General features: G+C 70.2%; 41 protein-coding genes (1 of these 41 running past the window's edge). 26 read left to right on the top strand and 15 right to left on the bottom strand.

Features of this window, described 5'->3' with window-relative positions:
• Positions 1-644, top strand: partial view of an oligosaccharide flippase family protein gene (locus Q9Q40_01095; protein ID MDQ7005808.1) — the 3' portion only. It extends 892 nt beyond the left edge of the window; the window shows 644 of its 1,536 coding nt (coding positions 893-1,536); the start codon falls outside the window, past its left edge; the stop codon is at positions 642-644.
• 5 nt (positions 645-649) lie between these two features.
• On the opposite strand, the gene Q9Q40_01090 is transcribed toward Q9Q40_01095, so the two are convergent.
• The gene (locus tag Q9Q40_01090) at positions 650-2,032 is read right to left on the bottom strand and encodes a pyridoxal-dependent decarboxylase (GenBank protein MDQ7005807.1); all 1,383 of its coding nucleotides are present in this window, start codon (positions 2,030-2,032) and stop codon (positions 650-652) included.
• A 237-nt stretch (positions 2,033-2,269) separates the two neighbouring features.
• On the opposite strand from Q9Q40_01090, the gene Q9Q40_01085 reads away from it, so the two are divergent.
• Both Q9Q40_01085 and Q9Q40_01080 read left to right on the top strand, forming a co-directional pair.
• The gene (locus tag Q9Q40_01085; protein MDQ7005806.1) at positions 2,270-7,447 is read left to right on the top strand and encodes a sigma 54-interacting transcriptional regulator; all 5,178 of its coding nucleotides are present in this window, start codon (positions 2,270-2,272) and stop codon (positions 7,445-7,447) included.
• A gap of 442 nt (positions 7,448-7,889) precedes the next feature.
• Positions 7,890-9,425 (top strand): S8 family peptidase, encoded by a 1,536-nt coding sequence (locus Q9Q40_01080; protein MDQ7005805.1) that lies wholly within the window; start codon positions 7,890-7,892, stop codon positions 9,423-9,425.
• 248 nt (positions 9,426-9,673) lie between these two features.
• Here Q9Q40_01080 and Q9Q40_01075 read toward each other — a convergent pair whose 3' ends face one another.
• From Q9Q40_01075 to Q9Q40_01065, 3 genes are all read right to left on the bottom strand, one after another.
• Entirely contained in the window at positions 9,674-11,134 is a 1,461-nt protein-coding gene (locus Q9Q40_01075; GenBank protein ID MDQ7005804.1) for a UbiA family prenyltransferase, read from the bottom strand.
• A gap of 16 nt (positions 11,135-11,150) precedes the next feature.
• On the bottom strand, positions 11,151-12,248 hold the full coding sequence (rfbB, locus tag Q9Q40_01070) for a dTDP-glucose 4,6-dehydratase (GenBank protein MDQ7005803.1): 1,098 nt from the start codon (positions 12,246-12,248) through the stop codon (positions 11,151-11,153).
• A 76-nt stretch (positions 12,249-12,324) separates the two neighbouring features.
• Entirely contained in the window at positions 12,325-13,413 is a 1,089-nt protein-coding gene (locus Q9Q40_01065; protein ID MDQ7005802.1) for an FAD:protein FMN transferase, read from the bottom strand.
• A 97-nt stretch (positions 13,414-13,510) separates the two neighbouring features.
• On the opposite strand from Q9Q40_01065, the gene Q9Q40_01060 reads away from it, so the two are divergent.
• From Q9Q40_01060 to Q9Q40_01045, 4 genes are all read left to right on the top strand, one after another.
• The gene (locus tag Q9Q40_01060) at positions 13,511-14,320 is read left to right on the top strand and encodes an alpha/beta hydrolase (GenBank protein MDQ7005801.1); all 810 of its coding nucleotides are present in this window, start codon (positions 13,511-13,513) and stop codon (positions 14,318-14,320) included.
• Positions 14,320-15,009: a 2-phosphosulfolactate phosphatase gene (locus Q9Q40_01055; protein MDQ7005800.1), complete on the top strand. Its 690-nt coding sequence runs from the start codon at positions 14,320-14,322 to the stop codon at positions 15,007-15,009. The genes Q9Q40_01060 and Q9Q40_01055 overlap by 1 nt, the downstream gene beginning before the upstream one ends.
• Positions 15,010-15,084: 75 nt before the next feature.
• Positions 15,085-15,891: a TlpA disulfide reductase family protein gene (locus Q9Q40_01050; GenBank protein ID MDQ7005799.1), complete on the top strand. Its 807-nt coding sequence runs from the start codon at positions 15,085-15,087 to the stop codon at positions 15,889-15,891.
• A 120-nt stretch (positions 15,892-16,011) separates the two neighbouring features.
• Positions 16,012-17,394: an MATE family efflux transporter gene (locus Q9Q40_01045; protein MDQ7005798.1), complete on the top strand. Its 1,383-nt coding sequence runs from the start codon at positions 16,012-16,014 to the stop codon at positions 17,392-17,394.
• An 8-nt stretch (positions 17,395-17,402) separates the two neighbouring features.
• On the opposite strand, the gene Q9Q40_01040 is transcribed toward Q9Q40_01045, so the two are convergent.
• On the bottom strand, positions 17,403-18,572 hold the full coding sequence (locus tag Q9Q40_01040; GenBank protein MDQ7005797.1) for a helix-turn-helix transcriptional regulator: 1,170 nt from the start codon (positions 18,570-18,572) through the stop codon (positions 17,403-17,405).
• Positions 18,573-19,001: 429 nt separating this feature from the next.
• On the opposite strand from Q9Q40_01040, the gene Q9Q40_01035 reads away from it, so the two are divergent.
• From Q9Q40_01035 to Q9Q40_01025, 3 genes are all read left to right on the top strand, one after another.
• Complete coding sequence (locus Q9Q40_01035) at positions 19,002-20,219, top strand: peptidoglycan DD-metalloendopeptidase family protein (GenBank protein MDQ7005796.1); 1,218 nt, start codon at positions 19,002-19,004, stop codon at positions 20,217-20,219.
• A gap of 145 nt (positions 20,220-20,364) precedes the next feature.
• Positions 20,365-20,913, top strand: a complete 549-nt coding sequence (locus Q9Q40_01030) for a hypothetical protein (GenBank protein ID MDQ7005795.1) — start codon at positions 20,365-20,367, stop codon at positions 20,911-20,913.
• Positions 20,910-21,395 carry a hypothetical protein gene (locus Q9Q40_01025; protein MDQ7005794.1) on the top strand — a complete coding sequence of 162 codons (486 nt, stop codon included), beginning with the start codon at positions 20,910-20,912 and terminating at the stop codon, positions 21,393-21,395. Before Q9Q40_01030 ends, Q9Q40_01025 begins: the two co-directional genes overlap by 4 nt.
• Positions 21,396-21,470: 75 nt before the next feature.
• Here Q9Q40_01025 and ahcY read toward each other — a convergent pair whose 3' ends face one another.
• Positions 21,471-22,937, bottom strand: a complete 1,467-nt coding sequence (ahcY, locus tag Q9Q40_01020) for an adenosylhomocysteinase (protein ID MDQ7005793.1) — start codon at positions 22,935-22,937, stop codon at positions 21,471-21,473.
• A 212-nt stretch (positions 22,938-23,149) separates the two neighbouring features.
• Between ahcY and Q9Q40_01015 the strand changes: the two genes are divergently transcribed.
• From Q9Q40_01015 to Q9Q40_01000, 4 genes are read left to right on the top strand one after another with little or no spacing between them, the layout of a single operon-like run.
• Entirely contained in the window at positions 23,150-24,961 is a 1,812-nt protein-coding gene (locus Q9Q40_01015) for a hypothetical protein (GenBank protein ID MDQ7005792.1), read from the top strand.
• Entirely contained in the window at positions 24,958-25,653 is a 696-nt protein-coding gene (locus tag Q9Q40_01010; protein ID MDQ7005791.1) for a class I SAM-dependent methyltransferase, read from the top strand. The genes Q9Q40_01015 and Q9Q40_01010 overlap by 4 nt, the downstream gene beginning before the upstream one ends.
• Positions 25,654-25,684: 31 nt before the next feature.
• Positions 25,685-27,172, top strand: coding sequence for a hypothetical protein (locus Q9Q40_01005; GenBank protein ID MDQ7005790.1), 1,488 nt, complete (start codon positions 25,685-25,687; stop codon positions 27,170-27,172).
• Entirely contained in the window at positions 27,169-28,170 is a 1,002-nt protein-coding gene (locus tag Q9Q40_01000) for a glycosyltransferase family 2 protein (protein MDQ7005789.1), read from the top strand. The genes Q9Q40_01005 and Q9Q40_01000 overlap by 4 nt, the downstream gene beginning before the upstream one ends.
• Here the strand turns inward: Q9Q40_01000 and Q9Q40_00995 are convergent.
• Positions 28,079-28,897, bottom strand: a complete 819-nt coding sequence (locus tag Q9Q40_00995) for a carbon-nitrogen hydrolase family protein (protein MDQ7005788.1) — start codon at positions 28,895-28,897, stop codon at positions 28,079-28,081. The two genes, Q9Q40_01000 and Q9Q40_00995, sit on opposite strands and share 92 nt — an antisense overlap.
• Before the next feature lie 19 nt (positions 28,898-28,916).
• Positions 28,917-29,873 carry a carbamate kinase gene (locus tag Q9Q40_00990; GenBank protein ID MDQ7005787.1) on the bottom strand — a complete coding sequence of 319 codons (957 nt, stop codon included), beginning with the start codon at positions 29,871-29,873 and terminating at the stop codon, positions 28,917-28,919.
• A 441-nt stretch (positions 29,874-30,314) separates the two neighbouring features.
• Between Q9Q40_00990 and Q9Q40_00985 the strand changes: the two genes are divergently transcribed.
• The 11 genes from Q9Q40_00985 to Q9Q40_00935 all read left to right on the top strand — a co-directional run bounded on the left by Q9Q40_00985 (position 30,315) and on the right by Q9Q40_00935 (position 46,322).
• Positions 30,315-30,764: a hypothetical protein gene (locus tag Q9Q40_00985; GenBank protein MDQ7005786.1), complete on the top strand. Its 450-nt coding sequence runs from the start codon at positions 30,315-30,317 to the stop codon at positions 30,762-30,764.
• 245 nt (positions 30,765-31,009) lie between these two features.
• Positions 31,010-33,937, top strand: a complete 2,928-nt coding sequence (locus Q9Q40_00980; protein ID MDQ7005785.1) for a DEAD/DEAH box helicase — start codon at positions 31,010-31,012, stop codon at positions 33,935-33,937.
• A 96-nt stretch (positions 33,938-34,033) separates the two neighbouring features.
• Positions 34,034-35,254: a hypothetical protein gene (locus Q9Q40_00975; GenBank protein MDQ7005784.1), complete on the top strand. Its 1,221-nt coding sequence runs from the start codon at positions 34,034-34,036 to the stop codon at positions 35,252-35,254.
• Positions 35,251-36,501 (top strand): glycosyltransferase, encoded by a 1,251-nt coding sequence (locus tag Q9Q40_00970; GenBank protein ID MDQ7005783.1) that lies wholly within the window; start codon positions 35,251-35,253, stop codon positions 36,499-36,501. The genes Q9Q40_00975 and Q9Q40_00970 overlap by 4 nt, the downstream gene beginning before the upstream one ends.
• Positions 36,498-37,694 (top strand): glycosyltransferase family 4 protein, encoded by a 1,197-nt coding sequence (locus Q9Q40_00965; protein ID MDQ7005782.1) that lies wholly within the window; start codon positions 36,498-36,500, stop codon positions 37,692-37,694. The genes Q9Q40_00970 and Q9Q40_00965 overlap by 4 nt, the downstream gene beginning before the upstream one ends.
• Positions 37,691-38,926, top strand: coding sequence for a glycosyltransferase (locus Q9Q40_00960; protein MDQ7005781.1), 1,236 nt, complete (start codon positions 37,691-37,693; stop codon positions 38,924-38,926). Before Q9Q40_00965 ends, Q9Q40_00960 begins: the two co-directional genes overlap by 4 nt.
• Positions 38,926-40,734, top strand: coding sequence for an ABC transporter ATP-binding protein (locus tag Q9Q40_00955; protein MDQ7005780.1), 1,809 nt, complete (start codon positions 38,926-38,928; stop codon positions 40,732-40,734). The genes Q9Q40_00960 and Q9Q40_00955 overlap by 1 nt, the downstream gene beginning before the upstream one ends.
• On the top strand, positions 40,734-41,720 hold the full coding sequence (locus Q9Q40_00950; protein ID MDQ7005779.1) for a phosphotransferase: 987 nt from the start codon (positions 40,734-40,736) through the stop codon (positions 41,718-41,720). Before Q9Q40_00955 ends, Q9Q40_00950 begins: the two co-directional genes overlap by 1 nt.
• Positions 41,717-43,498 (top strand): thrombospondin type 3 repeat-containing protein, encoded by a 1,782-nt coding sequence (locus tag Q9Q40_00945; GenBank protein ID MDQ7005778.1) that lies wholly within the window; start codon positions 41,717-41,719, stop codon positions 43,496-43,498. Before Q9Q40_00950 ends, Q9Q40_00945 begins: the two co-directional genes overlap by 4 nt.
• On the top strand, positions 43,495-45,312 hold the full coding sequence (locus Q9Q40_00940; GenBank protein MDQ7005777.1) for an alginate export family protein: 1,818 nt from the start codon (positions 43,495-43,497) through the stop codon (positions 45,310-45,312). Before Q9Q40_00945 ends, Q9Q40_00940 begins: the two co-directional genes overlap by 4 nt.
• A gap of 17 nt (positions 45,313-45,329) precedes the next feature.
• Positions 45,330-46,322 carry a hypothetical protein gene (locus tag Q9Q40_00935; protein ID MDQ7005776.1) on the top strand — a complete coding sequence of 331 codons (993 nt, stop codon included), beginning with the start codon at positions 45,330-45,332 and terminating at the stop codon, positions 46,320-46,322.
• Between the two features lie 139 nt (positions 46,323-46,461).
• Here the strand turns inward: Q9Q40_00935 and Q9Q40_00930 are convergent, their stop codons facing one another.
• The 7 genes from Q9Q40_00930 to Q9Q40_00900 all read right to left on the bottom strand — a co-directional run bounded on the left by Q9Q40_00930 (position 46,462) and on the right by Q9Q40_00900 (position 55,793).
• Positions 46,462-47,427: an ABC transporter permease subunit gene (locus tag Q9Q40_00930; protein ID MDQ7005775.1), complete on the bottom strand. Its 966-nt coding sequence runs from the start codon at positions 47,425-47,427 to the stop codon at positions 46,462-46,464.
• Positions 47,424-48,374 (bottom strand): ABC transporter permease, encoded by a 951-nt coding sequence (locus tag Q9Q40_00925; GenBank protein ID MDQ7005774.1) that lies wholly within the window; start codon positions 48,372-48,374, stop codon positions 47,424-47,426. The genes Q9Q40_00930 and Q9Q40_00925 overlap by 4 nt, the downstream gene beginning before the upstream one ends.
• A 28-nt stretch (positions 48,375-48,402) precedes the next feature.
• Positions 48,403-50,022 (bottom strand): peptide ABC transporter substrate-binding protein, encoded by a 1,620-nt coding sequence (locus tag Q9Q40_00920; GenBank protein MDQ7005773.1) that lies wholly within the window; start codon positions 50,020-50,022, stop codon positions 48,403-48,405.
• 122 nt (positions 50,023-50,144) lie between these two features.
• Complete coding sequence (locus Q9Q40_00915) at positions 50,145-51,710, bottom strand: S8 family serine peptidase (protein ID MDQ7005772.1); 1,566 nt, start codon at positions 51,708-51,710, stop codon at positions 50,145-50,147.
• Positions 51,711-54,617: a CHAT domain-containing protein gene (locus tag Q9Q40_00910; GenBank protein MDQ7005771.1), complete on the bottom strand. Its 2,907-nt coding sequence runs from the start codon at positions 54,615-54,617 to the stop codon at positions 51,711-51,713.
• Positions 54,614-55,129: a hypothetical protein gene (locus Q9Q40_00905; GenBank protein MDQ7005770.1), complete on the bottom strand. Its 516-nt coding sequence runs from the start codon at positions 55,127-55,129 to the stop codon at positions 54,614-54,616. The genes Q9Q40_00910 and Q9Q40_00905 overlap by 4 nt, the downstream gene beginning before the upstream one ends.
• Before the next feature lie 103 nt (positions 55,130-55,232).
• The gene (locus Q9Q40_00900) at positions 55,233-55,793 is read right to left on the bottom strand and encodes a sigma-70 family RNA polymerase sigma factor (protein ID MDQ7005769.1); all 561 of its coding nucleotides are present in this window, start codon (positions 55,791-55,793) and stop codon (positions 55,233-55,235) included.
• Positions 55,794-56,031: 238 nt separating this feature from the next.
• On the opposite strand from Q9Q40_00900, the gene Q9Q40_00895 reads away from it, so the two are divergent.
• Positions 56,032-57,671, top strand: a 1,640-nt coding sequence (locus tag Q9Q40_00895) for a MopE-related protein (GenBank protein MDQ7005768.1), incomplete at its 3' end; no start/stop codon positions are given.

Raw genomic sequence — 57,671 nt, 5'->3', positions numbered from 1 at the left:
TGGGGTCGGCCCTGATGCCTCTGGTCGCCCGGGAAGCCGCCCGGGGCAATCGCTCGGCCATCGAGCAGGTACTCTACCGCGGCACGCGCTACCACCTGGCCCTGGTCCTGCCCGTGGTCGGCACGGCGATGATCTTCTCGGGCGATTTCCTGCGGATCTGGCTCGGCGCCGAGTGGGAGCGATGGGCGCTGCCCTCGGCCGTCTTCGTCAGCTACTGGGCTTTCGCCGGATTGACCAACTTTCCCGGCCAGAGCGCCATCGCCCAGGCCCAGGTCCGCCGCCTGTCGGCCATCGCCATGGTCGCCGCCACGCTGAACCTGGCCCTGTCCGTGGCCCTCGCTCCCCGTTTCGGCGTGGCCGGGGTCGTGGCGGGCACGCTGGCCGGCTACGCCCTGGCCTTGCCTCTGCAATTCCGCCTTGTCTTCCCCCCCCTGGGCATCGAAGCCGGCAGGTTTCTGCGAGAGGTCGTGCTGCGCGTCTATCCGGCGGGCTTCGTGGCCGCGGGGATGGTGCTCTTCCTGCGCCGCCTGCTGCCCGCCCCCGGGGGCCTGCTCTCCCTGCTGGTCCAGGGGGCCCTGTCGGGGGCGATTTTCAGCGGGTGGCTCGCCCTGAGCGCCTGGTGGTGGCCCAGGCGGGCGGCATAGGGCCGCTACAGGAGCCGCTGGATCGCTTCCCGGGCCACGTCGACGTGGCGCTCTTCGGTATGAGTCTGGCCGATGCTCATGCGCAAGACGAAGCGATCGTTCAGCCGGGTGTGGGTCAGGTAGAGCTGGTCGCTGGCATTGAGCCGATCCAACAGCCGCTCGGAGGCCGCGTCACCCTCGCGATGCCGGAAGCACACCAGGTTGAGTCGACAGGGAGCGGCGAGTTCCAGGTCGGGATGGGCCTCGATCCATTCGGCGAAGTCCCGGGCCAGTTCCACGTGGCGGCGGACGTGATGCCGCAAACCTTCGACGCCGTAGTGCCGGATCACGAACCACAACTTCAGGGCCCGAAAGCGACGCCCGAGGGGTATTTGCCAGTCACGATAGTCGATCACCCGCCCCGACTCGGAAGCCCGGTTGCGCAGGTACTCGGGCACCACGCTCAGGGCCTCGACCAGGGCCCGACGGTCGGCCACGTAAAAACAGTCGCAGTCGAAGTTGGTGAACATCCACTTGTGAGGATTGAAACAGTAGCTCGCGGCAGCCTCGAGCCCGTGGTGGATCCAGCGGAACTCGGGGCAGAGGGCCGCGGTGCCCGCCATCGCCGCGTCCACGTGAAGCCACGCGTCCTCCCGCCGGGCCAGGGCGCCGATCGCGTCGAGGGGATCGAAGGCCAGCGAGGAAGTGGTGCCGACGGTCGCCACGACGAAGAAGGGAACGCGCCCGGCCGCCCGGTCCGCCGCCATCGCCTCGGCCAGGGCCGCGGGTCGCATGGCGAAGTTCTCGTCCACGGGAATGCGCCGCAGGGCCTGCCGGCCCAGCCCGGCGATCTCCATCGCCTTGTCCACCGAAGAATGGGCCTGGGTCGAGGCGTAGGCCACCAGGGGCCCCTCGGCGGACGCCGTCGCGCGATGGCGGGCTGCCAGCAGGGCGCAAAGGGTCGCGCTGGAAGCCGAGTCCTGGATCACGCCGCCCCCCTCGCCGCTGGAGTGGAACGCCCGGGGCAAGTCGAGCATCTCCACGATCCAGTCCAGCACCAGGGTCTCGATCTCGGTGCAGGCGGGGCTGGTGGTCCAGAGCATGCCCTGGACGCCCAGGCCGGCGGAAAGGAGTTCTCCGAGAATCGACGGAAAAGAGACATTGGCGGGGAAAAACGCGAAAAACGTCGGCGACTGCCAGTGGGTGATACCCGCCAGGACCTTCTCTTCGAGATCCCCCAGCACCTGTCCGAAATCCTCCCCCCGCAGGGGCGGGTGTTCGGGCAGGGCGGCCCGGACGGCGCCGGGCTCGACACGGGAGAGCACGGGCAGGGCCTCGACCCGCTCGTGGTAGTCCGCAATCCAGTCGATCAACTCCCGGCCCCAGCGCCGGAACTCCTCGGACGTCATGTGAAAGCCCTGCTCGCGCCGCTTTTCGCTCACCCGCCGGCCTCCTCGTCGCGCCCCATGCGCGAACCGGACTCTACCCCCGAGACCGCATCCGGAACAAGCCCGGACACCGCCGAGCCGGGCCGCACTCGTCGCCGCTCAAACTGCACTCTTGACGTGGCTTGGAAACCTCTGTCACCGTACATCACACGAGGGGAGTTCCCGGCGAAGGCACGCCGGAAGAACGCGGAAGAAATGGTGAGTCGAGGGGCAGAGATCCGCCGCGAGGAGCTTGTCGAAGCGCTCGAGCAGACCGGCGGCAACCGGCTGCAAGCCGGTCGTCTGCTCGGGATCTCCCGCGCCACCATCTATCGCTGGATGGAACGCTGGGCGATCGACACCGATTTCCTGCGGGTGGTCGCGGGACGCTGGGAGGTCATCGACCTGCTGGGCCGGGGCAGCCAGGGCACGGTGCTCCGGGTCAAGGACGGCCGCGGAGAACTGGGCCGCAAGGCCCTCAAGCTGCTCCGGGCAGAATCCCGGGAAACCGGCGCGTTCGAGGCTCTCGCCGAGGAATACAGGGTGCTCTCCCTGCTCCGCCATCCCTCGCTGGTGGGCGTCCACGATTTCGGCACCGACCCCGCCGCGGCGGGCCGTCCCTACCTGGTCATGGACCTGGTGGAGGGCCGGCCCTTCGCCGAGGCCTGTCGGGGTCGTCCCCTGTCGTTCATCGCCGCGGCCCTGGTGTACGCCCTCGAAGGCATCGACCAGCTTCACCGCCATGGTCTGCTCCATCGGGATCTCAAGAGCAGCAACATTCTCGTCGAGGCCGAAGCCGAAGCGGCGGCTCCCGCGGCCGTGACGGTGATGGACCTGACCCTCGCCCGACGACACAGCGGCACGGCGCCGCCGCCGGCCGGCAGTGTCGGCCATATCGCCCCCGAGGTCTTGCTCGGGCAACCGCCCACCCGGGCCAGCGATCTCTTTTCCCTGGGAGTCGTCCTCTACCAGACCCTCACCGGTGACCTGCCGCTGGCGGATCCTGCGACGGGAAGCGCCGCCCGGCCCCTCCCGCCTTCCCGCGTGCGCCCCGACGTCCCCGAGGAGTTCAGCGTCCTGGCGCTGCGGCTGCTCGAGATCGACCCCGCCCGGCGCTTCGCCGACGCAGGCGAGGTGATCGATGCCCTGGCCCCCTGGACGGGATCGCAGCCCCTGCTCCTGGCGACCCACGAAGCCTCCCTGGTGGGACGCGAGGAGGAACTCACCCGGGCGCTGACCGCGCTTCACGCCTCGCCCTCCGAAGTCGAGGAGGGCCGGCCGCCGCTGCTTCTCCTCGAAGGCGAGGGCGGCATCGGAAAATCCCGTTTCATCGAAGCCCTCATCGCGGAACTGCGCGTCCGGGGCGTGGCGATCGCCCACACGGCCTGCCACGCGCCGATCCGCTCGGCCCTGGCCCCCATCGGCGACATCATCGATCGGCTCTTCGCCTCGGCCGACGCCGGGGACGCTCTCGCCCGGGAGCTTCTCGATCGGCACAGTTCCTGCCTCGAAGGTCTCTTCCCCCGCCCCGCGGTACTCGGCCCCCGCACGAGTGAACAGCAGATCGCGGTCAGCCGTTTTCACCTGGTCGACGGCCTGATCTCGCTGCTCTGCGAGTTGGCCGCGGCACGCCCCCTGGTCCTGGTCTTCGACGACCTGCATCTTGCCGACCCGCTACTGCTGGACTTCCTCTGGCACCTGGCCCGGCGCGCCCGCCGGCTGCCGCTCCGCCTGCTCGCCGCCGCCCGCCCGCTGGGCGACGACACACGGCCCTGGAAGAAGGGCCTGGCCGTCGAGGGACTGGTGGACGAGATGCGCCTGACACCCCTCGATGCGGCGAGTGTGCACGAGCTGGCGGCCCAGCGCCTCGGCCCCGCCCGCGCGAGCTTCATCGCGCGGCAGCTCTGGTCGGCCAGCGGCGGACACCCGCTCTTCGTCCATCAGCTCCTCGAGGAACTCGCCGAACGCACGATCGAGCGCGAGGGGGTCGAACCCAGCGGCCTGCCCCGGACGCTGGAGGAGGCCATCCGGGCCCGGCTCGAGAGACTCGACGAGCAGGACCGCGACATCCTCTCCGCCCTGGCCGCCGCCGGCCGGGAGGTCGACGAGGCGGAACTCGAGGCCGTGGCGGGCCATCTCTCCCGGGCCCGCGTGCTGGACCTGGCGCAGCGGGGCCTGCTCCGCCATACCGGCGACGGTCGCCTGGACCTGGCCCACGCCTTTCTGCGGGAAGCGTTGCTCGAGGGCCTCGACGCCGCCCAGCGGCGCCGCTGGCACCAACGCTGGGCCGAGCATCTCCGCGGTCACGACGAGGACGCCGTGCTCCTGGCCGAGCAGAGCCTGGCCGCCGCGGAGGGAGCGGGCGCGCAGGGCGACCTGCTGGCCGCCGCCGAGCAGCTCTTCGAACGCTGGCAGTATGCGGGGGCCGCCCGCTTCTTCCAGGCCGCCCTCGACCGGATGGCCCCCGAAGATCCGGCCCGTCTCGAGGTCTATCCGCGCCTGGCGCGGGCCTGGCGGGAAGCCCACGACGCCGCGGCTCTCGAAAAGGTCTGCCGGGACTGGGTGGAGACCGCCGAACGTCTCGATGATCTCGCCGCTCGCTCCACGGCCCTGAGCAAGCTGGCCTCCGCACTGCGCGAGAGGGGCCGGGGCGAGCAGGCCGAGCGCACGGCCCGCGCCGCGATCGAACTGGCGGAAAAGGCCGACGATCCGCGGGCCGCGGCCCTGGCCAACAAGGTCCTGGCCTCGATCCTCTGGGCCCGCTGGGACCATACCCTCGCCCTCGAACCTTTCGAGCGCGCCCTGCAACTCGCCGAGCAGACCGGAAACCGCCGGGAACTGGCCTACGGCCTGCAGGACGTGGCCCTGCCCTACGCCATCACCGGCCGCAGCGCCGCCGCCATCGAGGCCACGCGCAAGGCCCAGAAGATCTTCCACGAGCTGGGGGACAGGATCTGGGCCCTGCTGGCCCGCACCAACGAGACGCTGGTCTTCACCCGCCTCGGCGACTTGCAGGCCGCCCGGCGACTGAGCGAATCGCTGATCGAAGAGCTTTCAGAGGTTCCCGGAATTCCCGTCGAACTGGCGATGGAAAACCTGGTTTTCCTCTTCAACCGCATGGGCCTGTACGAACGAACGCTGGAAGTCGGGCAGAGGCTGATCGAACACTCGGCCATCGTCGGACGCCACGGTCCTCGCATCGCCGCCCTCCTGGCCATGGGAGAAGCGCTGACCCACCTGGGCGACACCCGCGCCGCCCGCGAGCACAACCGCCTGGCGCGAGACCTGGCCGAAGCCCTCGGCGAAGAGCGGCAACGACTCTTCGCCGAGCTCGCGGTGGCGGCTGATCTGCGCCGGGCCCGCCGCCTCGAACAGGCCCGCCGGTGCGCCGAGCAGGTACGGCAGCAGGCCCTGCCCGCCGACGCCCACCGACAGCTCTTCCTCGCCACGGTCGAACTGGCCCGGCTGGCCCGGCTCGCCGGCGACCCCGCCCGGTCGCTGACCCTGCTCGACGAGGCAGACACCCAGCTCGGCGAGACCGGAGAGGACGGCCCGGCGCTGCGGGTTCAACTGCTCTGTGAACGCGCCTCGAGTTGGAAAGAGCTGGGCCAGGAGGGGTTGCTGCTGGCCTGTGCGGAGGAAGGTGCCGGACTCGCCGCCCGTCACGGACCGGTGGCCACCGAAGTCCGCCTGCTGACCCTGGCGGCGGAAACCTACGAGTCCCGGGGGGAGACCGCCCGTGCCGCCCTGCGACTGACACGCGCGGCCCAAACCCTGCGGGAAGTGGCCGGGGCGATCAGCGACGAATCCCGGCGCACCCTTTTCCTCTCCGATCCGGAACGCTCCGCGATCCTCTCGCGGGCCGACCGGCTGAGCAGCACGGGCCCCGGCGTGGATGCCGCGGGCACCCTGGCCCGTCTCTACGAAGTCTGTGAAGCGATCACCGAGGGCGGCCGACTCGAAGATCTGCTCGAGCGCGTGGTGGCCCTGGCCGTTGAATCCTGCGGAGCGGAGCGTGGCCTGCTGCTGCTGCGTGACGAGGGAGGCGGCGAATGGCTGCTCGCCGCCGGAACCGACCGGGGCGGAGGCCGCGGGGAAGGGCTCGAGTTCTCCCAGGCGGTGCAGGACCGTGTGGCGAAAGAAGGCGCCGTACTCATCGCGGACGTGCGCAGCGATCCCGACCTGGCGAGGGTGCCTTCGGTCAGCGCCCTGGGCATCCGCTCCCTGATGGGTGTGGCCCTGCGCATGGAAGGCCGCGACCTGGGCACGCTCTACGTCGACTCCCGGGCCAACCGCACGCTCTTCAGCGCCGAGGATCTGCGTCTGCTCAGGGCCCTGGCCGACCAGGCCGCCGTCGCCCTGGCCTACGGCCGGCTGGTGGGCAAGGTGACCCGGCAGCGCGACGCGCACTACAAGGCCGCCGCCCGCACCTACCGCTTCGGCGACCTGGTGAGTCGTTCCAAGAGCATGCGCCGGGTCTTCGAGCTGCTCGAGAAGGTGGCGGACACGGACGTTCCCGTGATCGTTCTCGGCGAATCGGGTACAGGCAAGGAGGTCATCTCCCGCGCCATGCACTTCTCCTCGAGGAGAAGCGAGAACGTCTTCCTCAGTGAAAACTGCGCCGCCATTCCCGAGACCCTGCTCGAGAGCATTCTCTTCGGTCACCGGCGCGGAGCCTTCACCGGCGCGGACCGGGACCGCCCCGGCCTCTTCGAACTGGCCAACGGCGGGACCCTGCTGCTCGACGAAGTCGGGGAAATGAGCCCCGGCCTGCAGGCCAAGCTGCTGCGTGTACTCCAGGAAAAGGAATTCCGCCCCCTCGGTAGCGACCAGGTCGTCTCCACGGACGTGAGAATCATCGCCGCGACCCACCAGGACCTCGGAGCCCGCGTGGCGGAAGGGACTTTTCGCCAGGATCTCTACTTCCGGCTCAACGGAGTGACGATTCAGCTCCCGCCCTTGCGCGAGAGGCGGGAAGACATCCCCCTCCTCGTGCGTCACTTCCTCGAGCGGGAGGCGGCCGCCGCGCGCCGACCGGTGCCCCGGATGACCGCAGCGGTGATGCGCCAGCTCTGCTCCCACGACTGGCCGGGCAACATTCGCGAACTCGAAAACACCGTCCGGCGCCTGCTGCTGGTCAGCGAGGGCGACCCGATCGGTATCGACGCCCTGGCCACCGACCCGCACTTCGCCCGTTCCTCGCCAGCCCCCTCCACCTCCGCACCCGAAAAAGCGGCGGGGGCCCCGGCGGCCGCATCCGACATCGAGGAGGCGCGCCGGCTCGAAGAAGCCCTCGAACAGGCCGGCGGCAACAGGGAGCAGGCCGCGGCACTGCTGGGTATCAGCCGCGCCACGCTCTATCGCCGCCTGCGCCGCCACCGCATCGGCCGCCACTGAGGGCGCCGGCCCGGGCCGGCGGAGACGGCTCTCGTCCTCCCCGCACCCCGGCCCATGGGCCGTCCCCCCGGGATGCCCCGGGTGACGAGGCTCGGCCGAACCCGCCCTGAGACACCCCCGCGACCCTTACCGGAACCGATGCGACCGTCTCAGTCTCAGAGGCTCCCTGTCTCGCTGACACAGGGCCCGTGAGACAGACCCAAAACGCTTTTTTGCAGGGGGTTACAGGTCTCGCGCGGCATGAGACACCCGCCATGGAGAGACAGAATCGCCCCCCTTGTCGCAAAGGCATCAAGTCTTTTTATAGCAACAACTTGAGACTGATTCAGACTTGGCAAGGAACTTGATATAGAGGAGGGTGGGTTCGGAAGGCATCGCACCATGAGCCCCTGAGCCCCGCAGCAGAAACCAGCCTTCACAGGCATCCATGGGGAGAAGGACCATGCAACGTAGACTCGGAATCCTGATTTCAACCCTCGCCCTGGTCGCTATCGCTGCCGGAATGGTATTCGGCGCCGTTCCCGAGCGGGTCAAGGTCTCGGCAGAGCTGGTCCAGCTCTTCGAGAACGCGGCGACCGACACGACCGGCGACGCCACGGTCCCGGTGGTGATTCAGCTCCGCGAGGGAGCCACGCTTCCCGCCGCCCTCGAGGGCCTGAGTGAAGACTTCCGCTCGACGCGGCTCGGAGCCATCACCGGTCGCCTCGACCGCCAGACTCTCGAGCGCCTGAGCCAGGCCGCCGATGTCCTGACCATCACCGAGGACCGCGTCTTGCGGGCCAACCTGGACGTCGCCCGCGCCGCCACCAACGCAGACATCGCCTGGCAGCGCTACGGCCACACCGGCCGCGGCGTGACGGTGGCGCTGATCGACTCCGGCCTGACCCCTGAAGCCGCCCTCCCCGAAGAGCGCGTGCTGGCCCGGGTCGACTTCGTCGAAGACGGCGGACAGGCTGTCGATGGTTTCGGCCACGGCACCCACATCGCCGGCATCGTCGCCGGTGACAAGGGCCTGGCACCGGAAGCCAACCTGGTGGTCCTGCGGGTGCTCGACGCCGAGGGGCGCGGCCGGCTCTCCGACGTCCTGGCGGCCATGGACTGGGTCATCACCCACCGCGAAGAGTACGGCATCCAGGTGGTCAACCTCTCTCTGGGTTACGCGCCGCGCATGTCCTTCCGCTACGACCCGGTCAACATCGCGGTCCGTCGCGCCTGGGCCGCCGGCCTGACCGTGGTGGCCTCCGCCGGTAACCGCGGCCGTGACGGCAGCATGACGATCAACGCTCCGGGCAACGATCCCCTGGTGATCACCGCCGGCGCGATGAACGACTTCAACACCATCGCCCGCGGCGACGACGAAGTGACGACCTACAGCAGCCGTGGTCCTTCCTGGGGTGACTTCGTGGTCAAGCCTGACCTGGTCGCTCCGGGCAACCGCATCGTCGGCCCGGTGGCTCCCGGTTCGACCCTGGCCACCGAGCACCCGGAAAAGCTCACCGACGAAGGCATCGAGCTTTCCGGAACCAGCATGGCGGCCGGCGTCGTCAGCGGTGCCGCGGCCCTGCTCCTCGAGCGCCATCCGAACATGACCAACGACGCGGTCAAGGCCGTACTGATGCGTTCTGCCGAGAAGCTCGAGGGCGTGGACGTCTTCGCCCGCGGCGCCGGCTACATGGACGTGGAAGCGGCCATGGAACTCTCCGACGAAGTGGCCGGTATCGGTCACTTCAACTCCAGCTCCCCCCTGGTGGCACGGCACCCTGCCGGCGTCAGCCTCTACCTGATCACCCCCCGTGACGGCCGCCCGGCTCTGCTCACCGGCTTCGACAAGGTCTACGGTGACGGCGCGGTTTGGGGCGACGGTATCCTCTGGGGCGACGGCATCCTCTGGGGTGACATGGCCGCCTGGGCCGACGGCATCCTCTGGGGCGACGGTATCCTCTGGGCCGATACGGCTCCGGGCACGATCGAGGACTAGACCGACGCCGGGGGCCATTCCGAGGGCACCGGCGGGCTTCCAACCCCTCTCGCCGACCTGAGACCCACTCCTAACCCCTCGAACTCACCCCCAGTCATCGCTCCCGGCGTCATCGACAACAGGGGCCCGGCCAAGCCGGGCCCCTTTCTTTCGTTCCGTCGCCCCCACCGGCGAAAAGCCCCCCCAGAAGACACCCGTCGGCGGAACCGGTCTTTTCGAACGGCGGAAGAGGCTTGCGAAGCGGGCTGCTAGGGAACGAGCTGGATCAGGTCGATGTTCGGCAAGTATCGAGCCAGGGCCGCGATCAACAGAACCAGCCCGGCACAAACCCAGCTCTCGGGATCCACCAGGGCGAACTTCACCGGATCGTCATCGAGCTCCCCGCGGTGCGCCAGGAACCAGATCCTGGTGATCCAGTACAGCAGCAACGGCGCCGCCAGCCAGAGCACGAAAGGCTCCTCGTAGTTCATCCGCACGCGGTCACTGTTCAGGTAGAGGGCGAAGACCAGCACGGCGATGTAGCCCGCGGCCGGCCCCATGCTGGCCACCATCTCCAGGTCGCGGCGGAGGTAACCCCGGCGCCCGATCTTCTCGTCACGTCCCCCTTCGAGAGCCAGCAGTTCCGTATACCGCTTGGCCATGGCCAGGGAAAAGAAGAGAAAGGTCGAAAAAGCCAACAGCCACGCGGAAATCTCGATGCCCATCGCCACCCCACCCGAGAGCAGCCGCAAGGTGTAGAGCCCGGCCAGGACCAGCACGTCGATCACCGGACGGCGCTTGAAGGCGTAGGAGTAGCCCAGGCTGAGCAGAAAATAGAAGCCGAGCAGGCCCACGAAGATCGGCGGCGTGGCGATCCAGGCCAGACCCGCCGAAACAGCGAGCAGCGCCACGACCAGAAACGGCCCCCAGTAGAGGGGCAGGTCGCCCCGGGCGAAAGGCCGGCGGCGCTTGCTGCGATGACGCCGATCCGCGTCGAGGTCCACCAGGTCGTTGAGCACGTAACCGGCGGACGCGCAGAGGCTGAAGGCGACAAAAGCGAAGATCCCCGCCAGCGCCTGGGACGCAGCCGGCAGATCGTGCCCCATCAAAGCCGGCGCCAGGATCAGGGCGTTTTTCGACCATTGGTGGGGGCGCAAGGCGGCCACCAGAGCCTTCAGGCGCGCAGGCCGGCGACAGATCGTCTCACCCCTGCCCTCCGTCAGCGCTCGAGCGCGCCTCGCCATCGAGCCGGAAGGTGCGACGAGAAAGGCCCTGCGAGCCACGGCGAAGACAGCCAGGTCGGCGGTGGAATCTCCGACATAGTCGAAGCCCCCCCGCCCGAAACGTCCCTCCAGCACCGCAGCCTTGGCGGCACCCTTGAGGTTCTCCTCGTCCCCCGTGGCCAGCACCTCGTCGAAGAGTCCCAGGTGCGCGGCCACCTCGAGGGCGACACTCTCGTGGGCCGCGGTGACCAGCAGCACCGGACGTCCCTCGCTGCGGGCGCGCCGCACCAGGTCGAGGACCTCCTCCCGGTAGGGCAAGGCGTCGGCCTCGAAGTCATCCGCCGCGGCCGTCACCGCCTTGAACGCCACCCGCCCCCGCAGCAGGGCGAGGCCCAATCCCGGCAGGCGCCAGGGCCGGCGACCGACGATCCTCCGCACCGATTCCCAGAGTGTGTCGGTAGCGACCAGGGTGCCGTCGAGGTCGACACAGAGGGGAACAGCGTCCACCCGGCGGCCCCTCCTTTCAGTGTCGGACAGCGCCATGGTCGAGCCCCAGCCGCTGCCGGTCGTAATTGTTCTCCTGAACGGCCTGGCACCAGGAACGATGCTCGAGATACCACTCCACCGTACGCCGAAGCCCCGCCTCGAAGTCATGACGAGGTGTCCAGCCCAGCTCGCGGCGGATCTTGGTCGCGTCGATCGCGTAGCGCCGGTCATGCCCCGGCCGATCGGCGACGAAAGTCTTCAGGTCGGCGTAGGAGTTCGATCCCCGGTCCCGCATCCGGGGATTGTCCGCAGGCGGCCGCAACTCGTCGAGAATCGCGCAGAGCCGGTCGACCAGTTCCAGGTTGGTCAACTCGCAACCTCCTCCCAGGTTGTACTTTTCCCCCGGCCGCCCCCCCTCGATCACACGGAGCAGTCCCTCGCAGTGATCCTCCACGTAGAGCCAGTCCCGCACGTTCCCGCCATCACCGTAGATCGGCAGCGGCCGACCCTCGAGGGCGTTGAGGATCATCAGGGGAATCAGCTTCTCGGGAAACTGGAACGGGCCGTAGTTGTTCGAGCAGTTGGTGATCACGACCCCCATGCCGAACGTACGCTGGTAGGAACGGGCGATGTGGTCCGCCGCCGCCTTCGACGCGGCGTAGGGGGAATTCGGCGCGTACGGTGTGGTCTCGCTGAAGGCCCCCTCCTCGCCCAGGCTGCCATAGACCTCGTCGGTGGAGACCTGGAGGAAGCGGAACGCCTCCCGCGCCTTTGCCTCCCGCGCCGCGAGCATCCTGCGGCTCTCCTCGAGCAGGGTCCAGGTACCGCGGATATTGGTCTCGATAAAGGTGCCGGGATCATCGATCGAACGATCCACATGGCTCTCCGCCGCGAAGTTCACCAGCACATCCGGCCGGTGTTCATCGAGCAACCGGCCCACCGCCTGGCGGTCGGCGATATCACCGTGGACGAAGAGGAAGCGCGGATCCTCCCGCACATCGGCCAGGCTCTCGAGGCTGCCCGCATAGGTCAGCTTGTCGTAGACCACGATCCGCGCCGAGGTCCGGTCCAGGGCCAGGCGCACGAAGTTGCTGCCGATGAAGCCGGCCCCGCCGGTGACGATCCAGGTCTGCATACCGCTCCCTCCGGAACCCCGCAGGATTCCCGGTGAATATAGGCCGAACAGGGGGAACGAAACCACAGGGGAATGATCAGGGTCGAACCGAGCCACCAGCCACCCGCCGCCAGGGGGGAAAGCCCGGCCCGGGCTCCGGGGCGGGAAAGCCCGCGCTCAACCGGGCCCGAAGCCCCTCAGGCCCCTTCTCGATCACCATGGCCTCGACCCCCTCGACGGCGTCCAGGCGTGCCAGCCCCGGTGCGCCCTCCACGGCCAGGGCGGTGGCCCAGGCGTCGGCTTCCATGGCGCTGGGCGCGATCACCGTCACCGAGACGCTGGCCTCCGCCGGCCACCCCCGGCGAGGATCGACGATATGACTCAGGCGGCGGCCGGCGATGGTGACGAAGCGCAGACCGTGCCCCGAGGTGCAGACCGCGCGGCCGAAAGGCACGCTCAACCGGGCCCAGACCTTCTCGCCCGCCGGGTCGAGAATCTCGACCCGCCACGGCCCACCCCCGGGAGGCTCCCCGGTCAGCCGCAGGTCGCCCCCCACGTCGACCAGCCCGCCTCCGATCCCCGCGCTCTCGAGGGCTCCCACGGCACGATCGATGCCGTAGCCCTTGGCGATGCCGCCGAGATCGACCCGTGCTCCACCGAGCACCTTCAGCACCTTTCGCCCCTCGACCCGAAGCCCCTTCCATCCCACCAGGGCCAGGGCCGCGTCGATCGCCTGGCGGGAGGGGAGACGGTTTTCCCGGCCCGCCCGGCGCCAGAGTTCCACCAGCGGACGACAGGTCACGTCGAAGCCGCCTCCGGTCTCGCGCCCCAGGCGTCGGGCGGCGGCGAGCACCTCCGCGGTCTCGCGAGAAACTTCCATGGTGTCCCCTGCCCGCAGACGGTTGAGGCGGGAAACCTCCGAATCGTCGATCCAGGTGCTCATCAGGGCCTCGACCCGTCGCAACTCGGCCTCGGCGGCGGCCAGGGCCTCGCGGGCCGTCGCCTGCCGGCCCACCGGAACCACCACCGAGATCCGGCAGGTGGTGCCCATGATCCCTTCCGGAGCGGAACTCAGCACCATCGACGCCGGGCCCGGAGTCGCGGTCTTCCACAAGGCCACGCCGGTCAACCCGACCAGCAGGCACAGGGCCGCGAGAAGCGGCCGGGACACACCCTTCGGTTCCATCGACAGGCCTCCGACCCGGCGGAGCGGGGTTTTGCCGCCCGCGGTGGGTCCCGCGATAATGCCCCGCGGCGCGGCGACACGCACCGGGAGACGACCCATGAGCGCCACCGTCCAACACCGGCTCCGGAAGTCCCATGGATACGACATCTTCGTGCGCGACTACCCGGGCGACGACGACCTGGCGCCGCTGGTCTTCGTCCACGGCCTGGGAGAGTCCGGCCTCTGTTTCGAAGAGATCGCGATGCATCCCCTGCTGGCCGCGCGCCGGCGCCTGGTCCCCGATCTACCGGGCTACGGACGCAGCCCGTGGCCCGAGCGCCCTCTCCCCCTGGCCGAGCAGGCCCGGTGGCTGGCGGCCTGGATCGCCGAGTCCTGCTCCCGGCCCCCCGTACTCGTCGGGCACTCCATGGGCGGCGTGGTCGCCCAGCTCCTCGCCGAGGCCCGGCCCGGCGCCCTGGCCGCCCTGATCGACGTCGACGGCAACCTCTCCGGCGGGGACTGCACCTTCTCGTCTCCAGCCGCGGCCACATCCTTCGAACTTTTCGTCGACCATGATTTCCGCCGTCTGCTCGAGCAGGTCTACGAAGATGGTCGCCGGCAGCCTGCGCTGCGGGGCTACTACGCGAGCCTGCGACTCGCCATGCCCGCGGCCTATCACCTCAACGCCCGGGAGCTGGTCGAAATCTCCGCGCCGGGAAACCTGGCCGACCGGCTGGCGCGTCTCGAAACACCGGTGATCTACATCGCGGGCTCCCCGGGTGGCGCCAGCGAAGAATCCCTCGAGCTGCTGGCACGGGCCCGGATCCGCCGGGTGAAGATCGGTCCCGCCGGTCACTGGCCCTTCGTCGACCAGCAGGCGGCATTCGCCGAAGCCGTGGCGGGCTTTCTCGCCACCGCGGGCCTGTGATGCGTATCCAGCGCCTGTCCCTGCTCGCCGGTGCCCGCCAGGCACGGGGCGTCGCGGTGGCCATCGACGTCCTGCGGGCCTCGTCCCACATCGTCACCCTCTTCGATCGCGGCGCCCGCGCCGTGGTTCCCGCCGAAACCCTGGAGCGGGCCCGGGAGTTCAAGCGCAAGAACCCCGATTGGATTCTCGCCGGCGAGCGGCGGGGTCTGCCCCCCGGGGGTTTCGAGATGGGCAACTCTCCGTTCGAGGCCGCGGCGCGGACCTTTACCGGGCGCACCGTGATCCTCACCACCTCCGCCGGCAGCCGGGGCATGGTGGCGGCCGCCGAAGCCGGCGCCCGGGTGATCGTCGGCTGCTTTCTCAATGCGCGGGCGGTGGCCGATCATCTGCGCCGGATCCAGCCGGACGATGTGAGCCTCCTCCCGCTGGGCGTCGAAGGCACCCGCCCGGCTCCGGAGGACGAGGCCGCCGCCGCCTACATCGAGGCCCTGCTCGAAGACCGCCCTTTCGACCTGGAGGCCGCATTCACCGAAATCCGCGCCCACCCCGAAGGCCGCAAATTCCTCGATCCCGCCCAACCCAACTACCGCCCGGAAGACCTCGACGCCTGCCTTGTCGCCGATCGCATCGACCGGGTGCCCCGGCTCCGCGGAGGCCGGCTGGAAGCCCCGACCGGGGAAATCAGCTAGACTTCAGCGCCTGGTGGAAAAAAACACGGCTGGCGTCGCGCCGGAGGACGACGCCCGGAGATGCGGAGGAAGAGCATGAAGCGTTGGAGAATCCTGTCCGTGGCCGCCGTCGCGGCGATCCTTGTGGCGCCGGCGCCGGCCGACAGCAAGACGGAGAGAATCGAGGCCCTCGAAAAGCAGGTCGCGCAGCTCCAGCAGCAGCTCGCCGCGCTCGAGAAAAAGATCGCCCCCACGGCGGGCAAGGGTGAGAAGTTGCGCAAGCTCGAGCAGCGTGTCGCCCAGCTCGAACGGCAGGTCCGCGCGAAGAAGCCCTCCGGCGATCCCGCGCGGGAGAAGGCCGCCGGCGCCGAGATCTCCGCCATCCGCAAACTGGTCGAAGAAGGCAAAATCGACCAGGTTCAGGCGCGACTCGAGGAATTCAGGAAGAAATACGCCGGTACCCGGGCCGCCCGCGCCAGTGCCGAACTGGCCGTGGTGGGCAAAAAGAGCCCGCAGGCCTGGGATATCGAAAAATGGTACCAGGGCGAGAAAGAAGTCGATCTCACATCTTCCAAGCCCACGCTGCTGATCTTTTGGGAAGTCTGGTGTCCCCACTGCCGCCGGGAAGTGCCCAAGGTGCAGCGCCTGTGGGAGACCCTCCACCCCAAGGGACTGCAGATCGTCGGCCTGACCAAGATCACCAGGAGCGCCACCGAGCAGAAGGTCACCGACTTCATCGAGCAGCAGAAACTGACCTACCCGATCGCCAAGGAGAAGGGCGGCCTGAGCCGTTACTTCGGCGTGCAGGGCATCCCCGCCGCCGCCATCATCAAGGACGGCAGGGTGGTCTGGCGCGGCCATCCCGCCGCCCTGAGCGACAAGTTCCTCGCGAGCCTGCTGTAACCCGCGACCGTCGTGAACCCCTTCGGCGAAGGGGTTCACCGGTCAGACTGCCTGTCATCCCCGGACCTGCGCCACGGCCGAGGCGTGGTGAACGGCGACCGGGCCGACCGGAGGATTCCCATGTCGGTGCCGGGTGAGGTCCGGCCCATCGTTCACTTGGCGCTGCCCGTCGCCGCCGCTCAGCTCGGGTGGATGCTGATCGGGCTGGTGGATCTGTGGATGGTGGGACGGCTCGGCTCCGACGCCCTGGCGGCGGTCTCCCTCGGCGACCTGTGGATCGTGGCCACCCTGGTCGTCGCCATGGGAGTGGTGATGGGCATCGATCCCATCGTCAGTCAGGCCCATGGCGCCGGTCTCGGCCCGCGCGCGGGTGCCGCCTTGCAGCACGGCGTGGTCATCGCCCTGCTGCTGACTCCCGGCATCACGGCCGCCTGGTGGCTCGCGGGCCCCGCCCTGCTCGCCGCCGGCCAGGACCCGATCCTCGTGGAATCGGCCGACTCCTACATCCGGGCCCAGGCCTTCTCCATCGCCCCGTTCCTGGTCTACATCGCCCTGCGCCAGTACCTCCAGGGCCGCGGCATGATGCTCCCCCCCCTGGTCATCATCCTGGCGGCCAACCTGGTCAACGTCGCCCTCAACTGGGTTCTGATCTTCGGCGAGCTCGGCTTTCCCGCCCTGGGTGTCCGGGGCGCCGCCATCGCCTCGGGGCTGACGCGGGCGTTCATGATGCTCTCCCTGGTGCTGGCCATCGTCGGCCTCCGACTCTACGAGGGGGCCTGGGAGGGCTGGAGCCGGCAGGCCGTCTCGCCCCGCGCCCTGGTGGAAGTGCTCCGCCACGGCCTCCCCGTGGGGCTGCAGATCGGCCTCGAGATCTGGGCTTTCACGCTGACGACCCTCTTCGCCGGCTGGCTCGGTACCCGGGCCCTGGCGGCCCACACCATCGTGCTCAAGATCACCTCCTTCTCGTTCATGGCGGCCATGGGTATTTCCATCGCCTGCACCACCCGGGTCGGCAACCTGATCGGCGCCGGCCAACGGTCCCGCGCCGAGAAGGCGGCGTGGACGGGCCTGGCCCTGGCCACCGCCATGATGACCGGATTCGCCCTGACCTTCGTGATCTTTCGCCGGAGCCTGCCCGCGATCTTCGTCCCCCGGGGCACTCCGGCGGCGATGGAGGTGATTGTTCTGGGCGCCGGCATTCTGCCCATCGCCGCCGCCTTCCAGGTCTTCGACGGTTTCCAGGCGGTGGCCAGCGGCGTCCTCCGCGGCATGGGCACCACGCGCCCCTCCGCAGTGATCAACTTCCTCGGCTACTACGCTCTCGCCCTGCCCTGCGCCCTCTGGCTGGCCTTCGAGCGCCTCCCCGGCGGCATCGAGGGACTGGGCCTGGGGCTGCGTGGCATCTGGCTCGGACTGGCCCTGGGACTCGCTGCGGTGGCGGCCCTGCTGGCATTCTGGCTGCGTCTGCGCGGCCCCTCGAGCCTGCCGCCACGACCCGTCTGACGGTCGCGTCAGCAGGCGGCGGAGACGCTGGAGCCCCACCCGAGCCGCTCGACCAGGTCGCGGGCATGGGAGGGGATGCGTTCGAGCAGGCGCGAGAGCTGCCGGAGGCTGCCCAGGCAGGCCCGGGCCTGGCCGGCTTGCCCCTCGCGCTCGGCCAGGCGCCAGAGTTCGAGGTAGATCTCGAAGAGGTCCCGGTGCAAACGCAGGGGGCGGGCGATCCGGCGCCCTTCCGCCAGTTCCCGCCGCGCCCGCTGTTCCTGTCCGCGAACCAGGTCGAGGCGCGCGCGTTCGATGCAGACCTTGACCAGCAGGGGAGCGAAGCCCAGGTCCTCGGCCCGGGAGCGAGCCTGCCGGAGCCAGCGGGAAGCGTCGGACTCCCGCCCCAGGCGACGTTCGATGCCGGCCAGCGCCACCATCGCCCGCACACCGCCTTCATAGTCTCCGCCGCACCGGGCGTGATCGAGGAAGAGCAACCAGGATTCCTTCGCCGGTTCCAGGCTGCCTTCCCACTCCCGAATCTCGGCTTCCACGGCGACGACCTGGGCCGCGATGTCGGCAGGCACCTCGCCACCGAGGCGATGCAGGGAGTCGATCATCGCCCCCGCCAGCAGGTGCTGCTCGAGACCCAGGTAGCAGCGGGACAGCAGGAAGAGCACCCGGCCGCGATCCTCCCCGCAGAGAGGCTCGGCCACCAACGCTTCGAGAACGCTGCGAGCGTTGCGATACCGCGCCGCGGCAAGCATCGCCCCCGCCACACCGAGGCGAGCGCACATCTGTGCGCGCTCGCCGCGGGGATCGGCCAGGGTGGCGATCTCGGCTTGTTCGTAGAGAAACAACGCCCGGTAAGCCTGGCCGTGCTGTACGGCCTGGCGGGCGCGACGAAGCAACTCCTGGGGCGCGACGCAAGCCGTCTCCTCCAGATCGTCGAGAGCCAGCTCGCAGTCGATCTCGAGGCGTTCGGCCAGTTGGCCGAGGCCCACTCGATAGACCCGGGCGAGCGCCAGCAACTTGAGGGTCGAAACCCTGGCCTTGCCGTTCTCGAGCCGCGAGAGCAGACTGCGTGTGACCGGTTCGACTTCGTTGCTCGTCAAACGCTCCACTTCTTCCAGGGTCAGGTGCCGGGCTTCCCTCAGGGCCCGCAGATAAGTGCCGAAACGCTCTCTCCCGTTGACCGCCATCGGTGCTCCTCCCTCGCGTAGTTCGGGTACGCAAGGCACCGGCCACCGGACCACGAAACGGAAGACACAGACCCTCGTCCTGCACCAGGACACCATGGACCTCTTGCCACGGACGTCCTAGGTTGCCGCTGAAAATTTCCCTGTTGATGTCGACAAGCCGTGACCCCGCCGCCGAGGTGCCCGGGGCGGTATCGACCCGGCACCCTGTCGGGCGATCGCCTTCCACCTCGGCCCAGCGCCTCGAACCCGTTTCTTCATGGCCCAAGGGTTCTGCGAACGATCGGGGCCTACAACCCGGGCGCATCGCTTTGGATTTCTGCGGAGCCATGAATTTCTTGCATCCCTGAAAAAACCCGGTGGACAGCGGCTCCGTCTTCCGACATCTTCTGTCCCGCCCGCGGAGTGTGGGCGCCACCGGGAGAAACACGCTTGCACGCCTGTCGGAGCCTGGCCCTGGCCGCCTTGACCGCCATGGTTCTCCTGCCGCCGGCTGTCCCTGTCCTGGGACGGGAAAGCCCGCCTCCCGCCGAGAGCCGCGAACAGCTCGAACTCGAGGTACGGCGCGGCGACACGCTCGCCGTCCTGCTGGGTCGAGCCGGCCTCGACCCGCGGGCCAGCGCGGAAGTGGTGCGCGCCATCCGCCCCTGGCTGTCGCCCTCCGAACTGCGTCCCGGCCAGCGGCTGAGTTTCGAGTGGTCCCCGGGATCCCCCCCGCGGCTGGCTCGGCTGGCGGTGGCCACCGGCTTCGGCCGTCACATCGAAGTCCTGGCCCGCGGTGAAGGGATCTTCGCCGCCCGGCAGGTCGAACACCCGCTGGTCTCCGCACCGCGCTGGGCCGCAGGGCGCATCGGGGTGAGCCTCTACGCTTCGGCCCGCGCCGCCGGAGTACCGCCGGCGACACTCTCCCGGATGATCCGGGCCCTGAGTTTCGACGTCGACTTCCAGCGCGAGATCCGCCGGGGCGACCGCTTCACGGTGCTCTGGGAAGAAGTCACCGACCTGGCCACCGGCCGGCGACGCCCCGGCGCCCTGCTCGCCGCCGGCCTGATGCTTTCAGATCGCGAACATCGCCTCTATCGCTTCACCGGCGGGGAGGGCGGACGCGACGAGTTCTTCGACGCCGAAGGACGCTCGGCACGGCGCACACTGATGCGCACGCCCATCGACGGTGCCCGCCTGAGCAGCAGCTTCGGACGCCGCCGTCACCCGGTGCTGGGCTACTCCCGCATGCACCGGGGGCTGGACTTCGCCGCCCCCCCGGGAACCCCGATCTACGCCGCCGGTGACGGACGGGTGGTCGCGGCGGGTTGGAATGGCAGCTACGGACGTTACATCCGCCTGCGACACAATTCGGTCTATGAAACCGCCTACGCGCACTTGCGGGCCATCGCGCGGGGGGTTCGCGTCGGTGCCCGGGTCCGGCAAGGCCAGGTGATCGGCTTCGTGGGATCCACCGGTCGGGTCACCGGACCCCATCTGCACTACGAGGTGTTGGTCGACCGCCGGCAAGTCCATCCCCTGCGCGTGGAGCTGCCCGCCGGCCGCCGCCTGGCCGGCGCCGAACTCGAAGCCTTCCGACGCCACCTCCAGCGCATGGAAATCTCACGGGCCGCCGCCGCCCATCGGTCCCGCTGCCGCCTGCGTTGAGCCTCCCGGGGCCGAGCGGTCGGATCCGCCTGCTCAGCGGCGGGATTTCCTGTAACTCCCGGCCGGTCCCCGGCGTTTCAGGGGTGAAAACGCCAACGAGAGCCCACCGAGCCTCTTTCGAAGGACCCGGGCCAAGGAGACAGGCATGCGCAAGTGGACCGCCATCGTCACCATGATCGCCCTGGCCGCGATACCCCTGGCCGCGGCCGAAGACCTCTGGATCCATGTCCGCGTCGACGAAGGGGGCGAACGCGGCGAGACCGCCGAGTTCAACATCCCGTTCCCATGGATCGAACAGATTCTGCCCCTGGTCGACCACGAGTTCCTCGAGGAAGGCCGCCTTCGACTCGACCCGATCCCCGAACTGGGGAAGATCGACCTCCGGGGCCTGCTCGACGTGCTCACCCGCACCCCGGACGGCGAGTTCGTCACCCTCGATGACACCGAGCAAAAGGTGCGGGTGGCCAAGGAGAACGAGCGGCTCCTGGTCCACGTGGACGAGGGAGACACGAACCGCATCCGGCTCACGCTGCCGATGGCGGTGTTCGGCGCCCTGGCCTCCGGCGAGGGTGAGGAGTTGGACCTCCTCGCCGCTCTGCGTGAGTTGGGCCGCTACCGCGGCGACCTGGTGACGGTGGAGGAGGACGGCTCCCACGTCCGCATCTGGATCGACGCGAAGGCCCGGACCGAATGATGCAGCGCCCGCCCCGGATGCGGCCGATCCTGCTGCCGGCGGTGATGGTCCTGCTGCTGGCGGTGATGGTCCTGCTGCTGGCGGCGAGCCTGGCCTGGGCCGGGGCGACCGTGGCTCGAGCCGGCACCCTTTCCGTGGAAATCAGCGCACCGGGGCCCCATGGCGGCCGTGTGCGGCTGGTCCTGCCCGCGGGCATCGTGGACGTGGCTCTCGCCATGCTCCCCGGCCGGCTCATGCCCGACCAGGCCCGCGAGACGTTCGCGCCCTACGGCGCGCTGGCCGGCCTGCTGGCCGACAGCCTCCCGCGGCTGCCGGAAGTCGTCCTGGTCTCCGTCGACGCTCCCCGGCACAAGGTCCGCGTCGCCCAGGAAGGCTCCTGCCTCGTGATCCAGATCGTCGACCACGAGCAGAGCGTCCATCTGCGCATTCCCCGGCGCACCCTGGAGGCCGTGCTCCGCCGGGTGGAACGGATGAAAACCTGAACCCTGCCTCGCCATGCAAGAAAGGGCCGAAGCCGCCTGTCGGCTTCGGCCCCGTCCCGCCGCCCGGAGAGGGACTCAGTAGCGGTAGTGTTCCGGCTTGTAGGGCCCGTCGGGGCTGATGCCCAGGTAGGCGGCCTGTTCGTCGGTCAGCCGGGTCAGCTTCACTCCCAGCTGGTCGAGGTGCAGGCGGGCCACCATCTCGTCGAGATGCTTGGGCAGCACGTAGACTTTCTTTTCGTACTTGTGCAGCTCGGTGGCCAGCTCGATCTGGGCCAGGGTCTGGTTGGTGAAGCTGTTGGACATCACGAAGCTCGGATGCCCGGTGGCGCAACCCAGGTTGAGCAGGCGACCCTCGGCGAGGATCAGCACCGAGTGACCGTCGGGGAAGGTCCACTTGTCGTACTGCGGCTTGATGTTGGTCCGCACCACACCCTCGACGGCTTTCAGCCCGGCCATGTCGATCTCGTTGTCGAAGTGGCCGATGTTGCCGACGATCGCGCCATCCTTCATGCGCTTCATGTGCTCGACGTGGATCACGTTGAAGTTACCGGTGGCGGTGATGAAGACATCGGCGTAGTCCACCACGTCTTCGAGGGTCTTGACCTCGTAGCCTTCCATGGCCGCCTGCAGGGCGCAGATCGGATCGATCTCGGTGACGATCACCCGCGCCCCCTGCCCCCGCAGGGACTGGGCGCAGCCCTTGCCCACGTCACCGTAGCCGCAGACCACGCAGATCTTGCCCGAGAGCATCACGTCGCTGGCCCGCATCAAGCCATCGACCAGCGAATGGCGGCAGCCATAGAGATTGTCGAACTTGCTCTTGGTCACCGAATCGTTGACGTTGATCGCGGGGAAGAGCAGCGTCCCGTTCTCGGCCCGCTCGTACAGGCGCAACACCCCCGTGGTGGTCTCCTCGGTCACGCCGCGCATCTCGGCGACCACCTTGTGCCAACGCTGGGGATCCTCGGCCTGGATCCGGGCGAGAACGGCGAAGACCACGGCCTCTTCCTCGTTCGACGCCGTGGAGGGATCCGGCACCCGGCCCTGCTCTTCGAACTCGTACCCCTTGTGAATCAGCAGCGTGGCGTCTCCGCCATCGTCGACGATCTGCTGGGGGCCGAGGCCGTCACCGAAGTCGAGAGCCTGGCGGGTACAGTCCCAGTAATCTTCGAGACTCTCGCCCTTCCAGGCGAAGACCGGCACCCCCCGGGGCTCGTCCACCGTGCCATCCGGACCGACCACCACCGCCGCGGCGGCGTGATCCTGGGTGGAGAAGATATTGCACGACGCCCAGCGAACCTGGGCTCCAAGCGCCACCAGCGTCTCGATCAGCACGCCGGTCTGGATCGTCATGTGCAGCGAACCCGAGATCCGCAGGCCCGCCAGGGGCTGCTTGTCCGCCCATTGACGGCGCACCGCCATCAGGCCCGGCATCTCCTTTTCGGCCAGCTCGAGTTCTTTGCGTCCCCAATCGGCAAGGCTCAGGTCCCTGATCTTGTACTGCAGGGTGCCCCTGCTCTGAAGTTCCGGTGTGGTGGTCATACTCTGCTCTCCTCGCCTCCAGGGCGTCATCGGTGCCAAATCGGATTCTAATATGGGTCCCGCCGGGGGCCGGAAGCCAGCCCCGCCGCGCCGGGCCCAGAATACCCGCCCCGGCGCTTCGGCGAAAAAGCCCGTTCCAGCCCCCGTATAATCCCGTCACCCCGGAAGACGGCGTCACCCGGGAGGAAGGCCCCCGCGGAAGGGAGACGACGATGAAGACCGCGCGAAACGCATTCCCGGCCCTGGCGGCGGGCCTGGCCGCGGCGGTGCTGCTGACCGCCTGCGGCGCCCCTCCCCTGCCCGAGCAGGACGTGGTGCTCTACTCCCGGCACTACCTGGAACCGATCTACCTCGAAACCGTGCCGGAACCCGGGGAAATCGCCCGCCCCGTCCGTCTTTTCGCCGCCCGGGACGAGTACGAGCCCGCCAGCGTGGGGGTCTTTTCGCACCGGGCCCTGCCCGGCGCCCGGCTGGTGGCGTCCGACCTCGAGGGGCCCGGCGGGGCGCGGATCGACGCCTCCGCGATCGAGATCCTGATCACACGCTACATGAAACCCATGCCCCGCTGGGTCCGGCCCCGCCACCACGAACTTCTCCCGGGCTACCTCGACGCCGCCCCGGCGGCGGACGTGCCGGCCCGGGGCAGCCGGCAATTCTGGGTGACCGTCCACGTCCCCTCCGACGCCCCGGCCGGGACCTACCTCGGCCACCTGCGACTCGAGGCTCCCTCGCGCAGGGACCTGCCCGGGCTGTCGCTGGAAGTGGAGGTGCTGCCTTTCACCCTCCCCGAAGCGCGCCCCTCGTTTTTTCTCTACGGCAACAACTATCCCCTCTCCGAACAGAACTTCATCGACGCCCGCCGGCATGGGATGAACACGGTGGTGGTCAACCACGGCTGGCCCAAGCGGGTCGTCCCCCGTTACTACGCCGGCGGCCGTTTCGAGTACACCGACCGCTTTTCGAAGGTCGTCGAGGTGGTGGAGATGGCGCGGCGCCACGGGCTGGGGATCGAACATCCCGTGGGAGTGATGCTTCACTCCCACCTGACGGGTTCGATTCCCGCCGCCCTGGCCCAGGCGGGGCTCACCGGACCGGGCGGAGAGAAAATCGACCGTCTGGAAGATCCGACCGGCTACACCCTGCTCCACACCCCGGGCCGGGCGGTCAGCGAGGTGGAACGCCAGCGGGGACCCTACTACCCCACGCCGGATCCTTCAGCGCCGCCGAACACCTTCTGGGGGCGGAAGGTCTACCAGGGCTGGCTGGCGGCCTTCCGCACCCTGGAAGAAGTGGGACGGGCCCACGGCTGGCCGGGCCTGTGGTACTACCTGATCGACGAACCCCATCACTCCCGGGGCGCCATGCGGCTGGCCATCCTCCTCGCCCGGGCCGCGGACGAGGCGGGCGCCGACGGCATGATCACCTGCAACGAACCCACGGTCTCCGAGCCCGACCCCGCCAAACTCTGGTTCCGCCCCGTGGGCCCCGAACCGGCCCTGCTCCTCGAGCCCTTCCTGCGCACCCGCTCCTACCACAACAAGTACCTCGGCCCCGAGACCCTCGAGCGGACTCGCGCCGCCGGTGATCACTACGGCACCTACATCAACATCTACGGCAACCAGCCGGCCGGTACGCGCTTTCTCGCCGGCTACCTGGCGCATCGCCTGCAGCTCGACCACGTGATGCTCTGGCAGTGGAAGAACGTCAGCACCGAGTACGAGGGCGGCCGCAGCTACCTGCGGGACTGGGAAGCGGCGCGGGAGGGCATCGACGATCTGAAGTACTTGCAGTTACTCAGCACCCTGGTCGAGCAGGGGCGGGGTCCCGCCGCGGCCCTCCAGCGGGGTCGGCAGGTCCTCGCAGAGATCCGCCGGGCCACTCCCACCAGCGTGCGCGCCATCGGACGCGTGGACTCGGTCAGTGGCCGATGGGAGGCGGGAAGCCGCGACTGGACCACCGGGGCATTCGACCGGCGCCGACGCCAGGCGGCCCTGGCCATCGTGGCCCTGCTGGGAGAGGAGTGACGGTGGGCGGGGACTTCGACCGCTACAGCGAAGACTACGCGGAGGTGGTGCAACAGTCCATCGACTTCGCCGGCCAGGACGTGGCCTTCTTCACGGAGGTCAAGGCGCGGGTCCTGCTGCAGGCCGCACGCCGGCATCTCGGATCGTGCGCGGAACTCGCCCTGCTGGACGTGGGCTGCGGGGTGGGCCTGACCGAGAGCTTCCTGGTGGAACATTGCGGCGAGGTCCACGGCGTGGACGTCTCGGCCGACTCCATCCGCCGCGCCCGGGAGAATCACCCGCGCGCCTTCTTCAAGGCCTTCGACGGCCGGCACCTGCCCTTCGAGGACCAGCGCTTCGACCTCGTCTTCGCGATCAATGTCATGCACCACGTGCAGCCCGCGGAGCGTGACCCCCTGATCGCGGAGATGGCCCGCACCCTGCGTCCGGGGGGACTGGCCGCGATCCTCGAGCACAACCCGTGGAACCCCCTCACCCGCCGTGCGGTCTCCCGCTGCCCCTTCGACGAGGATGCGATCCTGCTCCGGCGCCGCGAGTCCCGCCGCCGCCTGCAGCGGGCGGGACTCGAGTGCGTCGAATCGCGCTACATCCTCTTCTTCCCCTGGCGGGGCGATCGCTGGCGGCGGATCGAGGCCCGTCTCGGCGCCCTTCCCCTCGGCGCCCAGCACATGGTCGCCGCCCGCCGATGTTGACAGTCCCCGGGCATCTGCGTATACGGGCGCGATGAAGCACCCCCGTCCCACGGCCGCGGACCGCGGTTTCCGCCTCGCGCTGCTCGCCTGCCTGGCGGCCGCGCTCTTCCCCCTGTGGGCCGTGCGCTACCTGCCCATGGTGGATTTACCCCAGCATGCGGCCCAGGTCGCGATCTGGCAGGCGTGGGACGATCCGGCCCTCGGCTACGCCAAGCTCTACGAGTTCAACTTTTTCACACCCTACCTGCTCGGCTATTCCATCGCGCGGGCCCTGGCGGCGGTGATGGGTCCTTTCCTGGCCATCAAGGCCGTGGTCACCCTGGCGGTGCTCGGCCTGCCCCTGGCCGCCTGGCGCGCCCTGCGTGCGGTCGACGCGGAGCCCTGGCCGGCCCTGCTGACCCTTCCCCTGGCCTTCGGCTTCTCCTTCTACTGGGGCTTTCTCAACTACCTGATCGCGGTTCCCCTCGGCCTGCTCTACCTGGCCGAGGTGCTGCATTACCGCCGACGCCCCACGGGGATCCGGGCCTTGTGGCTGGGGGGGGCCGGTATCCTGCTTTTCTTCGGCCACGTGCTGGCGCTGGGGGTGGTCGGGCTGCTGGCCCTGTCCCTGCTCCTGCCGGGCTCGCCGCGGCCCGGGGCCCTGCTGCGCCGTCTCGGCCCCCTGCTGACCCCCCTGCCCCTGGCCCTGGCCTGGATCCTCCGCGCCCTGGGAGCAGAAAGCCAGGTGCACCTGGGCACCACCTGGGGCCCGCTGCTCCGCCGGCTGCCCGAGTGGCCCGGCACCCTGCTCGGCGGCGCCCGGGATCCCCTGGCCGCCGGCGCCCTGCTGCTCGGCGTCCTGCTGCTGCCGGCGGCGGGGGTGCGGCCCCGGCGGGGAGGACGCCTGGGACCGTCCCTGGTCCTGGCCACGGCGGTCTACCTGCTCTTCCCCGTCTTCGGTTTCGGCGTGGCGATGCTCTACCAGCGCTTCGCGATCTTCCTCGCCCTGCTGCTGATCCTCACCCTGCGGATGCCCGCCGCCGGCAGACGGCGGCAGGTCGCGGCGGGGCTGATCGTTCTGCTGGTGGTGGGCTGGATGGGAGTGCTGACGGCCCGACATCGAATCTTCGACCGGCAAGCCCGGAACATCGACCCGATCATCGAGACGCTGGAACCGGGGCGCAGCCTGCGCATGCTGATCTTCGACCTGCGCTCGCCCGGCATCGCCGCGGAGTTTCCGGTCTTCATGCATCACCCGGTGTGGTACCAGGTGATGCGGGGCGGCTTTGTCAGTTTTTCCTTCGCCCAGCACTATCCCGAGCTGCTGCGCTACCGCCGCCAGCCCTCGGCCGCCGTACCCATCGGTTACGAGACGTCTCCCGAAAAATTCTCCTGGGTCCGCGAACGGCACCTCTACGATGCCTTCGTGGTGCGCGCGAACTCCGAACGCTGGCGCCGCCTGTTCCGCGGTTCCGAAGGCCAGATCCGCGAGACGGTCCACAGCGGTCGCTGGTGGCTGCTCGAAAAGGTGTCCCGATGAGCAAGGCTCCCCTGCTGAGCGTGGTGATCCCGGTCTACAACGAGGAGGAAGTCCTGCCTCACATGTACGCACGCCTGACCGAGGTTCTCGAGAAACTGGACGAGAGCTACGAGATCCTGCTGGTCAACGACGGCAGCCGGGACCGCTCGCTGGAAATCATGGTCGAACTGCGGGAGCGGGACCCGCGGGTCACCCTGGTCAACCTGGCCCGCAACTTCGGTCACCAGCTCGCCGTCACCGCCGGGCTGGACCACGCCCGGGGGCAGGCGGTGGTGATCATCGACGCGGATTTGCAGGACCCTCCGGAGGTGATCCCGGCCATGCTCGAGCGCTGGCGTGAGGGCTACGACGTGGTCTACGGCCAGCGTGTCGCCCGCGCAGGCGAGAGCCTGTTCAAGAAACTCACGGCAGCCGCCTTCTACCGCTTTCTGCGCCGCATGACCTCCGTGGACATTCCCGTGGACACCGGCGATTTCCGCCTGCTCAGCCGACGGGTCGTCGACGCCATGAGCCGGCTGGGTGAGCATCACCGTTTTCTACGGGGCATGATCGCCTGGCTCGGTTTCCGCCAGGTGGCGCTGCAGTACGAGCGGGCGCCACGCTTCGCCGGAGAAACCAAGTACCCGCTGCGCAAGATGCTCCGCTTCGCCGCCGATGCGACCGTCTCGTTCTCGTTCCTGCCCCTGCGGGCGGCGACGGCCCTGGGTTTCCTGGTGGCGGCGGCTTGCCTGATCTACGCGGGCTACGCCGTATGGGCCCGGCTCTTCGCCGGCGTGACCGTCTCGGGCTGGACCTCCCTGATGGTCGCGGTGCTCTTTCTCGGCGCGGTCCAACTGCTGAGCCTGGGCGTCATCGGCGAGTACCTGGGCCGGGTCTACGAGGAGGTCAAGGGACGCCCCCTCTACGTCACCGATTTCGTCGCCCAGGGGACCGACGGCCGAGCACCGGCAGCGCCCGGCGCACCGCCGCCAGGCGGGAAGCCTCCAGCCGCGCGCTGACGATCGCCTCTTCCCGTCCGGCGGCCGCCAGCACCTCGCCCCACGGGTCGACGATCATCGAGTGACCCCAGGCCGGGTAGGAAGCGTCGGCCGCCGGTGCCGGGGAACAGGCCGCCACGAAGACGGTGTTCTCGATGGCCCTCGCCCGGAGCAACGGCTCCCAGTGAGCCGGACCGGTGGTGGTGTTGAAGGCGCCGGGGAGCACGAGCACTTCCGCCCCCTGGTCGACCTCCTCCCGAAACAGGTCGGCGAAGCGCAGGTCGAAACAGATACCCAGCCCGAGAGTCGCCCTGTCGGTGGCGATGACGGTGGGGCCGGTACCGGGGCTGAAGACACGCGACTCGGTGAAGGTGATCCCGCCGGGAATATCCACGTCGAACAGGTGGGCCTTGCGGTGCCGACCGAGACATTCGCCCGAAGAGCTCCAGACGGTGGCGGTGTTGTAGAGCGTCTCCCCCTCCCGCTCGGGAATCGACCCGCCCACCACCAGCCGGCCCAGTTCCGCGGCCAGGGCCGACAACCTGCGGCAGGTCGCTCCCGTGGGAATCGGCTCGGCGAAGGGAGCGAAAAAATCGTACCTGTAAGGGCAGTTGAACATCTCCGGCAGGACCAGCAGATCGGCCCCCCGGGCGACCGCCCGCCGCGCCATCGTCTCGGCCCGCTCGAGGTTGGCCTCCTTGTCCGGGCCCACCCTCATCTGGAGCAGGGCGATGTTCAAGCTGTCCATGGCCGCTTCCACAGGCTCGTCACGCCGTGATCCAGGTCCCGGTACGCCCTTCCAGCGCCCGGGAGAGATGGGCGGTGTCGGTGATCAGCACCCGGCCGCCGCCGCCCTCGATGAAGCGGCAGGCGGCCTCCACCTTGGGCCCCATGCTCCCCGGGGGGAACTGCCCCGCGGCGAGATGGGCCCGGGCCTGTTCCACGCTCATCTCGTCGATACCCCGCTGGGTCGACTTGCCGAAGTCCAGCATCACCTGCTCGACGGCGGTGAGGATGAACAGCTCCGGGGCCCCCACCACCTGGGCGATCACCGCGGACGCCAGGTCCTTGTCCACCACCCCCTCGACCCCCACCGGCTCGCCGCGGCGGTTACGGCGGACGGGAATCCCTCCGCCTCCCCCGCTGATCACCACCACGCCGGCGTCCATCAGCGTGATCAGCTCCTGGCGCTCGACGATGTCCACCGGCTCGGGAGAGGGAACCACCCGGCGCCAACCGCGGCCCTCGTCTTCGCGCAGGACCCAACCCCGCACACGGGTGAGCTGTTCGACGTCTTCTTCCCGGTAGGCGATGCCGACGAACTTGGTGGGATTGTCGAAGGCCGGATCGTCGGCCCGCACCTCGGTCATGGTCAACATGCAGCAAACCCTGTGGGCCAGACCCCGGCGACGGAGCTTGGCGCGCAGCACCCGCTCGATCATGTAGCCCAGCCCCCCCTGGATGTCGGCCACCATCACGTCCAGGGGCAGGTCAGGCGCCTCGCCCTCGGAAAGCTCGACGCGAATCATCTGGTTGCCCACCTGGGGCCCGTTGCCATGGGTCAGCAGCAACTCGTAACCCGCTTCCAGCAGATCCACCACCCCGTCGAGACTCTCCTCGAGGTTCTTGTAGTCCTGCGCGACCGAGCCTTCCTCACCGGGGCGGGTGATCGCGTTGCCTCCCAGGGCGACGACGGCCCGCCGCCCGCGCATTCCGGCTCGCATGCTCGCGTCCCTCCTCCCCCGGCGGCGGACGGCCGCCGGACTCCGGGGCGGCAGTTTCCGTGCTGCCCCACCCGGCGTCAAGCCGGGACAGCCGGCGTTCTCGCAGCCATGCCGGAAAGGAATCCAGCCGCTCCCGCCCGCCGCCGAACCCCTGGAAACAGGCCACCGGGGTCTCAGCCTGAGACATCCGGGCCCGGACTTCGCGGCAGGGGCAGAAAACCTATCCTCAATATTTTCAGCGCGTTACTAACCCTCCCCAAAAACCGGGACGTCAGGCATGACAATTGCTAAATACCGGGACGGAAGCTGAGTTGGGTCGAGACAGATCATCCCGGGAGGCAGACACCGGGATGAGGGCCACGGGCCGCCGCCTTCACGAGGCATGCCCGATTCTCACGGCGGCCGCAGCCTTGCTCCCGCTCTGCGAGGAGGATGCCGACCATGAGGAACTTCCGCTCCATCACCCCGATCGCCGCCCTGGTCTTCGTCGTGGTCCTGATCTCCACCGGTTCGACCTTGGGCAAGACGATCACCTTCCAGCTCGATGAACCCATCGTCATCGGTGACCAGGTCTATCCCGCCGGCGAACTCGTCTTGCGTCACGCGGGGATTCGCTCGGTGCTGATCGTCGAGATCAACGGTCGGCGCGTGGGCCTGCTCGACGGCGGATGGGGTCTCGTGCGGGTCGATCAACAGGCCCTGCTGGTGCTCGAAAGGGGCGCCGCCGGACTGCTCCACCTGCGCAGCCTGCGCTTCCGCGATCCCCGCTTCCCCTCGTCGCGCCACACGACACGGGTCGAGCTTCGCCCCACGGCCCTGTTGCCCGGCCTGGTGACCCTGCGCGAGGGCTATCCCCGCAGCGAAACGGCGACCGCGCTCGCCCAACGCTGACTCCGGCGGCACGACATTCCGGCAGGCCGAAGCGTTTTCGGCTCCCCGGGAGCAAGCCACCTCCCCGCGGCGACCCACCTCCAACCGCTTCGCCGCCGCGGGGAGCTTTTTTTCGCCGGCGGTGAAAACGCCTCGTCGTCTCGCCCCGCTCTCCCCCAAGCCGAGCCCCCCGGCGGTCCTCTCCCCGGTGGCCGGGAAGGGGTTATCCTCGTCGCCGAGAGCAGACGCTGAGGAGAACGGTGGGGATGACCTCGGAGGTCGAAAGACTCATGGCCGCCGTGCGGGATGTGCTGCCCCGTGGCCTCTGGTCCCGGGGAGTGGCGCTGCACAGGGAAGGTGCGGTTCTCCTTCAAGAACACCAGGAAGGGAGCTTCGTCTTTCGCATCGCACCGCGGGGCGGCCTGCTGGCCGAAGCGGTCTCTCTCTTCCCCGGGGACGAGGACTGGGAATGCACCTGCCCTTCCCGGCAGGAGGCCTGCGAACACGTGGCCGCCGCCGTCATCGCCCTGCACCGGGAAGGCGACTCCCCAGGGCCGGAAACCGGCGGGCCGCTCCCCCTCGGCTACCGCCTGCTCTCGAGGCCAGGCGGCTCGATACACGTCGAAAGGGTCGCCGTGGGACCCGATGGCGAAGAGCCGCTGCGCGCGCCGATCGCGGCTCTCGCCCGGGGCCGGGCGGAGGGCCCCCGCATCGCGGCGACCCCGGTCGACCTGGAAATCGAACGTTGCCTGGCCACCCCGGCGGGAAGCGAGAAGACCCTGCTGCCCTGGGAACGCCTGCTTCCACTGCTCGAGCGCTGCCGGGATCTGCGCCTCGACGGCCGGCCCATCGCGGCCGACAAGACGGCATTGATGCCGATCGTGGTGGTGGAAGACCATGACTCGGGAGGCTTCGTCCTCCGCCTGCGGCCGGCGCGGGTGGAGCGGGATCTGGGCCGCGGACTGGTGGTCGCCGGGGGCAAGCTCCGGCTGCGGGGCGAGCCGGGGCTGACACGCCGGGAAGTCGAAGAACTCGGTCGCGGCCGGATCCTTCCCCGGCACCGGGTGGGCGAGTTGGTGACCGAAATCCTGCCCGACCTGCGCCGCCGCCTGCAGGTGGAGGTCGTCACCCGGCGGCTGCCCGCCACCGCCTCCGTGCCTCCCCGGGTGGAGATCGAAACCCGGCGGGAAGGCAGCGTGCTGCGCCTGCGGCCCGAGATCGTCTACGGCGATCCCCCCACGGGAAAAATCGAGCAGGGCCGGCTGATCTACCTCGGGCGGGGTGAAGTGCCCCGGAGGGACCGGGAGCGGGAGGGGGTGCTGCGCGCCCGCCTCGGCCGGCTCGGCCTCAGGCCCGGCGAGGATCTGCGCGTCGAGGGCGAGCAGGCGGTGACCCTGGCCCGGCAACTCGCGCGACTGCCCTTCACCATCAAGGGAGAAGCCCTCGACCGCTTCTTCCTCGCCGCGCCCCTGGCCCCCCATCTGACCATCGACGGCACGCGCCTCGACGTGGACTTCCGGTGTACGGAAGACGTGCCGGGAGCCCCTCGAGGGAGCCGTGCCTCGGCCGAAGATGTGCTGGGAGCCTGGCGCCGGGGGGAGTCGCTGGTTCCCCTGAGGGAAGGCGGCTGGTCCCCCCTGCCCGCGGCCTGGCTCGCGCGCCACGGCGAGACTCTCGCCGACCTGATGGCGGCCCGGGACGCCGACGGTCGTCTGCCCGCTGCCTGCGCCGGCACCCTGGCCCGCCTGGCGCGCCAGGCCGATGACGACGATGCCGCCGTGGAACTGCGTTCGCCGGTGGTGGACCGGCTGGCCGCCCCAACCGACGCGCCGCCGGAATCCCTGCCGGAGGACCTGGAAGCCACCCTGCGGGCATACCAGCTCGAAGGTGTGCGCTGGCTCCAGCGGCTGCGTCGGGCGGGGGTGGGCGGCCTGCTGGCCGACGACATGGGCCTGGGCAAGACCCTCCAGGCCCTCTGCGTGGTGGAGGCCCCGGCCCTGGTGGTCTGCCCGACCAGTCTGCTGCACAACTGGTCCCACGAAACTGCGCGTTTCCGGCCGGCGCTGCGGGTGAACGTCTACCACGGCCCCCGACGCAAGCTCGACCCGGACGCCGACCTGACCCTCACCTCCTACGCCGTCGCCCGCCTGGACACCGACACGCTGGCCCGGGTGGAGTGGAAGACACTGATCCTCGACGAGGCCCAGGCGATCAAGAATCCCGAAAGCCAGGCCGCCCGCGCGGTCTGCTCGCTCAGCGCCGAATTCCGGCTCGCCCTGACCGGCACACCGGTGGAAAACCGCCTCGAGGAACTGTGGAGCCAGCTCCACTTCGCCAATCCCCGCATGCTCGGCTCGCGCCGGGATTTTCTCGAACGCTATGCCCGTCCCATCACCTCCGGCGACGAGCAGGTCGCCGAGCGGCTGCGCCGCCGGGTCCGCCCCTTCATCCTGCGCCGGGTCAAGGCCCAGGTGGCCCCCGAGCTGCCCACCCGCAGCGAAATCGAGCTCTATTGCACCCTGGGCGAAGAGGAGCGGGAACTCTACAGCGCCCTGGAACTGGCCACGCGCCGCGAAGTGGTCGCCCGCCTGCGCCGGGGAGGCAGCGTGATGGCCGCCCTCGAGGCCCTGCTGCGCCTGCGCCAGGCGGCCTGCCACCCGGCCCTCGTGCCGGGCTCCCGCGTTCGCCGTTCGGCCAAGGTCGAGCTTTTGATCGGCCGCCTGGCCGTCGCCGCCGAGGACGGGCACCGCAGCCTGGTCTTCTCCCAGTGGACCGGCCTGCTCGACCTGGTCGAAGCGCCACTCCGGCAGGCCGGCCTCGACTTCGTGCGTCTCGACGGCTCGACCCGGGACCGGGCGGCGGTGGTCGCCGCTTTCCAGCACGAGCAGGGGCCGCCGGTGATGCTGGTCTCCCTCAAGGCCGGAGGGACCGGCCTCAACCTCACCGCCGCCGACCATGTGTTCCTGCTCGATCCCTGGTGGAATCCTGCGGTGGAAGACCAGGCCGCGGATCGCACCCACCGCATCGGCCAGCAGCGGCCGGTGCTGATCCACCGGCTGATCGCCGAGGACACGGTGGAAGAGCGGATCCTCGCCCTCCAGCGAGCCAAGCGGCGACTGGCCGACGCGATCCTCGACGGCACCGGTTCGACCGCCGGCCTGAGCCGGGACGACCTGCTGGCCCTGCTCGACTAGCGACCGGGGTCTTCCCGGCCGCCCGATCACCGCGAAAGTACCGGGACGGAGGTATCACGGGGCGGCGACCTCGCTCTACTGGTCCGCGAGCTGCCGATGCGAATCCTCTTCTACAGCCACGACTCGTATGGCATGGGCCATATCCGGCGCACGGTGAACGTGGCCGGACGACTGCTGCGCGAGTTTCCCCAGGTCTCGGGACTGGTGCTCACCGGTGCGCCGCGGGCCCACTACTTCACCTATCCGCCGGGCTGCGACTACATCAAGCTCCCGTCGGTGACCAAGAACGACCGTGGAGACTACGTCTCCCTCGACCTGGAGCTGAGCCTGGACGACACCGTCTCCCTGCGCCGGGGGGTGATCAGCTCGGTGGCCCGATCCTTCGTTCCCGACCTGGTGCTGGTGGACCACACGCCGAGGGGGCTGTGCGGGGAGGTGCTCCCGCTGCTCCAGCCGCAGCGCACGGGAAACCGGCAACCGATCCGGGTACTCGGCCTGCGGGACGTGATCGACGATCCCGGGCGGGTGCGGAAGAGCTGGCAGGCGACGGGCGTGGTCGAAGTGCTGCGCTCGGCCTACGACCGGATCCTGGTCTACGGCCAGCAGGACATCTTCGACGTGGCACAGGAATACGAGCTGCCCCCCGAGGTGGAGCGCAAGATCGTCTACACCGGCTTCGTCACCACCCCGCTGGAGACGGCTCCCGACAAGGGAGAGGCCCTGCTGGCGACCCACGCCCCGCGCACCGGGCGCCTGGTGACAGTGACCGCGGGCGGCGGCGGCGACGGACTGCCGCTGATGCGCAGCATGCTCAGGGCCTACCGCGCCCTGGGCCCGCAACCCCCGTTCGAATTGCTCCTGGTCAGCGGCCCCCTGCTCAGCCCGCGCAAGCGGAAACGCCTGGCCGAACAGGTCCGCAACCTCGAGGGCGTGAGCCTCCTGGAGTTCTCGCCGGATCTGCCCCGGCTCTACGCCATCTCCGCCCTGGCCGTCACCATGGGCGGGTACAACACGGTCTGCGAGCTGGCCGCCGTCGGTGCCCGCGCCCTGATCGCCCCCCGCATCCACCCCCGTCTCGAACAGCAGGTCAGGGCCGACCGCCTCGCGCGCCGGGGCGTCGTCGATGTTCTGCCCCCGGGAATCGACGATCCCTCCCGGCTGGCGAGGATCCTGCTCGAGGCCCTCGACCGCCCCCGCCCTCCCCGGAACTGGCAGCTGGACCTCCAGGGCCTCGATCGCATCGGCCCCTACCTCGCCGGCCTGCTGCGAACCCGCCGCCCCACGGCGGCCTGGGACGACCAAGGAGCCGCCCTGTGATCGGCTACGTGCTCAAGATGTACCCCCGTTTTTCGGAGACCTTCATCCTCGCGGAAATCCTCGAGATGGAGGCTGCGGACCGCGAGATTACCGTCATTTCCCTCAAAAAACCCAACGACGGCCGCTTCCATGAGGACCTGGCCCGGGTGCGGGCGGAAGTCCGCTACCTACCCGAGCGGGCCACCGGGCATCCCTGGCGTTTTCTCTCCTCCCACGGTCGGGCCTTCCGGCGCTCCCCCCTGCGCTACCTCTCCGCCCTGGGCCGTGCCCTGCGCTGGCTGCCTGCCTCATGGAAGGGTTTTCTGCGGGCTCCGCTGATCGCCGAGCAGGCTGCGGCCGCGGGCTGCGAGCGCCTGCACGCCCATTTCGCCAGCCTGCCGGCGATCAGCACGCTCTTCGCCGCCCACCTGATGGGAGTGCCCTTCACCTTCACCGCCCACGCCAAGGACATCTATCACCGCTCCCGTTCCCGGCGCATGATCGCCGCCCTGCTGCGCCACGCGGAAAGAACGATCACCGTCACCGATTACAACCGGCAGGTGCTCGAGAAGCTGGGTGACGGGCAGGCCGCCCCGATCACGCGGATCTACAACCACGTGGACACCCGGCGCTTCGCGCCCTCGACCCCGGCCGCCACGCCGGTCATCCTCGCGGTGGGCCGGCTGGTGGAGAAGAAGGGCTTTGAACACCTGGTCGAGGCCTGCGCCCTGCTGCGCCGGCGCGGTATCGAATTCCACTGCCGCATCATCGGCAAGGGGCCGCTGGCCGGCGCCCTGCGTGAGCAGATCGAGCGTCTCGACGTGGCCGACCGGGTCAGCCTCGAAGGCCCCCGCTCCCGCGCCCAGCTCCAGGATCTGCTGCCCCGGGCCTGGGTCCTCGCCGCCCCCTGCGTGATCGGCGCCGACCGCAACCGGGACGGACTCCCCACGGTGATCCTCGAGGCCATGGCCTGCGGCGTGGCCGTCGTCTCCACCCCGGTGACCGGCATCCCGGAAGCCGTTCAGGACGGGCAGACGGGACTGCTGGTTCCCGAAGGCGACCCCGGGGCCCTGGCCGACGCCATCTGGCGCCTGCTGGCCGACGCCCCGCTCCGCCGGCGCCTGGGACGGGCGGCCCGGGAGCGCGTGATCGAACACTTCGACACCCGCAAGAACGTCCGCCAACTGGCCCGCCTGCTCGGCGAGTCCCAGGACCCGCCCCCTCCCCTCTCCCCCGGCCGATTGAAGGAAAGCGAGGCCCTGCGATGAAGCTGCTCTACGTCTGTGCCGATCCGGGCATCGCCCTCGACGGCTTCAAGGGAGCCAGTGTCCACGTGCGGCAGACGATCGGCGCCCTGGCCGATGCAGGCCTCGAAATCAGCGTGGTCGCGGCCCGGCCGGGCCAGTGGCACGACCCCCGCTGCGAGTCGCTGGCCGTGGAACCGCGGCAGAAGACCGCGCTCCACCCCACCGCCATGGAAACCGAGCAGGCGGCCCTGGCGCGGGTGCCCCAGATGGTGCGCGCAGCCGTGGAGGGAGCCGAAGCCGGTGGTTACGACGCGGTCTACGAGCGCTACTCCCTGTGGTCCACCGTCGGGCTGGCGGTGGCCGAACGGATGGACATCCCGCTGGTACTGGAGATCAACGCGCCCCTGGTGGACGAGGCCCGACGCTACCGCGGACTGCGCCTGGGCTCGCTGGCGGCGGCCATCGAAGAGACCAACATCGCCGGAGCCGAGCGGGTGTTCTGCGTGTCCTCGACCCTGTGTCGCCACGCGGCGCGCCTGTCCAGCCGACCCGAGAAGATCGAACTCTTCCCCAACGTGGTCGATCTCGACGCCTTCAGCCCCGCCACCGAGGACCCGGCCGGAGACGCTCCTCTGATCGTCTTCCTCGGCAGCCTCAAACCCTGGCATGGCGTACTCGATCTGCTCGAGGCCTTCCACCGTCTTTCCCGGCGCCTGGCCGGTCCCCGACTGCGCTTCATCGGCGATGGCCCGCTGCGCTCGCGCCTCGAGGAAGAAATCGCGGCCCGCGACCTGGGCGCCCGGGTGGAGGTCACCGGGGGGGTGGCCCACGACGAGATCCCCGCGCTGCTGGCCGAGGCCCAGATCGGTGTCGCCCCCTACCCGAAGCTCGACAATTTCTACTTTTCGCCGATCAAGCTGGTGGAGTACGCCGCCGCCGGCCTGGCCATCGTCGCCACCGAGACCGGTGACTACAGGCGTCACCTGCACGCCGACGAGCATCTGCTCGAGGTCCCCCCGGGTGCCACCGCCCAGCTCGCCGCGGCCCTCGAACACCTGGCCACCAACCCCGCCCTCCGGCGGCGCCTGGCCCGCAACGCCCGGGAGGCGGCCGAGCGGCACCTGAGCCTGGACAGCGCCCGGGAGCGACTGGTGGCCGCCCTGCACACCCTGATCGCCCGGCGGGGCCCCCTGCGCGAGGAACTGGCCGGATGAAGATCGCCTACATCGTCAAGGAGTTTCCCCGCCTGTCGGAGACCTTCATCCTCACCGAACTGCTGCAGCTCGAGGCCCTGGGACACGAGGTGGTCGTCTTCAGTCGCCACGAAGGATCGGCCGAGGTGCCCCACGAGGGCCTGTCCCGACTCCGCGCGGAAGTGGTCCAGCTTCAGCCGCTGCTGCGGGATCGCCTCTGGGAGTCGTTCGAAAGTCACCTGGCGGCCTCGCGCAAACTGGGAGAGAGCTACGACCGGATGATGGAGCAGGCCATCTCCCTGCGCTCGCGGAACGAGATGCGCTACTGGATCGTGGCCGCGGCCCTGGCCCGGCAGCTGCGTGACCGCCGGGTCGACCTGATCCACGGGCACTTCGCCACCGGCAGCGCCTCGATGGCCCGCTACGCGGCGGGACTGGCCGCGCTGCCCTACACCTTCACGGCCCACGCCAAGGACATCTACGCCGAGACGGTTTCCATCCCCCGCTTGCGGAACCTGTGCCTGCAGGCCGCCGCGGTGGTCACGGTCAGCGACGCCAACGTGGCCTACCTCCAGCAGATCGCCCCCGGCGCCCACATCCGCCGGATCTACAACGGTGTCGATCTCCAGCGGCTGCCCGAACTTCCTCCACCGCCCCTTCCGCGATCACCGCGGATCCTCTTCGTCGGACGCTTCGTCGAGAAGAAGGGCCTGCCCGTCCTGCTCGATGCGGCGGCCGCGCTGAAAGCCGAAGGGCGGGAGTTGAGGTTGCGACTGGTGGGCGAGGGCCCCCTCGAGGAAGAACTGCGCCGCCGCGCCGCCGCGCTGGACCTGTTAGAGGTGGTGGAATTCGTCGGCCCGGCCTCCCAGGAAGAGGTGATCGGCCGCCATTTCCCCGAGTCCGCGGTCTTCGCCATGCCCGCCGTCATCGCCGCCGACGGCGATCGGGATGGGCTGCCCACCACCCTGCTCGAAGCCGCGGCGTGCGGCGTGCCCATGGTCTCCACCGCCGTCACCGGTATTCCCGAAATCCTGGGTCATGGAGAAGCCGGGCTGATCGTCGCCCCCGGTGACGCCGAGGCCCTGGCCGGGGCGCTGGGCCGGATCTTCGATCAGCCCGCCATCGCAGCCCGCCTCGCCACCGCCGCCCGTCGACGCGCCGAAGCGCTCTTCGACGCCCGGCGCAACGTGGCCCAACTCGCCGCCCTCTTCGAGCAGGCCGCCGGGAAACACTCCGGCGCCGGGAGCGCGTGATGCCGGCAACGGGCAACGGGCTTTCGGAGAAGCTCGTCCGCTTGGTGCGGATCTACCGGCGCTTCGCGCCCCTGCTCCGACAGCACCGTCTGCGCATCCTGGCCGCCGGGGTCGCCATGCTGGGGGTCATCGCGGCGGGACTCGCCGCCCCGTGGCCCCTGCAGGCGGTGATCGACGGCGTGCTGCTCAACCGCCGGGCCGATGGACTGGTGGGCCTGCTGCGAAGGGTTCTGCCGGACTCTCCGACGGCCATGCTGCTGACCTGTTCGGCGATGATCGTCGTCCTCGCCGCCCTGCGGGGAGCCCTGAGCTATGTCCAGATGATCCAGGCCAACACCGTCGGGCACAGAGTGGTTTCGAATCTGCGGGTCGACCTCTTCGCCCGCCTGCAACGCCTGTCGCTGACCTTCCATGCCCGCCAGCGCACCGGAGACCTGCTCGTCCGCCTGACCGGCGACGTGTCGATGCTGCGGGAAGTCCTGCTGCCGGCCCTGCTCGACCTGGCGTCCCGCCTGCTGATCGTTGTGGGCATGTTGACCCTGATGGCGCTGATGGATCCCCGGCTGACCCTGATCGCCGTGGCGTTGATTCCCCTGCTCGTCCTCGCCTCCTCCCGCTTCGGCCGCCGCATTCGCGCGGCCACCCGTTCCCAGCGCAAGAAAGAGGGCCGCCTCGCCGCCGTCGCCGGCGAGGCCCTCGGCGCGGTTCCGATGGTCCAGGCCTTCTCCGGTGAGAGCGCCATGGCCGACCGTTTCGCCACCCAGAACCGGCGCTCGCTGCGCGCCGGCCTGCGTACCCTGCGCCTGCAGGAGTCCCTCTCCCGTATCGTCGAGGTCAGCCTGGCCCTGGGCTCGGCCTCCGTGCTCTTCGTCGGCGCCCGGCAGTGCCTGGCCGGCATGATGTCCCCGGGTGAGCTGATCGTCTTTCTCGCCTACCTCAAGGGACTCTACCGGCCGATCCAGGGCAGCGCGCGACTCGTCGCCCGCTTCAACAAGGCCATCGCCTGCGGCGAGCGCGTGCTCGAGGTGCTGGACTCCAGCGACGAGGTGGCCGACGCTCCGGGAGCCGTGGAAGCCCGGCACATCCGCGGTGAGATCGTCTTCGACTCGGTCACCTTCGGCTACGATCCCGATCGCCCCGTGCTGGAAGACGTCTCCTTCACCATTCCCGCGGGCAGCCGCTTCGGCATCGCCGGTCCGTCCGGCGAGGGCAAATCGACGATCCTCGCCCTCCTCTTGCGCCTCTACGAGCCCCAGCAGGGGCGCATTCTGATCGACGGAAAGGACATCCGGGACTACACCGTGGAGTCCTACCGGCGGCAGATCGCGATCGTACTCCAAGAGCCCTTTCTCTTCGGCATCTCGGCCCGGGAGAACATCCTCTTCGGCCGTCCCGAGGCGAGCGACGAGGAGGTCAGGGAGGCCGCCCGGCAGGCCGGCGCCGACGCCTTTCTCTCGCGCCTGCCCGAGGGTTACGACTCGCTGCTCGACGAACGGGGTGGATCCCTCTCCCGCGGACAAGCCCAACGGGTCGCCATTGCCCGGGCCGTGCTGCGCCGAGCGCCGATCCTGGTTCTCGACGAAGCCATGACCGGCCTTGACGCCCAGAGCGAGAAGATGATCCTCGCCACCCTGCGCCGGCTCAGCCGTGGCCACACGAGCGTCTGGATCGCCCACCGCCTCGACCACATCCTCGGATGCGACCGCATCATCGTTCTCAGGAACGGCAAGGTCGTCCAGCAGGGCCGACCCCGGGACCTGCTCTTCGAAGACGGTGCGATGAAGCACCTGTTCCGCGAGACGGGCTGATGGCGATGGCACACCCCGTGATCGACGACCCGACTCTCAAGGGTCTGAAAGTGGCTCTCGATCCGGAGCAGGTCGCCACGCTGCTCGAGTCCCTGTTCGGCAAGCCGTGCACGGTGGACAGCATCGAAGTGATCAAGCACAAGCCGGGCAAGCGCTGTGCGCTGGCCTACAGGGTCGAGGCTCCCGGCGGCGTCCAGCGCCTCTTCGCCAAGACTTTCCGTACCGAGCGCGGCGCGCGCATCTACGGGACCATGTCCCGCCTGGCGCAGGCCACCCGCGGACCGGAATTGATCGTTCCCCGTCCACTGGCCTACTTTCCCAAGCCCAAGCTCCTGTTCACCGAATTCCTCGAAGGCTGTCCCCTGGGAACGCCCCTCTACGCCGGGCTGGGCTCCGAGCCCGCCGCCCGGGCGGCCCGGGCGCTGGCCCGTTTCCACGCCACCGGGGTGAGCTTCGTTCGCTCCTGGAGCCTGGCACAGGAAATCGACAACACCGCCGCCTGGCTCAGCCACCTCCCCGAAAAAGCCTCTCTCGACGCCGAGGCGCTCGTCACGGCCCTGCGGCGCCTGCAGCGAGTCGCGACACGATTGGCGCCGGGCCCCGCGGGACCGGTACACCGGGACTTCTACCTCGAGCAACTCTGGGACATGGACGGGACCACCGCTCTGCTCGACCTGGACGACGCGCGGGAAGGCGACCGGGCCCTGGACGTGGGAAACTTTCTCGCCCACCTGACCCTGCGCGGGCTGCAATTCCCTGCCAGCGCCCGCGTGTGCGAAGAAGCACGCCCGCTGTTCCTCGAGACCTACCTCGAACAGGTGCCGGACGCCCGCGACGATCTCCCCCGCCGCGTCCTCTTCTACGAAACCACCACTCTCTTCCGCCTCTGCGGCGTCTACGCCGGCAGGGCACGGTGGGCCCGGCGGCTTCCCCCCGTGCTTTTCGACACCGCCACCACGAGCCTTTCCCGGTTGGAGGAGTCATGAACCATCGCACCCTGACCATCCTTTGCATGCTCGGCGCACTGCTCCCCGCGGCCGCCACCGCGGCCACCATCAGTGGTCGAGTCACCAACGAACGCGGCGAGGGCCTGGCGGGAGTCGACCTCGACTTCATCGTCGTCTCCACCGGAGCGGAGGAAAAACCCAGCGGTGACACCACCGATGCGCTGGGCTACTACACCACCATCCTCCCCGACGAGGTCTACGACGTCTATTACTCCCCCGTCCCGGGTACCCCCTACGCCGGCCACGTGGAACGCAACGTGAACCTGAACCTGCCCCAGACGGTGGACGTGGTGCTCGCCGACGCCTACTTCGTACGGGGCAAGGTACTCCGGGCGGATACGGGAGGCCCCGCCGTCAACGTCGACCTCGACTTCGAAAACGTGATCACGGGCGAAAAGATCTTCACGCCGGCGGACAACACGGATCTTCTCGGTGAATACTCCGTGCCGGTACCCGTCGGCATCTACGTCATCAGCTACGAGGGCCCCGCTCCCGACCTGGTCACCGATCCGCCCCAGCTGGCCCCCGCCCTTGCCGAAGGCGAGATCAGCGTCACCGGCGACGGAGAGCTGACACTGCCGACGATAACCCTCGAACCGGGTTATGAAGTCAGCGGAAGCGTGCTTGACTTCAAGGGAGACGCGGTGAACAACGCCGACCTGGACTTCATCGAACAGGCCGGCGGCACGACCATCTTCACCAAGGGAGACAACACCAACGCCCAGGGGCGATTCAAGACCATCGTCCCCTCGGGAACCTACCGCATCAAGATCAAACCGGCCGCCCTCGATCCCTCTCCGGCCTCGATGGTGGAGAACGTCGTGGTGGCCGGTGCGCCGGTGGACATCGGTACCGTGACCCTGCCCGAGGGCTTCGGGGTGACGGGCTTTGCGCGCACACCGACCGGCGAGGGCCTGTGGGGCGTGCGCCTCGAGGTGAGTGACGCGACGCTGGGAGACCCCGTGCCGGTCAACCGCAACGGTACGGCGGCCGATGGGAGCCACCACATCCGCCTCGCCTCGGGCTCCTACGACATTCGCTTTCAACCTCGCCGGGATCCGCTCTACGACGAAACCCTCCGACCCAACGTGCTTGTGCTGGCCGACACCGACCTGGGCGACACCGTACTGCCCGCCCATGACCAGGACGGTGACGCGGTGGCCGACATCGACGACAACTGTCCCTTCGTCGCCAACCCCGGCCAGGCGGATGGAGACGGCGACGGCCGGGGTGACGCCTGCGACCTCTGCCCGGCGGCGACCGACCCCGCTCAGCGGGACAACGACGGCGATGGCCGGGGTGACGCCTGCGACGACGACGACGACAACGACGGGATCGGCGACGCCGCCGACAACGACCGTGACGGCGACGGCCGGGCCAACACCGTGGACAACTGTCCGTCGAACGCCAACCCGGACCAGAGGGACCGGGACCTCGACGGGATCGGCGATGCCTGCGACGACGACGACGGCCTGGTGGGCGGCCTGCGGCCGGAAGGCGGTGAACTGGCCTGGTCGCCGGAAACCGGCGCCCTGTCCTACAACGTCTACCGGGTGGCGGCCAGCGACATCTCGAGCCTGAACTACGGCACCTGCCGCGCACGCCGGGTCACCGCGCCGCTCTACCGGGAGATCACCCCCGTGCCCGCCGGGCAGGCCTTCTGCTACGTCGTCACGGTGATGACCGCCGGCGGCGAGGGTTCGATGGGCCAGGCATCTTCCGGCGCAGAGCGGAGCAATCTGCGCACCTGCCCATGAAGCGCCCGGCGGCCCTGGGCCGGGGGATCCTCCTCGCCGCGCTGGCCGGAGGCCTTCTACCGACGACCCCCGGTGTCGAACGTCCGCGCCTCGAGCCCGGCCTGCGCGTCGAGGTCAAGGGCACCTTCCTGCCCGACGGCTCCCTGCTGGCCGACGAGGTGGAACGCCGCGACGAACAGGACCGCGACGAAGAGCTGCGGGGCAACATCAGCGCCATCGATCCCGACCGGAGGACCCTCCGCCTGCTCGGCTTCGAGGTCCTTGTCCCGGACACGGTTCCAGTCGTCGACGATCGCCGGGGACCGGCCCGCCTGGAGGACCTGCGTCCGGGCCTGCGGGTCAAGGTCGACGGGATGCGGGACGAGCGGGGCCGTTTCGTCGCCCGCAAGATCCGCATCCGGGAAAACCAGTACCGAGAGACCAAGCTGGTCGGTCAGATCGAGAGCTTCGAGGCCGCCGGCGGCGGGATGGCCACCCTGCGGCTGGTCGGCGTCCTGGTGCGGCTGGGCGACGGCACGGACTACGCCGGCTTCGGTGAGGCCGGCAAGAGCCCGGTGCGACGACGGCTGGGGGTGCTCGATGACGATGACGTCCAGATCAGCGGCCGGCTCCGACTCGGACGGCGTATCGCCTTCGGCGGCGAGTTCCGCCTGCGCAGCGAAACCCTCGAGCGGATGGACCTGGGGGTCGACGACACCCCGCGGCAGTTGATCCCGGAGGTCACGGGCATCTTCGGCATGACCGTCGACATGGGGCGCTGGTTTTCCTACATCGAGATGGAAGGCGCCCGCGAATACCTGATCGAGGGCCCCTTTCTCGGCACCGATCATCGGGATCGCACGCGACTGGAGTTGGGCGAGGCCTACGTGGAGTACCAGGCCCTGGCCTCCCGCAGCCTGTCGGTGGCCATCGGGCGACAGAAGTTCAACGAGACGCGGGAGTGGTACTTCAACAACAAGCATGTCGACGCGCTGCGGGTGGCCTACAACCGCCGGCACTGGGGCGTCGAGGCCTCGATCAGCCGCAACGTGTTCAACGACGTGGCCTACGAGGACGAACGTTCGAAGACCAACCTGATCGTGCAGGCCCACCTCGAGCCCTTCGAGGACTGGCGCGTGGAGGGTTTCTTCGTCGAACGCCGGGACCGGCGGGAAAAGCCCGACTCTCCCCGCCTGTTGGGCCTGCGCCTGCTCGGCGAGCCGGGGCGCCACCTGGAACTCTGGCTCGATGCCGCCGTGGAACGAGGCGAACGCAACGCCCGCGTCGACCACGGAGAGCGCTCCCTGCGGCCGATCCGGGCCCGGGCCTTCGACATCGGCGTCAGCCTCCGCAGCCGCTGGAAGATGGATCCCACGCTGACGGTGGGCCTGGCCTCGGCCACCGGCGACGATCCCTCCACCGCCGACGTGGACGAGTCGTTTCGCCAGAGCGGTCTGCACCGCAACCGCGGACACTGGCGGGGGGTCGTCTCGTTCCGCTACTACGGCGAGGCTCTCGACCCGGACTTGCAGAACCTGAGCATTTCCACCCTGGCCCTCGGCCTGCGGCCGGCGACGGGTTTGAGCGTCGATCTGGTCTACCATGGCTATCGCCAGGATCAGCCCGCCCGGGTCGACTTCAACACCGACCTGGACACCCGCCCCCGGGGCCTCCACGGCCGCATCGGCCACGAATGGGACCTGGTCTTCGGCTACGAACCCACGCGCCGCTTCGAGGTGCGGGCCACGCTGGGGCGCTTCTTCCCCGGCCCCGCCTTCGAACCCGGCGTCCGGGCCGCGACCACCTTCCGCACCCAGTTCAAGATGCGCTTCTGAAGGCAAGAGGAAGACCCATGGCTTTTTCCCGACCCGCCCCCCCGACTCACCTCGCCCTATGCCTGACGCTGCTCGCCGCGGCGGCTCCGGGATCCCTGCTCGCCCAGCAGGGCGAGCCCACCGGCGCGGTGGCCCAGATCGACTTGTGGACCGCCGCGCCGGCGGGCATGGACCTCGACTACGCCTTCCTCACGGTGCCCTCCGGCCTTTCCGGGGGCGGCGCCCTGCTGAGCCTGGCCCCCGAGCGCCAGGCCACGCCCCGCTTCTCCCTGGCCTGGCGATTCGGCGGCCGGCACCGCCTGCAGGTGGGCGGGGCGTTCTGGCAGTACGACGCCGTCGCCTCCGGCGAAACCGGACCGACGGACCGCGCCGTCGGCGCCCTGCTGGCCTCGCCGGACTTCGCCATCGGCCGCTCCCAGGTCGATACGGCCCGGGCCCGCCTGGAGATGCGGGCCAGCTTTTTCGAGGCTTTTCTCTCCTGGTCCCCACCCGGCAACGAGGGGCTGACCCTCGCCGCAGGCGTGCGTGGCGTGCGCCTCCAGCGGCAGGAGGTGGTGACCTACGGCATGGAAGCCTTCGGTACCCAGCTCGAAGAAATCATCAATCGGCGCACTGACGCATCCGCCTGGGGCCCGGTGACACGTCTCGCCTACCAGTTGCCCGTCGGTCGGCACTGGAGCTTCGAAGGCGGCGTGACCCTGGCCTGGGTCGTCGGCGACGTCGACATCCGCGCCGCGGACAGCGCCTTCGTGGCAGGCTCCTTCGACCGGGCCACGCTGGTGGAAAGCCGGGGGCGCTCTGTCACCGGCCTGCAAGTCGACGGCCGCCTGCAAATCGTGCGCCGCCTGACCTCCCGCCTCGATCTGCGAGCCGGCTGGAGCTTTTCCCACTGGGGCCAGATGGCGCGGGCCTACCGCTTCGTCGATGACGTCAGCCAGAACAGCGCCGTAATCGAGACCGACTCTGTCGCTTTCGAAGGGCTTTTCCTGGGTGTGGTCTTCGCTCCCTAAAGCGCCTGCCCCACCATCGGCGCCCTGGCTGCGGGGTCGGCGGAAACCCGGAGGACGTGGGCGGATGGGGTGGGGGGTCGACGATGGACCGCCGACAGGGACGCCGATCTCACGCCGTCTCGGACCCGTGCCGGGAGGGTCAGTCGGCGGGCGCCGCCGAGTTCCCCCTTGAATCGGCTTTCGTGATCTCCCACCGGGCGGGGTGTCGCGGGCCGACTTCCCAGAGCACCGTGGTCAGCAGCAGGAGCAGGGCGCCGGGGGCGGCGACCTGCCACCAGCCGGCAGGCAGGGTGCGGGAGGCCTCGGCGATCAGGCGGCCCCAGGAGTCCTCCGATCCGCCACCCACCCCCAGAAAGGAGAGGGTCGCTTCCACGAGCACCGCCTGGGCGAAGAGCAGGGGGGAGGCGGCGAGGAAGAGATCGGCGATTCCGGGCAGCAGGTGGCGGGTCAGGGTGCGCACGGGGCCGGCTCCCGCCGCCCTGGCCGACCAGGCCCGCTCCGAGGCGCGCCACCGCTCGGCCCGATGGTGGACCAGCCGCGACGGTCCGGCCCAGCCCACCGCGGCGATGGCCAGGGTCACCCCCCACGGGCGACCGGCCAGCGCGGAAGCGAAAACCAGCATCACCAGCAGGCCGGGCAGCGCCAGGGTGCCGTCGGTGAGCAGCCCCGCCAGGTGACCCAGCGGCCCCGGGCGCCAGGCCCGCAGCAGGCCGACGGCGGTGGCCAACAGCAGCGCCAGCCCCGCCGCGGACAGGCCCACGAGGACGGCACGACGCCCTCCCCGGGCCACCCTCCCGGCCAGGTCCCGCCCCTGGGCGTCGCTCCCCAGCCACAGCCGCCGCGGACGCGGCGGCCCGGCCAGCCGCACCCCGGGCAGAAGGCGACTGTAGCCCCCGCCGCGCACCTGGACTCCCGCGGACACGGGCTCCAGGCTCTCCGCGCGCAGGAAACCGCCCCCCGTCAATCGCGCCTCCTCGACCCGCGCCAGGGGGGGCAGCAACGCCGCCGCGGAAGCCGCCGCGCTGGGCTCGGGGGAGCCCCCCACCAGCCAGGGGCCGCCCAGGGCCGCCAGGACCAGGCCCGCCGCTGCCAGGCCACGCTTCATTCCACCACCCGGTCCGGACCGCTCCGGCGCGGGTCGAGGGCCGCGGCGACCAGGTCGGCTCCCAGGTTCCCCAGCACCACCGTCGACGCCCCCAGCAGCACCAAGGCCAGGGCCAGCGGATAGTCCGAGGCCAACACGGCGCCGGCCGCCAGCCGCCCCACCCCGGGCCAGGAAAACACCGTCTCCACCACCAGCGCCCCCGAGACCAGCAGGGGCAGGTCCAGGCCCACGAGCACCACCGTGGTGCCGAGCGTGGGGCGCAGACCGTGATTCCAGGCGATGCGAGCACGACCCAGGCCCAGGGCCCGGGCCACCGCGGCGCCGGGAGCGGCCAGGGCCTGGGCGGCGGCGGCGAGCTGGTAGCGCGCCACCATCGCCGCCGCAGGCAGGGCCAGGGTCAGGGCCGGAAGCAGCAGGTGCCGCCAGTCCGGCAGGCGACCCGCACCTCCCGGCGGAGCCGCGTGGGAGGCCGGCAGCCACCCCAGCCAACCATGGAAGAGCGCGATTCCCAGCAGGCCGAGCCAGAAGCCCGGCGCCAGGGCCAGCGGAAGCAGGGCGGTCAGCAAGACACGCCGGACCCGCGGTCCCGACAACAAGCCGCTCCACGCCACCACCAGGCCCAGCGCGTAGGCCAGCCCGAGCGCAAGGGTTCCCAGGACCAGCGAATAGGGCAGCGCCTCACGGACCGCCCGGGCCACGCTGCGCCGCCGGGTCCACGAATAGCCCAGTTCGCCCCGCAGGTAGGAGCGGACGATGGCCGCCCAGCGGGCGGGGGCCGAGCGATCCAGGCCGAGGGCCACCCGGGTCCGCTCGGCCTGCCCGGCACCGATGCCGGGTTGGGAGAGACGATCGAGGGGATCACCGGGCAGGGCCTCGAGCAGCAGCAGGGTGAGCAGACCCGCGGCGATCACCGTCACCACGGCCCGCAGCAGGCGATCGAGGAACACCGTGATCAGGGCAGGCCTCCGCTTCCCCTCACCGGGCCGCTGCGGATGCCGCCGACCGGACGGGCGGATCGACCCACCAGTTTTCGATCCCCGCGTAGGGGTGCAGCGGCGAGGGAGTGGCATCGTGCACCCTGCGGCTCAAGCCGATCAACACCCTCTCCTCGTAGAGCATGGTGTAGGGCTGCTGCTCGATGAAGCGCGCTTCCCACCGGCGCCACACGGGCAACGCGTGCTCCAGGTCGGAAGCGGCGGCGGCCTGCTCGGCCAGCGCGTCGGCCTCGGCATCGCACCAGGCTCCCAGGTTGTTGCCCCGACCCGCAGCAGCGTCACAGTGCAGGATCGACTGGGGCTCGATGCGGGTGCCCGCCCGCCAGCCTCCCAGCAGACCGTCGAAGTCCTTCGCCCGGGCCCGGGCGACGAATTCCCGGCGTGGCAGAGCCACCGGGCGCACCGCGACGCCCACCGCGTCCAGGTTCGTGACGACGCGCTCGAGCACCTCCCGCCGGAGGGTGTTGTCGGCGTTGACCAGGATCTCCAGTTCCAGCCGCCGCCCGCCTTTTTGCCGGACGCCGCCCCCGGCGGGCAGTTTCCAGCCCGCCTCCTCGAGCCAGGCCGCCGCCCGGACGGGATCCCAGGGCAGGGCCTCGGCCTGTCCGGGAAGCCCGAGAAAAGAGACCAGGGGACTGACCGCGACCCGGGCGTGACCGTGCCAGGGGCCGTCCACCAGGTCCTGCCGATCGATGGCCGCGGTCAGGGCACGTCGGACCCGGGGATCGGAAAGGATCGGATGGGGACGCCGCTCGAGCAGGGCGCGGATCGTGCCGGCGTCCTCGGAACAGCCCGTCTCGCAACCGCGGCGACGCCGGTCTTCCCCGTAGGCATCGGGCTCGAGCTGGTTCCAGGCGATGAAGGACCAGGACAGGCCCGGCAGATCCAGCAGGGCCAGATCCTCCCGCGCGGCCACCTCGGCGGCCCGCGCCGGCGGCACCTTCTCGAGCAGGTCCACCTCTCCGGCCAGCAGGGCCCGCAGAGCCTCGTCGGCCCCCGCGTAGACCCGAAAGACCAGCCGCTCCAGGTAGGGCCGCCCGGCCTCCCACCAGGTCGGATCCCGCACCAGGATCGCCTCCTGGCCCGGCACCACCCGCTCGAGACGGAAGGGCCCCGCGGAGACCATGCGTTCTTCCCAGGCGGTCTCCAGCCACTTTCCGAAGGGCAGGTCGCCGTAGGCCCGGCTGACCTGGGCGTCGTCGTTGGCGTCGAGCAACTGGTAGGCCGACGGCCGGGAGAAGCGAAACACCGCCGTCCGCCGGTCGGCGCAGTGGAAGTCCTCGATCGCCTCCTTGAGGTAGATTCCCGGCCAGCCCAGCGCCGCGGCGTGCTGGGCGCGCCAGGTGAACTCCACGTCGGCGCAGTCCACGGATCGCCCATCGGACCAGCGGGCCTCGCGCAGGTGGAAGGTCAGTTCCCGGCGATCGGCCGAGAAGGTCCAAGCCTCGGCCAGAGCGGGTTCGATGACGATGCCGGTGCCCGGGCTCCAGCGCTCACGCACCAGCCGCGGATAAAGCAGCTCGAGCACGTTGAGCGCCGTGGTGGAGCCCGCTGTATAGGGGTTCCAGCTGTCGACGTCCGCGCGCAGGGCGATGACCAATCGGCCGCCGCGGCGAGGCTTGGTTCCCGGCCCGGCGGGTGCGGAGGAACGACCCTCGGCGCCCCCGCAGCCCAGCGCCGCGCCCAGCAGCGCCAGCAGCAGCCCCCGGCTCCAGCGGGCGATCAGGAGCCGCTTCCCGACGGCAGCCGGCAGTCACCGGCTCCGGCCAGCCGATCCCGACCCGCGCTGTCCACGCCCCAGGCGGCTCCATCGCGCGCCGTCCCGGCATCGCGGAAGACGTAGAAGAACGCCGTACCCGGCGCCGGTGCGGCGGCATCCGGACTGTCCGCGTTGTCGGTCGCCGGCGTGTCGTCCGCAAGGCAGGCCAGGGGGCCGAGATCGACGGTGGACTCGTCGACCGTGGAAAGCGCGGCCACCTCGCCCCGGGCCAGGTCGTAATTCGCCGCATCGAGGACGGCGGTCCAGCGCACCTCCGTCCCCAGATTCCGCTCGAAGACCTTCAGGCTGGTGCGATCGTCGGTGCGGGCGGCGACGACGGCTTCGAGGTCCAGGGTGCCGGCACCGAGCAAACCCTTCCACTGGGAGCCGTTGGCGTCCGGTTGAGCCGTGGCCTCCAGGAGGTCGAGCACCTCGTCCGGGCTCAGCCCGGGATAGCGTTCGACCACCAGCGCGGCGGCTCCGGCGACCAGCGGCGCGGCGAACGAAGAACCGTCCCAGCGCCCATAGTCCACCTCGCCGTAGGTGGAGAGCACGCGAACACCGGGAGCCGTCAGGTCGACATCGCTTCCGTAGGAGCTGAACGCTGACCTGATTTTTCGTTCATCGACCGAGGCCACGGCGATCGTATGACTATCACTGGCGGGAAAATCCACTTCGTCGAGATTCCGGTTGCCGGCGGCCGCCACGACCACGACACCCGCCTTCCATGCCTCCTCGAGGGCATGCTCGATGACGTTGGATTCGTCGATCATGCCAAGGGAGAGGTTGATCACGTCGGCACCGTGCTGCAGGGCATAAAGGATACCCCTGGCCACGCCGAAGGCCGTGCCCCTCCCCTCCGCATCGAGAACCCGGATCGGCAGAATGCGCGCCGCGGGAGCCGCCAGATTGACCATGCCGGCCACCAGCGTGCCGTGGTGCAGCATCTCGTCCACCGAGCCGTCTCCGTCGTCATCGACGCCGTTGGGCTGCGGCCGCGCATCGGTGTTGCCATCGACCTCGTTGCGCGCACGGGTGGTCATGATCCGGCCCGCCGTGGCATCGTGATGGTAGGACATACCCGTGTCGAGCACCGCCACGATGGTCCCCGCCCCCTGCCCCATCCCGTGAGCCTGGGCAGCCCTCACCGTCCGGGCCGAGGCCTGCCCCCGGAACTGGTCGATGCCGGCCGAGCGATCCAGGTCGCCGATGGTACGCAGGACGCCTTCCGGGTTCTCCAGGCTTCGGTGGGGCTCGGCCTCCACCACGTCGGGATCGGCGTTCATCTCGCCGACGAGCCGGTCGATGTCGGTACCCTCGGCGGCCACCATCAGCCACAGCCGCCAGAGCCCGATGCCGTCCTCGATGATCAGGCCGTGACGGGCGGCCACACGGTCGGCCGAGGCCCCGGCCGTCAACTCCACCAGCAACTGGTCGGTCACCCGGTCGTCGGCCCCCGCCGGCAGGACCAGCAGCAGCCATCCGGCCAGCAGCCAGGCACACCTGGCGGCCAGATCAGACTTCTTCATTCAGCAAGCCTCCTGGCGACGGCGGAATCTCCCTTCATCGGACCATTCGAGCCCCGCATCCCCGATCGCCACGAACGGCGCCCAGCGCAGGGGATTGGGATCCCGCCGGCGGGCGCGGCGCTGGGCGGACACAAGGGCCGCCTCGACGCTCAGCCCCTCGCTGAGTCGCTGGTAGAAATCGGTCATGATGCTGCAGGCACTCGCATCGTGTACTTCCCAAAGCGAAGCCACGACCGCGCGCGCCCCGGCGAGGAGAAATCCCCGCACTAGCCCGACGAGTTCGTCGCCAGAGTGTACCGCCCCTCGACCGGTCTGGCAGCCGGAAAGAACCACAAGGTCTGCCATACCGGTTAGTTGCTGAATCTGTTCGGGTTCGATCAGGTCCGATCCCAACCGCAGAGCGCCGATGCCTCCTCCCGCCTCGGAGAAAAAACCATGGCTGGCCACGTGGAGCACGGGCAATCCCGCCTCGGCCAGCCCCAGGGCCCGCGCACCGGCGGCCGACCCGCGCAACACCCGCGCTCCGCCCAGGCAGCGCGCGACGGCGCGGATTTCTTTTTCGATCGAGGGCGTGTCCTGATCACCCGCGCCGATCACCAGGGACGTTCCCGTCGCCGGCCGCCGTCGCCGGCCCAACAGGCCGAGCACGGCCAGGCTCGGCGCGTAGCTCACCACCGCCCGCTCGATCAGCGCCCGCCCGTCGGCGTCCTCGAAGGCGTGAAACGGCACTCCGTGGAGGCGGCCGTGGGGCAGGATCCGCACGCGTCGTCCCGCGAGCCGGCTCGCCACCGGGGCGAGCAGAAGCTGCTCGAGTCGCCGCAAATAGCCGCGACAGATGCGGGAGAGCAGATCGCCGTGACGGGCCGCGTGGTCACGGCCCAGCACGTCTTTGCCCAGGTGAAAGAAGAGGCGGTCGATCAGGTCGTCGACCGCTCGCACCCGGCCCATGGCATGGTGGCTGAGCACGCCCCGTCGATCGGCCAGAAAGAGCCGGTACCGCCCGCCGACGATGGTGTACTCGAGGACCATCTCGTCCGCCGCCAGGGCCGCGAGGACCTCCCGCGGTGGAGGCGCCGGGGCCCCCACCATCGAGGCCACCGCGGGGGCGCGACTCTCGAGGCGCCCGAGGGTGGTCCAGCGAGACTCGGTCAACGCCGCCACCTGCAGCGAGCGAGTCCGGGTGCCGCCGCCTTCCGGCGGGTTGTCGAGACGATGCTCGGCCACGGCGAGCCGACGCTCGATGCTCTGCAGGCGGCCGAGAAGTCTCAGGCGCTCGGAACGCCCCCCCGCCCGGGGCAGGCAGCACTCCTTGCGCAACCGTTCGGCGAGGGCCCGCGCCTTGGCCTGCTCGGCGTGTTCGAGAGCCTGGGCCAGGGAACGCCGATCCCCTTTTTCCAGGCGGTTGGCCACCAGGGCCTCGTAGATATCCGTCTTGTCCAACAGGAAGGCCAGCTCGCTCGCTTCGCTGCTGACCCCGGTCCGCAGGCGGGCGATGCACTCTTCGGCGCGCCGCAGCCAGCGGTACTCGGCGGCTCTCGTGCCCCATCGCCTTTCGATATGCGCCAGGGCACGACAGGCCGCCAGCAGCACCCGCGGACTGCCCAGCCGCCGCCCCAAGGCCCGGGCCTGGCGGGCAGCCCGCCGGGCCTCCGCCCGCCGCCCCAGTCGCAGGCAGCACTCGGCCACCACCACGGCCGCCTGGGCCTGGCGCGAGGGGGTGCGGTGGGAGGCGAAAACGCGGGCGGCGGCGCGAGCCGCGGCGAGCGCTTCGCGGGGCTCGCCCGCCGCCAGTCGGGCCTCGGCCCAGCCCAGGCGGGCCCAGGCCCCGGCCGGGGAGTTCCCCGAATCGGCCAGCGCCTTGGCGGCTCGCTCGTAGAGCCGGGCCGCCGCTCCCGGCCGGCCTTCCCGCCGCGCCACCGCACCCCGCAGGCTCCAGCAGGCCGCCACCTCGAGCGGGTGCCGGGCCCGGCGAAAGAAGGCCTCGGCCTGGCGAATCGCCCGCACGGCGCCCTCGAGGCGGTTGAGGGTCAAAAGGGCCCTGGCGATTTCCAGGTCGGTGTGGGCCAGGCCTCGGGTATCCCCCAGGACCTGCTGGCGCCGCCGCACCCGCCGCAGACGGGCCAGGGCCGCATCGGGCAGGGCCTCGAGCAGGTCCAGGGCCGCCAGGGCGTAATCCGCCTGGGCCGCCAGCGCGCCCTGCCGCGCCGCGACGAAGGCTTCGAGAGCCTCCTGGTAGAGATCCCGAGCCGTGTCCAGACGGTCGAGGGAGGTGAGGATGACCGCCTCGTTGTAGGTGGCCTGGGCGGCCCGCGGCGGCTGCCCCGCCTGCTCGAACAGGCGGGCGGCCCGGCGGTAGTGACGGCGGGCCGCGGCGAGATCGTCCCGGGCGTGGTGCAGGTTGCCCAGGTTCATCGCCAGCCCCGCGCGGCGGCGGGGGTCGCCCCCCCCGCCGGCCCGCCGCCAGGCGGCGCGGGCCAGGCCGGCGGCCTGCTCGGCTTCCTCGAAACGACCGGCGAGGGCCAGCACCTGCACGCGGATACGCTGGGTGTCACCGCTTTCCAGCGGCCGTGCGGCCGCGGAGAAGACCTCGGCGGCCCGGCGCAGCCGACGATCGGCCGCCCCCGGCCGGCCCTGGAGGTGATCGAGGACCCCGCCAAGGCGCTGGGCCCAGGCCCGGCAGAGGGGAAGCGGCACGCGGCGCGCGAGAGCACGCGCCGCGAGAACGATTCGAGCCGCCTCGGCCAGGCGGTTGCGCAAGGCCCGGGAAAAAAGCCGGGCCAGTTCTTCGGCCAGCGCTTCGGCCTGCCGGGCGTCGATGCCGGCCAGGGTGCGGGCGTAATCGGCAGGTTCGGAACAGCCCAGCAGGGCCCGCGCCAGCGCCCGGCCGCCGCGACGCCCGGCGCTCATGGGCGATCGGGATCTTCGGGCAGGGGCAGGGATTCGATGACGAGCTTCCCCCCGCCGGTCAGCCACACCTCCAGGCCCACGGGAACCGAGCCGGACAGGCCGCGAAAGAGAAAATCTCCGGTCCCGCCCAGGGCCTGCCTGCGCCGTCCGCGCCCCGCCACGACCACCACCTGCTCGGCGCCCTCCGGAGGCAGCACCTGGCCGGCCACCTCGAGACGTCCGCGTTCATCGCGCCGCAGACGGAGGTCCACCTCACGCTCCTCGTTCCCGGAGGTCAGGCGATAGAGCAACCGCCGGTCGAGCTGCAACACGCCCGCCCGCACTTCGGCCGCCGACTCCCACGAGTCGAAGACCAGTTCCACCAGCCACCCTCCGGAGCGCGCGGGATCCGGCAACCGGGCCGCCAGGGCCTCGGCCTTGCGGAGGGTCGAGGCCGGAGGCTCGTGCAGGTGCCTTCCGGCCAGCAGTTCCTCGAGGTTCTTTTCGGAGACCCAGTTGCGACGACGACCCATCAGCACATCCTCCAGCCCGCTGCGAGACGATGAAAGTCCCTTGCCCAACCCTGTAGAGCGCTCAGCAGGCCATCTGATACCCCGACAGGACGCCCCGGACGGCTCATTTCCGTTCTCCGGGCCCGACCCCGCGGAGTTTCCCCGCCAGTTTCTTCAGGCAGCGAGCGCGGGTCGGCCCCAGGCTACCGACCGGCCGCGAGAGCCGGCGGCTGATCTCCTCGTAGCTCGGCCGGGGCTGCTCGACGTAGAGCGCTTCCAGCAGACTCCGGCAAGGCTCGTCCAGTTCTTCGAGAGCCAGCCGCACCGCGTGTTCCTGCTCGATGGCGGCGAGTCCCTGCTCGGCGTCGAGGGATGCGTCTTCGAGCTGGAGCAGGAACTCCTCGGGGTCCGGCAACTCCCGGGCCGCCCGGCGCAGCAGCGCCGTGCACTCCCGCCGAGTGACGGTGCCCAGCCAGGAAGCCAGGGATTCGACCTTGCGCAACCGGGAAAGGTTCTCCACCAGCTTGAGACAGACCCGTTGAAAGACCTCGTCCGCCTGGTCGGCCGGCAGGCGGTGAGCCACGGGAATCGAGTAGATCAGCCGACGGTAGCGATGGACCAGGGAGCGCCAGGCCTCCTCGTCCCCCGCGAGACAGGACCGAATCAGCGCCGCATCGCCGGACAATGCCCCTCCCCGATGGTCTTCCGCGGCCTCATGGACCGGATTCTAACCCGGGTCGCGCGCGCCCCGCCGCCACGACGGCCGGGGCCCACGGCCCTGGGCGCCGGTGAAGACGGATCCAATGTGCTCCCGGAAGTTTTGCCAGCGTTCGATCCGTTCTCTGGGGTTGGACTCCGGACCCACCGGTGTCGATGTTGTCCGACGGGTGGAGATCCTTTTTGGGGAGAAGTACGCGGTGACCATGCAAGGCAGAACGACGATCGACGGAACGCGCGTGAGACAGGCGTGGAGCCCCATCCTGGCGCTGGTTCTCAGCGCCGTCCTCGCCGCGGGGAGCCCGGCGGCCCTGGCCGGCGCGGGATGCGGCACCGACCAGTGGTCCGCCCTGCCGCCCGCGCCTCTCACGGCCCGGGACGGCCACGTGGCCGTATGGACCGGCACCGAGATGATCGTCTGGGGCGGAGAGGACGCCTCGGCTGCCCTGCTCGGCGACGGCGCCCGTTTCGATCCGGACCTGGGCACGTGGACCACCATCACCACCACCGGCGCTCCCGCGCCGCGCCGTGACGCCGTGGCCGTGTGGACCGGCACCGAGATGATCGTCTGGGGCGGAGAGGGCGGATCGGGCCCCCTCGGTGACGGCGCCCGTTACAATCCCGGCACCGACACATGGTCCCCCCTCAGCCTCGCCGGCGCTCCCTCCCCACGCCGCGGCCACCGGGCCGTCTGGACCGGCACCGAGATGATCGTCTGGGGCGGAGAGGACGGCCTGACCTTCCTCGCCGATGGCGCCAGCTACGACCCGTCCACCGACACCTGGGCGCCGCTCGGCAGCGTGGGCGCCCCCAGCGGCAGGGCCGATCACAGCGCGGTATGGACCGGCACCGAGATGATCGTCTGGGGCGGACGGGATGCCTCCGGCCGCCTGGGCGACGGCGCGGCCTGGAACGCGACCGCGGACACCTGGAGCGCCCTGCCTTCCAGCGGCTCCCCCTCGGCCCGCTCGGACCACGGAGCGGTGTGGACCGGCACGGAAATGATCGTCTGGGGCGGACAGGACGACGCGGGGCCTCTCGGTTCCGGCGGCCGCTACGATCCGGCCGGGACCTGGGCCCCGGTCTCCGCGGTGGGTGAGCCGTCCCAGCGCCACCACCACGCCCAGGTCTGGAGCGGATGGGAGATGATCGTCTGGGGTGGGCGCGAAGGTCTCGGCCCCACCGCCAGCGGCGCGCGCTACGAACCCGCCTCCGACACCTGGTCACCGGTGGAGACTCTCGGCGCACCCTCGGCGCGCAGCGCCATGAGCGCCGTGTGGAGCGGCAGGCAAATGCTGCTCTGGGGCGGGCGGGGCGCCGCCGGCGTGCTGGCCGACGGCAGCGCCTATTGCGGCTGCGCGGCGAGTCCGGCGGCGGACGACGCGACCTGTGATGCCATCGACGACGACTGCGACGGCAGCGTCGACGAGGACTACCCCCAAAGCTCCACCAGTTGCGGCGTGGGGGCCTGCAGCGCCACCGGGACGCTCAGCTGCGTCGACGGCACCGAGGAAGACAGTTGCGCGCCGGGCGCTCCGGCGACGGACGACGCGACCTGCGACGGGGTGGACGACGACTGCGACGGCAGCGTCGACGAGGACTACACGCCGGTCTCCACCACCTGCGGTGCGGGGCTATGCGCGGCGAGCGGAACGACCTCCTGCAGTGGCGGCGTCGAACAGGACAGCTGCTCTCCCCTGGCCCCGGCCCTCGAACTCTGCGACGGTTTGGACAACGACTGCGACGGCAGCGTGGACGAGGACCAGGGCGTACGCTACGTGGCCCCCGGGGGCGACGACGCCGGCAACACCTGTCTCGATCCGGCCCAGCCCTGCGCTTCGATCAA

It is taken from the genome of Acidobacteriota bacterium (assembly GCA_030949985.1).
GTDB lineage: Bacteria > Acidobacteriota > Polarisedimenticolia > J045 > J045 > JALTMS01.
This window is presented reverse-complemented; position numbering and strand designations above follow the sequence as displayed.

Excerpts from the sequence above, each read along its gene's own strand:
- Q9Q40_01090 (MDQ7005807.1), bottom strand. The coding sequence starts at position 2,032 with ATGACGTCCGAGGAGTTCCGGCGCTGGGGCCGGGAGTTGATCGACTGG.
- Q9Q40_01080 (MDQ7005805.1), top strand. The coding sequence starts at position 7,890 with ATGCAACGTAGACTCGGAATCCTGATTTCAACCCTCGCCCTGGTCGCT.
- rfbB (MDQ7005803.1), bottom strand. The coding sequence starts at position 12,248 with ATGCAGACCTGGATCGTCACCGGCGGGGCCGGCTTCATCGGCAGCAAC.
- Q9Q40_01065 (MDQ7005802.1), bottom strand. The coding sequence starts at position 13,413 with ATGGAACCGAAGGGTGTGTCCCGGCCGCTTCTCGCGGCCCTGTGCCTG.
- Q9Q40_01060 (MDQ7005801.1), top strand. The coding sequence starts at position 13,511 with ATGAGCGCCACCGTCCAACACCGGCTCCGGAAGTCCCATGGATACGAC.
- Q9Q40_01055 (MDQ7005800.1), top strand. The coding sequence starts at position 14,320 with ATGCGTATCCAGCGCCTGTCCCTGCTCGCCGGTGCCCGCCAGGCACGG.
- Q9Q40_01050 (MDQ7005799.1), top strand. The coding sequence starts at position 15,085 with ATGAAGCGTTGGAGAATCCTGTCCGTGGCCGCCGTCGCGGCGATCCTT.
- Q9Q40_01045 (MDQ7005798.1), top strand. The coding sequence starts at position 16,012 with ATGTCGGTGCCGGGTGAGGTCCGGCCCATCGTTCACTTGGCGCTGCCC.
- Q9Q40_01040 (MDQ7005797.1), bottom strand. The coding sequence starts at position 18,572 with ATGGCGGTCAACGGGAGAGAGCGTTTCGGCACTTATCTGCGGGCCCTG.
- Q9Q40_01030 (MDQ7005795.1), top strand. The coding sequence starts at position 20,365 with ATGCGCAAGTGGACCGCCATCGTCACCATGATCGCCCTGGCCGCGATA.
- Q9Q40_01025 (MDQ7005794.1), top strand. The coding sequence starts at position 20,910 with ATGATGCAGCGCCCGCCCCGGATGCGGCCGATCCTGCTGCCGGCGGTG.
- ahcY (MDQ7005793.1), bottom strand. The coding sequence starts at position 22,937 with ATGACCACCACACCGGAACTTCAGAGCAGGGGCACCCTGCAGTACAAG.
- Q9Q40_01015 (MDQ7005792.1), top strand. The coding sequence starts at position 23,150 with ATGAAGACCGCGCGAAACGCATTCCCGGCCCTGGCGGCGGGCCTGGCC.
- Q9Q40_01005 (MDQ7005790.1), top strand. The coding sequence starts at position 25,685 with ATGAAGCACCCCCGTCCCACGGCCGCGGACCGCGGTTTCCGCCTCGCG.
- Q9Q40_01000 (MDQ7005789.1), top strand. The coding sequence starts at position 27,169 with ATGAGCAAGGCTCCCCTGCTGAGCGTGGTGATCCCGGTCTACAACGAG.
- Q9Q40_00995 (MDQ7005788.1), bottom strand. The coding sequence starts at position 28,897 with ATGGACAGCTTGAACATCGCCCTGCTCCAGATGAGGGTGGGCCCGGAC.
- Q9Q40_00990 (MDQ7005787.1), bottom strand. The coding sequence starts at position 29,873 with ATGCGAGCCGGAATGCGCGGGCGGCGGGCCGTCGTCGCCCTGGGAGGC.
- Q9Q40_00985 (MDQ7005786.1), top strand. The coding sequence starts at position 30,315 with ATGAGGAACTTCCGCTCCATCACCCCGATCGCCGCCCTGGTCTTCGTC.
- Q9Q40_00980 (MDQ7005785.1), top strand. The coding sequence starts at position 31,010 with ATGACCTCGGAGGTCGAAAGACTCATGGCCGCCGTGCGGGATGTGCTG.
- Q9Q40_00975 (MDQ7005784.1), top strand. The coding sequence starts at position 34,034 with ATGCGAATCCTCTTCTACAGCCACGACTCGTATGGCATGGGCCATATC.
- Q9Q40_00965 (MDQ7005782.1), top strand. The coding sequence starts at position 36,498 with ATGAAGCTGCTCTACGTCTGTGCCGATCCGGGCATCGCCCTCGACGGC.
- Q9Q40_00960 (MDQ7005781.1), top strand. The coding sequence starts at position 37,691 with ATGAAGATCGCCTACATCGTCAAGGAGTTTCCCCGCCTGTCGGAGACC.
- Q9Q40_00955 (MDQ7005780.1), top strand. The coding sequence starts at position 38,926 with ATGCCGGCAACGGGCAACGGGCTTTCGGAGAAGCTCGTCCGCTTGGTG.
- Q9Q40_00950 (MDQ7005779.1), top strand. The coding sequence starts at position 40,734 with ATGGCGATGGCACACCCCGTGATCGACGACCCGACTCTCAAGGGTCTG.
- Q9Q40_00945 (MDQ7005778.1), top strand. The coding sequence starts at position 41,717 with ATGAACCATCGCACCCTGACCATCCTTTGCATGCTCGGCGCACTGCTC.
- Q9Q40_00940 (MDQ7005777.1), top strand. The coding sequence starts at position 43,495 with ATGAAGCGCCCGGCGGCCCTGGGCCGGGGGATCCTCCTCGCCGCGCTG.
- Q9Q40_00935 (MDQ7005776.1), top strand. The coding sequence starts at position 45,330 with ATGGCTTTTTCCCGACCCGCCCCCCCGACTCACCTCGCCCTATGCCTG.
- Q9Q40_00930 (MDQ7005775.1), bottom strand. The coding sequence starts at position 47,427 with ATGAAGCGTGGCCTGGCAGCGGCGGGCCTGGTCCTGGCGGCCCTGGGC.
- Q9Q40_00915 (MDQ7005772.1), bottom strand. The coding sequence starts at position 51,710 with ATGAAGAAGTCTGATCTGGCCGCCAGGTGTGCCTGGCTGCTGGCCGGA.
- Q9Q40_00910 (MDQ7005771.1), bottom strand. The coding sequence starts at position 54,617 with ATGAGCGCCGGGCGTCGCGGCGGCCGGGCGCTGGCGCGGGCCCTGCTG.
- Q9Q40_00905 (MDQ7005770.1), bottom strand. The coding sequence starts at position 55,129 with ATGGGTCGTCGTCGCAACTGGGTCTCCGAAAAGAACCTCGAGGAACTG.